We start from the raw sequence: 57671 nt of genomic DNA on the forward strand, positions 1-57671 counted from the left end.
AGGTGGACCCCCGCTGGCTGCTGCTGCTCCCGCCGCCGCTGTGGTTGCTCCAGCAGACCTACCGGCACCGGCTGCGCGCCAACCAGGAGCGACGGGCCTGGCGCGCCCTCGCCGAGGCCACGGCCGCGCTCAACCAGCTCGACGAGCGGGGCGTGGCGACGGCGGCGGTGAGCGGCGCGCTGACGCTGTTCCAGGCCGAACTGGTCGATGTGGACGTGGCGCGCGGGGACGGCCGGTGGCGGCGGTACCGGGGCGACGCGGGCGGTCAGGTGGTCGACCGGGAGGTCGGCTCGCCCGACACCGAGCCGGACGAGCGTGAGCTGGTCCGCCCACTGGCGGTCGGCGCCACGCCGGTCGGCCATCTGCGGGTCCGGTTCCCCCGCTCGGCGCCGCCCAGCGACCGGGAGCGCGACGCGCTCGCCGCGTACGGCGACGCGCTGGCGGCCGCCCTGCACGACGCGGCGACCCATCGCGAGCTGCGGCTGGTCACCGCCCGCTCGTCGTACGAGGCGGTGCACGACGCGCTGACCGGGCTGGTCAACCGGGCGGCCATGCTCAGCAAGGGCGACCAGGCGCTGCGGCAGCTCGCGCACGACCACCCGGTGGCGCTGCTGCTGCTGGACGTCAACCAGTTCAAGGAGGTCAACGACACCCTCGGGCATGCCGCCGGCGACCAACTGCTCCGGCTGACCGCCAACCGGCTGGGTGCGTTGACCCGCAGCGGCGACCTGCTGGGCCGGCTCGGTGGTGACGAGTTCGCCCTGCTGCTGACGTCGGTCCCGGTGATCGGGGATCGCGCCGCCCCGATGGCGTACGCGCTGCGCCAGGCCCGGGAGATCGCCGAGCGGCTCGCCGCGCCGACGGAGGTGGCCGGCGTCCGGATGTCCGTCGAGGTGTCGGTCGGGGTGGTGGTCGCCGACGCCGGCACCGCCGACATGACGGAGCTGCTGCGGCGCGCCGACATCGCGATGTACCAGGCGAAGGAGGGCGGCGGCAGCGTCGCCGCGTACGACTCGACCCGGGACGCGGCCAGCACCGACCAGCTCGCCCTGCTGGCCGAGCTGCGCGAGGCCCTCGCGGCCGACGACCAGCTGGTGCTGGCCCTGCAACCGGCGGTCGACCTGGCCACCGGCGCTCCCACCGGGGTGGAGGCCCTGATCCGGTGGCGGCATCCGCGGCGCGGCTGGCTGAGCCCGCACGACTTCATCCGCCCGGTGGAGAACAGCGAGCAGCTGGGCACCTTCACCCGGTACGTGCTGGACAAGGCGCTCGGCGTGGCGGCGCAGTGGACCCGGGAGGGTCTGGACCTGCCGATCTCGGTGAACCTGTCCGCCCGCAGCCTGCTCGACCCCCGGCTGCCGGCGGAGATCGCGGACGCGCTGCGCCGCCATCAGGTGCCGGCGCACCGCCTGGTCCTGGAGATCACCGAGACCGTGGTGATGAGCGAGCTGGAGGTCATCGACGAGGTGCTCACCACGCTGCGCACGATGGGTGTGCAGTTGGCGGTCGACGACTTCGGCACCGGCTTCTCGTCGCTGACCTTCCTCACCCGGATCGCCGTGGACGAGCTGAAGGTGGACCGCTCCTTCGTGATCCGGATGGCCGACTCGCCGGAGGCGGCGGCGATCGTGCGTACCACCGTGGGGCTCGCCCAGGAGTTGGGGCTGCGGGTAGTCGCCGAGGGCGTGGAGACGGCCGAGCAGCGCAGTGCGCTGGCCGAGCTGGGCTGCACCGCCGCGCAGGGCTACCACTTCTTCAAGCCGATGCCCGCCGACAAGATCAACGCCGTGCTGGGCACCCTGCTGGACGACGCCCGTCCCCGCATCCTCCCCCTCCGCACCGCCGCGGACGACGCCTCCTGACCTCACCCCCCGCCCCCAGGTCTGCCCGGATCAGGAAGTCATTGCCCTCCGGGCCGGCGTGTCGGCGCGACAACTTCATGATCAACTGGGTTGGCCGGCGGGTGGGGGCGGGGGTGGTTAGGGTCGGGGGGTGAACCGTCTCGCCAGCGCCACCAGCCCGTACCTGCTCCAGCACAAGGACAACCCGGTCGACTGGTGGCCGTGGTGCGCGGAGGCGTTCGCCGAGGCGAAACGGCGGGACGTGCCGGTGCTCGTCTCGGTCGGTTACGCGGCCTGCCACTGGTGTCACGTCATGGCGCACGAGTCGTTCGAGGACGAGCAGGTCGGTGCCCTGCTGAACGAGCACTTCGTGGCCGTCAAGGTGGACCGTGAGGAGCGCCCCGACGTCGACGCCGTCTACATGACCGCGACGCAGGCGATGACCGGGCAGGGCGGCTGGCCGATGACGGTCTTCGCCACCCCGGACGGCACCCCGTTCTTCTGCGGCACGTACTTCCCGAAGCCCAACTTCCTTCGCCTGCTCCAGTCGGTCACCACCGCCTGGCGCGACCAGCGCGACGCCGTACTCCGGCAGGGCGCCGCGGTGGTCGAGGCGGTCGGCGGCGCCCAGGCCGTCGGGGGCCCGTCCGCCCCGCTCACCGCCGAGCTGCTCGACGCCGCGGCGGAGCAGCTCGCCAAGGAGTACGACCACACGCACGGTGGCTTCGGTGGCGCGCCGAAGTTCCCGCCGCACATGAACCTGCTCTTCCTGCTGCGGCACCACCAGCGCACCGGCTCGGAGCACAGCCTGGAGATGGTCCGGCACACCTGCGAGGCGATGGCCCGGGGCGGGCTGCACGACCAGCTCGCCGGCGGTTTCGCCCGGTACTCCGTGGACGGCCACTGGACCGTGCCGCACTTCGAGAAGATGCTCTACGACAACGCGTTGCTGCTCCGCGTCTACACGCACCTGTGGCGGCTGACCGGCGACCCCCTGGCCCGGCGGGTCGCCCGCGACACCGCCCGCTTCCTCGCCGACGAGCTGCACCGCCCCGGCGAGGGCTTCGCGTCGGCGCTGGACGCGGACACCGAGGGCGTCGAGGGCCGCACGTACGTCTGGACGCCCGCCCAGCTGGTCGAGGTGCTGGGGGAGGGGGACGGCCGCTGGGCCGCCGACCTGTTCGACGTCACCGAACAGGGCTCCTTCGAGCACGGCACGAGCGTGCTGCGGCTGGCCCGGGACGTCGACGACGCCGCCCCGGAGATCCGAGAGCGCTGGCAGGACGTGGTGAGCCGGCTGCTGGTGGCCCGGGACGCCCGCCCCCAGCCGGCGCGGGACGACAAGGTGGTGGCTGCCTGGAACGGCCTCGCGATCACCGCGATCGCCGAGTTCCAGCAGGTCGCCGCCGGGTACGCGCAGGACGCCCCGGGCCCGGACGCCAACCTGATGGAGGGCGTGACGATCGTCGCCGACGGCGCCATGCGGGACGCGGCCGAGCACCTCGCCCGGGTGCACCTGGTGGACGGGCGGCTGCGGCGGACCTCCCGGGACGGCCGGGTCGGCGACTCGCCGGGCGTCCTGGAGGACTACGGCTGCGTGGCCGAGGCGTTCTGCGCGATGCATCAGCTCACCGGGGAGGCGCGCTGGCTGGCGCTGGCCGGGCAGCTTCTCGACGTGGCGCTGGAACGGTTCGCCGCCCCGGACGGCGGGTTCTACGACACCGCCGACGACGCGGAGCGACTGGTCACCCGGCCGGCCGACCCCACCGACAACGCCACCCCGTCCGGCCGGTCGGCGATCGCTGCCGCGCTGGTCGCGTACACGGCGCTGACCGGGGAGACCCGCTACCGGGAGGCGGCGGAGGCGGCCCTGGCCACCGTGGCGCCGATCGCGGCCCGGCACGCCCGCTTCACCGGGTACGCGGCCACCGTCGGCGAGGCGGTGCTCTCCGGGCCGTACGAGGTGGCCGTGGTCACCGACGACCCGGTCGGGGAGCCCCTGGTCCTGGCGGCGCACCGGCACGCCCCGCCGGGTGCCGTGATCGTGGCCGGACGGCCGGACCAGCCCGGGGCGCCGCTGCTCGCCGACCGGCCGATGGTCGACGGGCGGGCCACCGCGTACGTCTGCCGGGGTTTCGTCTGCGACCGACCCGTCACCGAGGTCGCCGACCTGGTAACCCAACTCACCGGCCGCTAGCCCCAAACAGCGACGGCGGGTGGCTCGTCGGTCGGGCGGCGGTGGGGCGGTGCGGCGGGCCGGATAGGCTGGCGCCGCTATGGACTCCCGTACCGGTCTGCCCGTTGTCGGCATGGTGGGCGGCGGCCAGCTGGCCCGGATGACCCACCAGGCCGCGATCGCCCTCGGCCAGTCGCTCCGCGTGCTCGCGCTCGCCCCCGACGACGGGGCCGCCCTGGTGGCCGCCGAGGTGCAGTACGGCGACCACACCGACCTCGCCGCGCTGCGCACCTTCGCCAAGGGCTGTGACGTGGTCACCTTCGACCACGAGCACGTCCCGACCGAGCACATCGTCGCGTTGGCCGCCGAGGGAGTGAAGCTCTTCCCGCCGGCCGAGGCGCTGCTGCACGCGCAGGACAAGCGGGTCATGCGCGAGCGGCTCGCGACGCTGGGCGCGCCGAATCCCGCCTGGCGACCGGTCACCGCCCCCGCTGACCTGGTGTCGTTCGGGGACGAGGTGGGCTGGCCGGTGATGCTCAAGGCGGCCCGGGGCGGGTACGACGGCCGCGGCGTGTGGCTGGTCGAGGATGCCGGCCAGGCGGCGGAGCTGGCCACCACGCTGCTGGCCGGCGGCACGCGCCTCATCGTCGAGGAACGGGTGGCGCTGCGTCGGGAGCTGGCCGTGCAGGTCGCCCGCTCGCCGTTCGGGCAGGTCGCCGCGTACCCGGTGGTCGAGACCGTGCAGCGCGACGGCATCTGCGTCGAGGTGCTGGCTCCCGCGCCGGGCCTCCCGGCGGAGCTGGCGGTCACCGCGCAGCAGCTCGCCATCGACCTGGCCACCGCCCTCGGCGTGGTCGGCCTGCTGGCGGTCGAGCTGTTCGAGGTCGCCGACCCGACGGCCCCGGCCGGCGGCCGCATCGTGGTGAACGAGCTGGCGATGCGCCCGCACAACTCGGGGCACTGGACGATCGAGGGCGCCCGGACGTCGCAGTTCGAGCAGCACCTGCGGTCGGTGCTCGACTACCCGATGGGGGACACCTCGCTCACCGCCCCCGTCGTGGTGATGGCGAACGTGCTCGGCGGCGAGCCGGGCGGCATGTCCATCGACGAGCGGCTGCACCACCTCTTCGCCGCCGAGCCGGGCGCGAAGGTGCACCTGTACGGCAAGCAGGTGCGGCCGGGCCGCAAGATCGGGCACGTCACCGTGCTCGGCGACGACCTGGACGACGTACGGACCCGGGCCGCGCGGGCGGCGCGGTGGCTTCGGGAGGGGCGCGACTCGTGACCGTTGGCCTGATCATGGGCAGCGACTCGGACTGGCCGACGATGAGGGCCGCCGCCGAGGCGCTGGACGAGTTCGAGGTGCCGTACGAGGTCGGGGTCGTCTCCGCCCACCGGACGCCGGTCAAGATGATCGAGTACGCCCGGACGGCCGCCGAGCGCGGACTGAAGGTGATCATCGCCGGTGCGGGCGGCGCCGCGCATCTGCCGGGCATGGTCGCCTCGGTCACCCCGCTGCCGGTGATCGGTGTCCCGGTGCCGTTGAAGCACCTGGACGGGATGGACTCGCTGCTGTCCATCGTCCAGATGCCCGCCGGGGTGCCGGTGGCGACCGTGTCGATCGGCAACGCCCGCAACGCGGGTCTGCTCGCGGTCCGGATCCTCGGCACCGGCGACCGGGACCTGCTCGACGGGATGTCCGCCTACCAGGCGGAGCTGGAGCGGCTCGTCGCGGAGAAGGACGCCGCTCTGCGCGCCTCCCTCGGCTGAGCCGGACCCGCGGGGCCGCGACGCGACGCCCCGACGCCAGGACGCGACGCTACGCCCCGATGCCAGGCCGCGACGCTAGGCTGCGACGTCGACGTAGACGCGGCCCGGCGTGCCCGGAATCTCGCCGACCCGGAAGCCGACCACGTCATCCAGCCCGAGCGCGACGTTCAAGACCCCCTCGAAGTCACCGGTGATCACGTATCCGCGCAGCATGGGGTGGTCCAGCGTCGCGCGCCGCGGCCGAACCGTGGGCTCCCCGCTGTCGGTGTGGGCCTGCGCGGGCTGGAAGGTGATCAGGAGATAGCGGCGGCCCGGCATGGCGACGGTCTCGCCGGACCCGTCCTGGGTCACCGTGTCGACGTACCGGACCTGGTAGCCGGGCAGGGTCCCGGCGAAGTCGAACGTGATCCGGTCGTAGCCGGGGTGCGCGGCCGACCTGATGCCCTTGAGCGCCGGCAGCGGCGGCGCCAGCACCTGCCGGTCCACGGAGACCGGATTGGTGGTCCAACCCGCCGCCGGATCGCCGCCCGGGGCGGTCGTCGGCGGTGCCGTGGCGGACGGGGTCGCGCCGGCCGGGCCGGTCGGTGAGGCGACGGTCCCGTCCGGCGTCGCCGAGGCGGGCGCGCCGGGACTGCCGGTCGGGGCCGGGCCGGCGTCGTCGTCCCCACCGCCGCATCCGCCGAGCGCGGCCGCGATCGCGAGCAGCGCCACCGTCACCGCCGAAGCCGTCCGTCGCATCGCCGTCGTCTCCCTCCCGGCGCCTCCGCACCCACCCTCCCACCGTCGCTCCCGGCGGTCCACCCAACCAGGGTCGATCGGCGGTCGGCTATGGGTCGGTCGACCCTGTCCGGTCGGGTTGTGGCGAGTTCGGATGGAGGTGACGACGAGACGACAAGGAGGTCGTTATGTCGACGATCACACGCTGGAAGCGTGGTCCGCTGGCCCCGTTCGACTGGGCCGACCTGTCCCTGTTCCCGATGCTCGCGCCCAGCATCCGGATCGAGAACTACCTGGAGGGCGACCAGTACGTCGTCCGCGCCGAGCTGCCCGGCATCGACCCGGCCAAGGACGTCCGGATCACGTACGCCGGTGGCGAGCTGCGGCTGGAGGTGGAGCGCAAGGAGCTGGTCCACCAGGACAAGATCCGCTCCGAGTTCCACTACGGATCCTTCTTCCGCACGATTCCGCTGCCCGCGGGCGCCGTCGAAAAGACCATCGCGGCCCGCTACACCGACGGGATCCTCGAGATCACCGCGAAGGTCGCCGAGCCGACGCCGGTCGCGAAGGAGATCCCGGTGAAGGTCGAGAACGGGAAGAAGAGCTGATTGACCGCCGGGGCCGGCCCCCGGGTCGGTCCCGGCGCACCGCCGGGCCGCGGGCCCGCGACCCGCTGTGGGACCGGACCCGGAAGGGGGATGAGCGCCGTGGCGAGCGTACGCCTCGACAACGTGACCAAGGTGTTCCCGGGCGGGAACCGAGTGCTCGACGGGGTGAGCCTAACCGTGGCGGAGGGTGAATTCCTCGTGCTGGTGGGCCCGTCCGGCTGTGGCAAGTCCACGGTGCTGCGCATCATCGCCGGCCTGGAGGAGGCCACCTCCGGGACGGTCCGGTTCGACGGCGAGGTCGTCAACCACGTGCCGCCGAAGGAGCGCGACGTCGCGATGGTGTTCCAGAACTACGCCCTCTACCCGCACCTGTCGGTGCGGGACAACCTCGCGTTCGGCATGCGCCTCCGCCGCGTCCCCGCCCCGGTCCGGGAGCGGCGGGTCCGCGACGTGGCGCGGCTGCTGGCCATCGACGAACTCCTCGACCGCAAGCCCAAGGCGTTGTCCGGCGGGCAGCGGCAGCGGGTGGCCGCCGGCCGGGCCATCGTCCGGAATCCCCGGGTCCTGCTCATGGACGAGCCGCTGTCCAACCTGGACGCGCAGCTGCGCGTCACGATGCGCGCCGAACTCCGGCGCCTGCACACCGAGCACCGCACGACCACCGTCTACGTCACCCACGACCAGGTCGAGGCGATGACCCTCGGCGACCGCATCGCCGTGCTGGAGGGCGGCCGGGTGCAGCAGGTCGGTACCCCGCACGACCTCTACCGCCACCCGGTCAACGCCTTCGTCGCCGGCTTCATCGGCTCACCGGCCATGAACCTCGCCGTGGTGCCGGTGCGGGCCGGAAACCCGCCGTCCCTGGAGGTGGACGGGCAGCTCTGGCCGATGCCGGCCGCGCGGGCCGGGGTCCTCGCCGCGCTCGACGGCGGACCGGTCCTGCTCGGCCTGCGACCGGACGCGTTCACCTGGCCGGCGCCGGACGGCACGCCGAGGCTGGACGCGACCGTGGCGGCCGTCGAGTTCCTCGGCAGCACCACGCTCGTGTACTTCGCGTCCGTCGGTACCGCCTGGCAGGGGATCGACGACAGTGACCCGACCGCCGGCCTGTGGACCGCGCGGTTGGACGGGCACGTCCCGGTGCGGGTGGGCGAGCGCCTCACCTTCGGGGTCGACGTCGACTCGGTGTACCTGTTCGCGGCGGACAGCGGGCTCGCGCTCGCGGATCAGGAGGCACGAGCCCCCGTGTCGGCCTGACCGCCGACCGGCACCCGCTGCCCGTCCTGCGCGACGGCGGCCCGCCAACCGAGTTCGGTCGTGATGCGGCGGGCGAGCGTGGCGGCGGGTGCCGGCTCGCCGTGTGCCACGTAGCAGGCGCGCGGCGGCACCGGCGCGGTCCGCAGCCAGCGCAGGAGATCGTCGGCGTCGGCGTGGGCGGACAGCTGGTCGACGGTGGCGACCTCCGCCTTCACCGCGATGTACCGGCCGTGCATCTTCAGCGTGGACGCGCCGTCGACCAGCGACCGGCCGCGGGTGCCGGCGGCCTGGTAGCCCGACAGCAGGATCAGGTTGCGCGGCTGCGGGGCCAGGTGCTCCAGGTGGTGCAGGACCCGGCCGCCGGCGGCCATGCCGGACGCCGAGATGATGATGCAGGGCGCCGGGGGGTCGTTGAGCTTCTTGGACTCCTCGACGCTGTGCGCGAGGCGAAGGTCACCGGGGTCGAACGGGTCGGAGGAGATCCGCCGCACCGCGCCGCGGATTTCCGGACCGCCCTCCCGGACGGCCGCCCGGTAGACGTCCAGCGCGGCCAGCGCCATCGGGCTGTCCACGTACACCGGGACGACCGGCAGCGCGCCGGTGCGCATCAGCTCGCGGAGGGCCATGAGCAGCACCGGCGTGCGGTCCACGGCGAACGCCGGGATCAGCACCACCCCGCCCCGGGCGAGCGCCCGCCCGATCGGGTCGGCCAACTGGGCGAGGCGTCGCGGGGGGTGCCTCCGGTCGCCGTACGTCGACTCGACCACCAGCGCGTCCACCGCCGGCGCCGGGTCGGGCGGCGCGAGCAGCGGGTGCGAGTCGCGGCCCAGGTCACCGGAGAAGCCGACCGAGCGGTCGCCGGCGCGTACCTCGACGGTCGACGAGCCGAGGATGTGCCCGGCGCGGTGGAGCCGCACCGTGACGCCGGGCGCGACGGCGCGTACCGCCCCGAAGGGCAGGGGGCGCAGCAACGCGATCGCCTTCTCCGCGTCGGCGCTGTCGAACAGCGGCAGCGGCGGGTCGTGCCGGCTGAAGCCCTTCCGGCGGGCGTACTCGGCGTCCTCCTCCTGCAGGTGCGCGGCGTCGCGCAGCACGATCGGCGCCACCTCGGCGGTCCACGGCGAGCAGTACACCGGTGCGCTGTAGCCCGCGCGGACCAGCCGGGGCAGGAAGCCGCAGTGATCCAGGTGGGCGTGGCTGAGCACGATCGCGTCCAGGTCGCCGGCCGGCACCGGAAAGGGCAGCCAGTTGCGCCGGCGCAGCTCACGCTGGCCCTGGAAGAGGCCGCAGTCGACGAGGAGCCTTCCGCCGGCTGCCGTCACGAGGAACTTGCTGCCGGTGACGGTGCCCGCGCCGCCCAGGAAGCGGATGCTTGTCGAGTCGTGCATGGGCTTCATCGCACCCGCCGCGGCCGTCACCCCGCAAGGTGAGCAGGGCCGCGAAGGTCGGGACCTTCGCCCGTTGCCCGAGGCGTCAGCGCATGCCGCGCAGGGCGGTCTGGAGGCGCTCCTGGGCGCGGCGGCGGCGCTCGTTGCTCGCCCCGAGGATCAGCAGGAGGATCCCGACCGGGATCAGCGCGAGCCACGGACCCAGGCTGAACAGCGCGTGGATCGCGGTGATCGCGGTGACCGTGGCGCCGATGATCACCGGCGCCTGCTGCTGGCTCATCGAGCCGAAGATCAGCACGGCCACCGCCCCGAGCAGCAGCAGCACCTGGCGCAGTGTGCTGGTGTCGGTGGCCAGGACGATCGCCAGCGTCGGGACGAACGCCGCCACCAACGCCGGCCCGTACGCCACCCAGCTGCTGATCTCCGGGTGCTGGCGCAGCTCGAGGACGCCGACGAGCAGGGCCAGCGCCGCGAACGGCAGCGTGTACGCCTCGGGCAGCGCCACGTCGGCCACCCGCATCAGAATCCACCAGGCGGTGATCTCGCAGATCACCACCGCCCAGAACAGGATCCTCCGCTCCACCGGATGGCGGGCGGGCCGGGCCGCCGCCACGCCGAGGACGGCACCCCAGGCGGCGAGCAGCGCGGCGATGTGCCGGGGCGAGTCGTACGCCAGGGCCAGGGCGATCAGTGCGGCCGCGTGCCCGCTCCACTCCACCGTGGCCGCCTCGCGCTGCGCCTCCGGGCGGCGCAGGCGCGGCAGGGTGGCCGCGAACACCTGGAGGGCCGCGCCCACGGCCAGGACGCCGAAGGCGGACCAGACCGCCGCCAGGCCGGCGACCAGGCCGGCGGTGAGGACGAAGAGCTGCGCCATGAGGGAGGCGAACAGCCAGCCGAGGATGCGGGCGCGTTGGGTGGTGCCGAAGAGGGCGGCGATCGTGCCGACGCCCACCGCTCCGCCCAGCGTGAACAGGGTCAGCTCGCGGGTGGCGAGGCTGCCGGCCAGACCCGCGCCGCCCGCGGCGAGGCCGATGACGAAGACGAGGACCCGGGCCAGGCGGACCGAGCGGGCCCGCTCCACCAGGGCCGGCGGGGGCGTGAGCGCGAGCCCCAGCATGGCGATGGTGAACACGGCCAGAGCGGCGAGCGTGTTCGCCCGCCAGCCGAGGTTCAGCGCCACGGGAGTGATCAGCAGGGTCACCGCCGTGCCGGGCAGCACCACCGGCACCGCCCGGCTGCGGCGGCCCCCGCTGAAGCCGACGGCGGCCAGCGCCGCGGTGATGGTCAGCAGCAGCGCGGTGAGCACGTGGGTCGGGTCCGCCGCCTCGTGTGGCGGCGCGAGAAGCTCCGGGGGCGGCCCCTGCCAGATGCGGCCGAGGGTGCGCTGCGGCTCGACCAGCGCCACGTAGAGGGCGGGCGCGAGCGAGACGAGCGCCAGCACGGTCGGCAGGGCGGCCGCGGCGAGCGCTCCCGCGGCCGGGCTGACCCGCCAGCGGCGGGTGCCCGGCTCGGGGAACCGCCGCAGGGCGCCGTCGAGGAGCACCGTCCACCGCCGTGCCGGGGCCGCCGCGCGCGCCGGCGGCTCGGTCGCGCCGCGGACCAGTTCGGCGAGGACACCGAGCAGAGCGGCCGCGGCGGCGTACACACCGACCGGCAGGCCGGCGGGTACGGCGGCGAGCGCGCTCACCGAGGCACCGCCGACCACCGCCGCGCTGGCCCAGGGCAGGTACTGCGGGACCCGGCGGCGGGCGGCGGCCACGGCGGCCAGGCCGAGACTGGACGCGGCCAGGGCGGCGGTCAGCACCACCTGCGGCGAGTGGCCGAACTCGGCGGCCAGGGCGGCCACCGCGCCGGGCAGGGCGAGCAGCGCGGCCCCCGTCGCGGCCCCGCCGATCTGGGCCAGGTGCGACGGCATCCCCTCGACCTCGATGTCGTCCACCAGCGGGGTGGCCAGCGTGCGGGCCAGCGCCGCCACCACCATCCCGATCAGCGCGATGCTGCCGAGGGCCAGCGCGGTCGTCCACGGCCGCACGAGGCCGGCACCGGCGGCGTGCAGCGCCACCACGCCGGCCACGACCGCCCGGGAGAGCGCGGCGCGCGGGTCGACGGAGGCCACCGACGCCATGCCGTACGCGGTGGCCACGGCCGCGCCCACCAGCACCGGCGACCACCACGGCAGCGCGAACGCGGCCGGGGCGCCGATGGCGGCCAGGACCACGGCCGCACCCGACACGTCGTACCGCCAGGGTGGCGGGAGAAGCAGGGCGGCGGCGACGGCGAGCAGCGCCAGCGCCACCGGCGCCTGCCAGGTCGAGCCGCCCGTCGGTGCGGCCGGCCAACCGCTCAGGTCGCCGGCCCAGATCGGGCCGGGGGTGGCGAGGACGCCGAGGCCACCCCGCAGCGCCGACCAGCCGGCCAGCAGCCCGATCAGCACACCGCCGAGGGTGAGACCGAGGATCGGGCCGCGCCGCCAGTCCGCGGGCAGGGCGCGGGCGGCCACGGCGACGACCAGCACCAGCCCGGCCGCCACGGCCAGCTGTCCGCCCGGGGCGATGACGGCGGCCACCCGGGCCAGGGTGGCGATCAGCGCGGCGGTCACCGCGGCGGCGGCCAGGTCGGACCCGTCGAGGGTGAGGTCGGAGCGCCGGCCGGCGTCGATGGACGGGGCGAGGAACAGAAGGACCGCGGCGACCAGCAGCAGTGCGCCGACCCAGGCGTCCGCGGCGGTGGCGCCGGGCGCTCCGAACGAGGCCGCGGCGACGGCCAGGGCGCCGAGGCCCGCGCCCCCGGCCAGGGGGAGGGGGAGATGCCGCTGGGAGACCTGCACGATCGCCGCGTACCCGAGGGTGACGCAGACCGCGAGGAAGCTCGCGGCCAGCACCGGGACGGTCACGTCGCGGAGGTCGGCCGGCGTCGTGGCGGTCCCGGCCGGCACGGTCGCCGTCACGAACGCCGCCACCGCGCCCGGTAGGGCGAACGCCGCGCCCCCGGCGGCCCAGGCGGACACGGTGTCGGCCGGTGCGGGGGCGACCCGGACCCGGGGTGCCGCGGCCACCAGCGCCCCCGCGGCGAAGAGCGTGAGCAGGACGGCGGCGGTCAGCGAGGGCCGGGCCAGGGCGGCTCCCGTGCCGAGCAGCCCCACGCCGGCGGCGGTCGCGGCGTGCGCCACCGCCGCCCGTTCGGTCCGCGCCGACAGGCCGGCCACCCCGATGCCGATCGCCGCGGCCACCAACGGCCAGGGCGCCGCCGCCCACCCGAGCCCGAACGACGCGGGGACGGCGAGCGCCGTCAGCGCCGCGCCCACCACCGCGAACTCCCGGCGGATCTCCGGTGGCAGGGCCACCACGGCGGCCACGGTCAGCAGCAGGGCGCTCGCGGCGAGCTGCCCGGTGGCCGGGCCGGCCGCCGCGGCCAGTTCGGCCGGATACCGGTCGAGGTCGGCGGCCCAGGCCGGCAGGGCGGCCCGCACCGCGGCCACCCCGGCGCGCAGCGCACCGCCGGCCACCACGACGCCGCTCACGGTCAGCGCGATGGCCGAGGCGAACTGCGGACCACGCCGGGCGGTCTCCGGGAGCGCGCGTACGGCCAGCCCGGTGACCGCGATGACCGCGGCGATCAACAGCAGTGACCGGCCGGGCAGCGCGACCGAGACGATCCGGCTGAGCGCGCCGATGACGGCCAGGGTGAGGATGCCGGCGCCGACCTCGGGCAGCGGGGGCCTGCGCAGCGCCATGGTTCCGACGTAGGTGACCGCCGCGGCGAGCAGCAGCGCCGCGCCCGCGCCGACCGCGGCCGGCACGGTCGTGGCCTGCACCAGCGCGGTGACGGCGTACGCGAGGGCGACCACGGCCGCGGCGGCGTGCAGCCCGAAGGTCAGCTCGCGTAGCCACGGCACCGGACGGGTGTCCGGGGCGGCGGCGTCCGGTACGCCACCGAGCACCTCGCCGGCTTCCTCCGGGGCGGTCTCGGGCCGGGTCTCCCCCCGGCGTTGGCGGGGCGCCACGGGGGTGTCGTCCGGCCGGTCCGGCCCCTCGTCGGCGACGGTCGGCGGTGCGGGAGGCGGCTCGGGCAGGTCCCGGCGGACCGGTCGCTCCACGGTGACCGCCGTGCCGGCCAGCCAGAGGTCGAGGACGGCCACGAGGGTCAGCACGGCGGCCCAGCCCGTCGGGCCGCTGATCCGGTCGTACGCGAACAGCGGCAGGACGGGCTGGGCGGCCAGCACGGTGGCGAACCGTGGAGCGCGCAGCCCGGTCCAGCCGGCGTACGCGAACGCCACCCCGGCGGTCACCGCGAAGATGGTTCCGGCGAACACGGCGCCGGACGCGCCCCCGTTGCCGATGCGGTCGACGGCCCACAGCGCGTAGCCGGCCAGCGGCACCAGGAGCAAACCGACGGCGGAGACCGTCTCGGCGGTGGAGGTGAGGCCCCGCCGGGCCAGGATCGGCGGGGCGAGCAGCATCAGCACGGTGGCGAGGACCAGCACGCCGAGCCGGGCGAGCGCGTCCATGGAGCTGGTGGCGACCGCGGCGAAGACCACCGCGGCGACGCCGAGCAGCAGCGCGCCGAGCCCGAGGGGGATGTTCTGCACCTCGCGGCTGGAGGCCTCCGGCGGGTGCTCCGGGTCGTCGGCGTCGAGCCAGGTGGCGGTCGTGGGCGGGGGTGGCGGGGTGTCCGATCCCGGCGGGCTGCCCTGCCGGGGCACCCGGGGCGGCGCGCCGGTGTCGGCGGTCGGCGGTCGGCGGCCCGGGCGGCGGCGCAGCACCCGGCGTGGGCGGGTCGCCTGCTTGAGGCGCTCCTCGCCGGCGTGGGCGAGGATGTCCCGCTGGAACAGGGCGGCCTGCATCTTGGCGGCGATCTGCCGCTGCTCGCGCGCGATTTCGGCGTCGCGCGCCTTCATCTCCGCGATGGACCGCTCGATCTCCGCCAGATGTTCGAGCCACTGTGGCTGTTCCGCCCCGCAGTGCGGGCAGCGGACGGCCGGTTTGATCTCCCGGCCGCACGAGGAGCACTGAAAGCTCGCCACGACACCCCTCCACCCGCACTGTGGACTCCCACTGTCGCAGCATGCCCAATGCCGGCGTGGATTTCGACAGTTGTCGGCGGGTCCGGAGGTGGTGTCCGCCCCGTACGCGGGGACGGCCGGCCGCGGAGCGCCCGCGACCGGCCGTCGGCGGCCTGCTCCCGGCTAGGGCCGGCCCATGCCCCGGTACGCCCAGCCGGCCTGCGTCCACAGTGCCGGGTCGAGGCAGTTGCGGCCGTCGACCACCTTGCGGCCGGCGACCAGCTCACCGAGGGCGACCGGGTCGGCGTTGCGGAAGTCGGCCCACTCGGTCAGGACGCAGACCAGGTCCGCGCCGGTGACCGCCTCGTTGATGCCGGGCTCGTAGGTCAGCTCGGGGGCCACCGCGCGGGCCCGCTCCATGCCCTGCGGGTCGTACATGTGCACGTCCGCCCCGGCCTTGCGGAGCAGCGACGCGACCGCGAGGGCCGGGGCGTCGCGGACGTCGTCGGTGTTCGGCTTGAAGGTCGCGCCCAGCACGGCGATCCTCGTGCCGGACAGGTCCGGGCCGGCGGGGCCGAAGCGGCGGCCGAGCAGTTCGGCGGCGAGCTGGACCACCCGGGTCCGGCGGCGCAGGTTGATCAGGTCGACCTCGTGCAGGAAGCGGAGCGCCTCGCCGGCGCCGAGCTCCTGGGCGCGGGCCTGGAAGGCCCGGATGTCCTTGGGCAGGCAGGCGCCGCCGAAGCCGAGCCCCGCCTGGAGGAACCGGTTGCCGATGCGCGGGTCGAAGCCGATCGCCCGGGCGAGGTGGGTCACGTCGCCGCCGGCGGCCTCACAGACCTCCGCCATCGCGTTGATGAACGAGATCTTGGTGGCGAGGAAGGCGTTCGCGGCGACCTTGACCAGCTCCGCGGTGGCGAAGTCGGTGACCACCAGGGGCACCTCGCGGTCCTCGGTGGCGGCCAGGTCGAAGACGCCCTTGTGGGCGGCGTAGAGCATGCCGTTGGCCCATTCGCTCTTGACGCCGACCACGATCCGGTTGGGGCGCAGCACGTCGTCGACGGCGAAGCCCTCCTGGAGGAACTCGGGGCTCCACGCGACCTCGACGCCCAGGTCGACCGGTGTGTGCTTGCTCACCAGTTGCTCGACCCACTCGGCGGTGCCGACCGGGACGGTGGACTTGCCGACGATCAGGGCCTTGCGGGTGAGGTGCTGGGCCAGGCTGGTGACGGCCGCCTCGACGTACGACAGGTCGGCGCCCATGCCGTCGGCGCGCTGGGGGGTGCCGACGCAGATGAAGTGGACGTCACCGAAGTCGGCCACCTCGGCGATGTCGGTGCTGAACCGCAGCCGCCCGGCGGTGAGGTTGCGCTTGAGCAGCTCGTCGAGGCCCGGCTCGTGGATCGGCACCTGGCCCGCGTTGAGCGTGGCGATCTTGTCGGCGTCCACGTCGAAGCCGAGCACCTCGTACCCCAGCTCCGCGTAGCAGATGGCGTACGTCGCGCCGAGGTAGCCGGTGCCGAGGAAGGTGACCCGGGGGCGGGAGGCGCCGGACGGGGGGGTCACCGCACCGATCGGCGGGATCGGCTGGGTGTTCGGGTACGGGATCGTCACGCCTGTTCTCCGCTCGCACTGGCGCCGCGTACGCGTCGCATCCTGCTGCTGCGGCGCCTGCCCGGGGCACCGGAGGGGTTGTTTCGTACTGTCTTGTCGTGTCGTCGCCAGGCTGGGCGTGCGGGACGTCCCATAACCTACGCGGCGGTAACATCGCCTTAACCGTGGTGGCTATCCTCTAGTCTGCGCGGTCTCCGGCCAGGGTGACGTTACAGACTGCGCATGATAGCGGTGAAGGAGAGGGGCCGACATGGCCGCAGAGCAATCGTTCGACGTCTACCGGCTGACCGATGAGCAGCAGGCGGTCCGGGAGGCGGTCCGTGAGGTTTGTGCGGCCAAGGTGGCGCCGAACGCCGCCGAGGCCGACGAGACCGGCGAGTTCCCGAAGGCGTCCTACGACGCGCTGCGGGCCGCCGACTTCCACGCGCCGCACATCCCGGTCGAGTACGGCGGTGCCGGCGCGGACGCCCTGGCCACCGCCATCGTGATCGAGGAGGTGGCGCGGGCCTGCGCGTCGTCCTCGCTGATCCCGGCGGTCAACAAGCTCGGCACGATGCCGTTGCTCCTGGCCGGGTCGGAGGAGCTCAAGCGGAAGTACCTGACGCCCGTCGCGGCCGGCGACGCCATGTTCTCGTACTGCCTGTCGGAGCCGGAGGCGGGCAGCGACGCCGCCTCGATGACCACCCGCGCGGTCCGCGACGGCGACCACTGGGTCCTCAACGGCGTGAAGCGGTGGATCACCAACGCCGGGGTCTCCGAGTTCTACACGGTCTTCGCCGTGACCGACCCGTCCACCCGGTCCCGGGGCATCTCGGCGTTCGTGGTCGAGAAGTCCGATCCCGGGGTCAGCTTCGGCGCCCCCGAGAAGAAGCTCGGCATCAAGGGTTCGCCGACCCGCGAGGTCTACCTGGACAACGTCCGCATCCCGGCCGACCGCATGATCGGCGCCGAGGGCACCGGCTTCGCCACCGCCATGCGGACCCTCGACCACACCCGCGTGACGATCGCCGCCCAGGCCGTCGGGATCGCGCAGGGTGCGCTCGACTACGCCACGGGGTACGTGCAGGAGCGCAAGCAGTTCGGCAAGGCGGTCGCCGAGTTCCAGGGCATCCAGTTCATGCTCGCCGACATGGGCATGAAGCTGGAGGCGGCGCGGCAGCTGACGTACGCCGCGGCGGCCCGCTCGGAGCGCGGCGACGCGGACCTGACGTACTTCGGGGCGGCGGCCAAGTGCTTCGCCTCCGACGCCGCCATGCAGATCACCACCGACGCAGTGCAGCTGCTCGGCGGCTACGGCTACACCCGCGACTACCCGGTCGAGCGGATGATGCGGGACGCCAAGATCACCCAGATCTACGAGGGCACCAACCAGGTGCAGCGCATCGTGATGGCCCGCCAGTTGCTCAAGGGCTGACGGCCGGCCGGCGCGGCCCGTCCGTCGGCCGGCGTGGTCGCCGTGCCGGACAGTCAGCGGCGCCCCCGGTCCGCCCGCGAGGGGTGGGCGGGGGCGCCGGTACGGACATCGGGCCGGTCAGCGCAGTTCCGTGGTGTCCTCCGAGCGGCTGGCGCCGCGGGGCGGCGCGGACCAGGGCGACTCGCCGCCCGTCCGCCGTGGCAGCGGATCGGTGGGGGTGGGGTCCGGGTATCCGAGGGTCATCGGTGCGGTGTCCCGGTCCGACGCGGGCGACCAGTCGGTGAGCGGGAGGTCCTTGCGCTCCGCCGGCTCCACCGGGGGCGGTTCCGCTCCGGCCGGCCGTGGCCAGGGCCGCCAGCGCTGGCGGCTGAACGTGGCCATCAGCAGCAGCAGGCCGATCAGGAACAGCGTCCCGTTCTCCACCGGCAGGCGCAGCGGAAGCGGGTCGCCGAGGAACCCCCACCCTTCCGGGATCCGGTCGCGCACCGAGAACGGCGAGACGAACAGCCCCACGTACGGGGTGACGAGCAGCAGCCCGGCCACGATCGGGCCGAGCGGTGAGACGCGCAGCGTGCCGAGCAGGCCGAGCACGACGCCACCCACGATGAGCCAGACGGCCGGCTCGATCAGGTTGGCCGAGTTGAACCTACCGACCTCCACCCAGCGGTCGACGGTGCGCGCCGACCCGTCCTGACCGAGAGTGACCAGAACCCACGTGACGGGTGCCACCACCAGACCGGCGAGGAAGCTCCACAGATGTCGCATCCGCGCACCGTACCGTCTCCGACATGACCGAGCATCCCTCCACCACTCCGCCGGGACGGCCGACCTCGTACTCCCGGGTCACGTTGAGCCGCATCATGACCGCGGTCGACGTCAACCTCTACGGCACGGTGCACGGCGGGGTGCTGATGAAGTTCGTGGACGACGTGGCGGGGGCCGCCGCGGCGCGGCACAGCGGTGGGACGGCGGTGACCGCGGCGATCGACGAGATCGTCTTCTCCGAGCCCGTCCGGGTGGGCGATCTGGTTCACGCGTACGCCCAGGTCAACTGGACCGGGCAGACGTCGATGGAGATCGGGGTCCGGGTGACGGCGGAACGGTGGGACTCGGCCGAGGACGTACCGGTGCGGGTGGCCACCGCGTACCTCGTCTTCGTCGGTGTCGACGTCGGTGGCGGCCCCCGCGCCGTTCCCCCGGTGCTGCCGGAGACGGTCGAGGACGAGCGGCGCTACCGGGAGGCGGAGATCCGCCGCGCCCACCGGCTGGCCCGCCGCCGGGCGATCCAGGCCCACCGCGGCGGCTGAGCGGTGCGGACGGGCGTCTTCCGGACGCCGGTGGGCCCGACGCCCGGCGGGGGCCGGGGTCGGACCACACAGGGTGCGGGCCGGGCATGTGGCCCCCGCCCGTGCGCCGGCGGCGGACGGGTGCGGAGAATGGCGCTCGAGGTAGGGCAAGATGGCGCCACGGCCCAGGCACGGTGTCGCGCGCCGGGCCGCGAGGGAGGGTGGAGCGATGGGTGACGTGCTGTGGACGCCGCCGGCGGACGTCCGTGAGCGGTCCCGGGTCGGGACCTACCTGCGCTGGCTGCGCGAGCACCGGGGGCTCGACTTCGCCGACTACGACGAGCTGTGGCGGTGGTCGGTCACCGACCTGGACGCCTTCTGGCGGTCGATCTGGGACCACTTCGAGGTCGTGGCGCACACCCCGCCGGCGGCCACGCTCGGGGAACGGGTCATGCCGGGCGCCCGCTGGTTCCCCGGCGCCACCCTCAACTACGCCGAGAACGTGCTGCGCATGCCCGGCAAGGCCGACGACGACCCGGTGGTGATCGCCCACGGGCAGACCCGTCCGCCGGTCACCCTCACCGCCGCCGAGCTGCGCGAGCAGGTCCGCCGGGTCGCCGCCGGGCTGCGCCGGCTGGGCGTCACCGCCGGCGACCGGGTGGCCGCGTACGCGCCGAACATCCCGGAGACGTACGTGCTGCTGCTGGCCACCGCCAGCCTCGGCGCGATCTTCTCCTCGTGCGCGCCCGAGTTCGGCACCCGCAGTGTCACCGACCGGTGGCAGCAGATCGCGCCGAAGGTCCTGGTCGCCGTCGACGGTTACCGGTACGGCGACAAGCCGGTCGACCGGCGCGCCGAGGTGGCCGCCATCCGGGCCGCGCTGCCGTCTCTCGAGCACACCGTGGGCATCGCGTACCTCGACCCGGCCGGCGCCGACGGCCAGGGTTCCGCCGCTCCGGACGGCGCGATCGCCTGGGCCGACCTCGCCGCGCCGACCGACGAGCCGCTGACCTTCACCCCGGTGCCGTTCGACCACCCGCTCTACGTGCTCTACTCCTCCGGCACGACCGGCCTGCCGAAGCCGATCGTGCACGGCCACGGCGGCATCCTGCTGGAGCACCTGAAGATGCTGGCCCTGCACCACGACCTGGGCCCGGCGGACCGGTTCTTCTGGTTCACCACGACCGGCTGGATGATGTGGAACTTCCTGGTCTCCGGGCCGGCGGTGGGCGCGGCGATCGTGCTGTTCGACGGGAACCCGGGCCACCCCGACCTCGGTGCGCTGTGGCGCCTGGCGGAGGAGACCGGGACGACGTACTTCGGCACCTCCGCGCCGTTCCTGCTGGCCTGCCGCAAGGCCGGTCTGGTACCGCGGCAGATCGCCGACCTGTCCGCGCTGCGCGGGGTCGGCTCCACCGGCGCGCCGCTGCCGGCCGAGGGCTTCACCTGGGTGTACGACGCGGTCGGTGACCACCTCCAGCTCCAGTCGCTCTCCGGCGGCACCGACGTCTGCACCGGCTTCGTCGGCGGGTCGCCGCTGCTCGCGGTCTACGCGGGCGAGATCGCCTGCCGGGCGCTCGGGGCGAAGGTGGAGGCGCGGTCGGCCGACGGCACCCCGGTCATCGGCGAGCTGGGCGAGCTGGTCATCACGGAGCCGATGCCGAGCATGCCGGTGGGCTTCTGGAACGACGCCGACGGCAGCCGGTACCGGGACGCCTACTTCGACGTCTACCCCGGTGTGTGGCGGCACGGCGACTGGATCACGATCAACTCGCGCGGCGGCTGCGTCATCACCGGCCGCTCCGACGCCACCCTGAACCGGGGCGGCGTCCGCCTCGGCACCGCCGAGTTCTACTCGGTGGTCGAAGGGCTGGACGAGGTCGTCGACTCGGTGGTCGTCCACCTGGAGGACGACGAGGGCGGTGCCGGCGAGCTGCTGCTCTTCGTGGTGCTCGCGGAGGGCCTCGAACTGGACGACGCGCTGCGCGCGAAGATCTGCCGCGAGCTGCGCACGTCGCTGTCACCGAGGCACGTGCCGGACGAGATCCACCAGGTCCGTGCCGTCCCGCGTACCCTCTCGGCGAAGAAGCTCGAGGTCCCGGTCAAGAAGATCCTGACCGGCACCCCGGTCGACCGGGCCGCCGCGAAGGGCGCCCTGGCCAACCCGGAGTCCCTGACCGCCTTCGCCACCCTGGCCACCCAACGCCGCGCCCCCAACAACCACCCCACCCCCGCCTAACCCACCCCGCCCCCCACCCGCGCCCCCCGCACCCCGGGTCGATCATGGAGTCGTGGTGCCCCACAAAGGGGGCGAACTCCACCTGATCGCCCACCACAACGCCATGATCGCCGCGGAGCGGGCGGGGTCAGGGCAGGGTCAGGGTGGTGCGTTCGGTGGCGGCTCGGGAGGGCTGGCGGGCCGGGTCGGCGTTGGCGACCAGGACCGTCGACGCGCGGGCGGTCAGCGGGGCCAGGAGCCAGTCGACCGGGTCGGGGTACCGGTCGACGTCGACCAGCACCCGTGCGCCGGGGGTGAGACCCAGCTCCGCCGCGCGGGCGGCCGCGCGGGCGAGCAGCTCCGCGTCCTCCGGCCCCGGTCCGCCGTACGGGGTGAAGTGGTCGCCGTGCGTTCGGACCTCCGACCCGAAGTCGGCGAACCCCGCCGGGACCTGCCGCATCGGCAGGGCGAACGGGTCCAGCGCGAGGACGTACCGGTCCCCGGCCGACCAGCCGTCCGCCTCGGTCACGCGTCCGATCGCGACGAAGAGGACGTCCACATCGCCCGGCGTGTCGACCGCCGTGAGACCCGCCGACCAGCACCCCAGCAGTACGGCGGCGGTCTGCCAGTGCGGCGGGAGCAGCACCCCGGCCGTGTCGCCCGGACCGAGGCCGAGCCCGTCGACGAGCAGGTTGGCCGTCTTGGCCACCCAGTTCGCGCAGGTTGCGCCGGAGAGCTCGGTGCGTTCGCCGGTGGCGTCGTCGTACCAGGTCAGCAGCGGTCGGGTCGGGTCGGGCGCGATCGTGTCGGCGAGGACCCGGGCAATGTTGTCGGCCATCGGCGCGAACGATACGCGCACGCCGCTCGTAGAAGAGGGCGATGACAAGTCGGCGTACCGTCGGGTCGCAGTCACCGTCTCCCCCCGGGCCCGGCGTAGGCTTGCCCCCGGAGTGTTGTTCCCCACAGATCCGCCAGTTCAAGGAGTCGCCCCGTGACCGCCGGTCGCCCGCCCCGCGTGCTCATCGACGCCACGAGTGTCCCCGCCGATCGCGGCGGCGTCGGTAGATACGTCGACGGCCTGCTCGGTGCGCTCGGAAAGGTGTGTGGGTCGGGCGTGGAGCTGGCCGTGGTCAGCCTCCGCACCGATCTCGAGCGCTACTCGCGCATGCTGCCCGGCGCGGAGATCGTCCCCGCGCCGGCCGCCGTCGCGCACCGTCCCGCCCGGCTCGCCTGGGAGCAGACCGGCCTGCCGCTGCTGGCCCAGCAGGTCGGCGCGCAGGTGCTGCACTCGCCCTTCTACACGTGTCCGCTGCGTGCGGGATGTCCGGTCACGGTGACCGTGCACGACGCGACCTTCTTCACCGAGCCGGAGCACTACGACAAGTCCCGCCGCACGTTCTTCCGCAGCGCCATCAAGACCTCGCTGCGCCGCGCCGACCGGGTGATCGTGCCCAGCAAGGCCACCCGGGACGAGTTGATCCGGCTGCTGGACGCCGACCCGACCCGCATCGACGTCGCGTACCACGGTGTGGACCACGCGGCGTTCCATGCGCCGAGCGAGGAGGAGAAGGCCCGGGTCCGGGCCCGGCTGGGCCTCGGCGACCAGAGCTACGTCGCCTTCCTCGGCGCGAAGGAGCCGCGCAAGAACGTCCCCAACCTGATCCGGGGCTGGGCCCGGGCGGTGGCGGAGCGGCCCGATCCGCCGGCCCTGGTGGTCGCCGGTGGCCAGGGCCACGACGACGAGATCGACCACGCGGTGGCCGAGGTCCCGTCGCACCTGCGGCTGCTGCGCCCCGGCTACCTGCGGTACGCCGACCTGCCGGGCTTCCTCGGCGGGGCGCTCGTCGCCGCCTACCCGTCGTACGGTGAGGGCTTCGGCCTGCCGATCCTGGAGGCGATGGCGTGCGCCGCGCCGGTGCTGACCACGCCCCGGCTCTCGCTGCCGGAGGTGGGCGGCGACGCGGTCGCGTACACCAGTGAGGCGGCCGACCAGATCGCGACCGACCTGGCCGCGCTGCTCGACGACGAGCAGCGCCGGCTGACGCTCGCCAAGGCCGGTTTCGACCGGGCCAAGGAGTTCACCTGGGAGTCCAGCGCCGAGGTGCACATCGCCGCGTGGGCCCGGGCCCGGTCGTGACGAGGACGTACGTCCCGGTGACCGCCCGGCCCCGCCCCCCGGGGTCGGGCATGATGTCCGGGTGATTTACGCCGTCATCCCGGCGGGTGGCAGCGGCACGAGGTTGTGGCCGCTGTCCCGCGCCGGGCACCCGAAGTTCCTCCATCCCCTCACCGGGTCCGCCGCGTCGCTGCTCCAGGCGACCGTGGACCGGCTCGGTCCGCTGACGACGCCGGAGCACACCTTCGTGGTCACCGGCACGGCGCACGTCACCGCGGTGGCGCGCCAGCTGGCCGGGTTGCCGGAGGAGAACATCCTGGTCGAGCCGTCGCCGCGGGATTCCTGCGCGGCGATCGCCTTGGCCGCCGCGGTGATCGCCCGCCGCGAGCCGACGGCGGTGATGGGCTCGTTCGCGGCCGACCACCTGATCGGCGACGCGGAGCGGTGGCGGGAGACCGTCCACCAGGCCGCCCGCGGCGCCGAGCAGGGCCTGCTGATGACGGTGGGGATCACCCCGACCCGGGCCGAGACGGGTTACGGCTACCTGGCGACCGGCGAGCCGGTCGGGGACGGGCCGCTGCGGCCGGTGGCCGAGTTCAAGGAGAAGCCGAGCGCCGACGTGGCCGAGGCATACCTGCGGTCCGGGCGGCATCTGTGGAACGCCAGCATGTTCGTCTGGCGGGTGGACATCTTCCTCGCCGAGCTGGCCCGGCAGCAGCCGGCGCTGCACGCGGGCATCGCCGCCATCGCCGCGGCCTGGGGCACCGGGGAGCAGGACGAGGTGCTCGGCACGGTGTGGCCGACGCTGCCGAAGATCTCGGTGGACTACGCGGTGATGGAGGGCGCGGCCACCGCGGGGAAGGTGGCGACCGTCCCCGGTGACTTCGGCTGGAACGACGTCGGCGACTTCCACACCCTCGGTGAGGTGCTGCCGGCGGACGCGGACGGCAACGTGGTGCTGGGCGGGGACGCGAAGCCCGGCGTGATCCTGCGGGACAGCGCGAACCTGGTGGTCGTCCCGCACTCGGGCCGGCTCGTCGCCACCGTCGGGGTGCGGGATCTGATCGTGGTCGACACCCCGGACGCGCTCCTGGTGTGCCCGCGGGAACGCGCGCAGGACGTCAAGAAGATCGTGGACGAGCTCAAGGAGCGGGGCGAAGAGGGGCTCGTCTGAGTGCGGCCAGCGCCGGCCGGATGAGCTGGGCCGTCCCGCCGGCCAGCGGCTCCGGCAGCTGGTCCGGCGGGAACCAGCCCAGCTCCTCGGACTCCGCGCTGACGCGGGCCTTCGCGTGCGGTGGCGCGAGGACGGCGAAGCGTACGTCGTAGTGGAACGAACCGCCCTGGCAGCCGACCGGGTGGATGTCCACGTCGATCGGCACCGGGTCGATCCGCAGCCCGGTCACGCCGGACTCCTCGGTCGCCTCGCGCAGCGCCGCCTCGGCCAGCGCCCGGTCGCCGGCCTCACAGTGCCCGCCGAGCTGCACCCAGCGGTGGAACTTGCCGTGCAGGCAGAGCAGGACCCGGGAGCCGGTGGCGTCGAGCACCAGCGCGCTCGCGGTGACGTGGCCGGCCCGGTGCGCCCGGGTCATCGCCACCGGCCCGGCGGCGAGCAGGTCGAGCGTGCGGTCCCGGGCCTCGGCGGCGGGGGTCGAGGTCGGGATCCAGGCGCGCAGCACGGCCACGGCGTCGGCGTGCAGCTCGTTGTCGAGAAGGGGGGCTTCTGCGACGTCAGGCGTTGACAACGGGCCCTTCCTTCCATCCGTGCGCGCCTGACGGTAACGCACGGCGGCGACCGGGCGGCACCTCCGCGGACGCGTAGCCCGCAGACCCTCGTGGTGTCGCTCCGGTCGTCAACCGGCCCCCCTTGCCCCCGACGCGGCACCGCTGTGCTCGTCCCAGGCAGTTGGAAGCATGCCGAACCCGTCGGGGAGGCGTCGAGGATTTTCAGCTCAGGCTTAAAGGTGGTGATAACTGCCGCCCAGGTAGAGTGCGAAACGCCACCGGCGTCCCCTCCGCCGGCGGCACAGGAGCGCCCCGATGTTGAGGATCCACTTCACCGGCGAGGACATCCTCCGGACCCGCGTCGCACCGGCCCCGGACCCGCTCTGGGAGCTGGTCCTCAGCCTGCACCTGCTCCAGGGGCGCAGCCGCGACCCGCTGATGTCCACCTGGCGGCGGAGTGTGGCTCAACGGCTCAGTCACGACACGTCCGACCAGGTGCGACTCCTCTTCGCCCTCAACCCGCCGCGCGGCTATTTCCCCGACTTCCTCACCCCGTACGCCAGCGTGTTGGGCTTCGAGGCGGGGCTCGACGCCGTACGCAGCACACCCGTGTCGATGCTGCGCCGCGACCTGGCCGTGCTCGCCGCCGCCAACCCCCTGCCCGCCACGGCGTCGGCGCTGGCCCGGGGCGAGCCGGAGGCGCTGGGCCACCTGACCCGGTCGATGGCGCACTACCGTGAGCTGGCGATCAACCCGTACTGGCCGCGGATCCAGGCAGCGGTCGAGGCGGACCGGAGCCGCCGGGCCCGCGCCCTGCTCGACGGCGGGGTCGAGGGCCTGCTGAGCAGTCTGCGCCCCGCGATGCGGTGGGACTCGGGGACGCTGGAGGTCCTCGACTATCCGGACAGCCGGGAGCTGCACCTGGACGGTCGTGGGCTGCTGCTGGTGCCGTCGTTCTTCTGCGCGCGTACCCCGGTGGCGCTGCTCGACCCGGCGCTCCCGCCGGTGCTGGTGTACCCGGTGGACCGGCTGGGCGGGTTGGTGCCGGCCGGCGGCGGGGACGGCCGCCCGTCCGCCGGGCGGGAGGCGCTCTCGGCGCTGCTCGGGCGCACCCGGGCCGCCGTGCTCGAGGCGAGCGCCGACGGCTGCACCACCGGTGAGGTGGCCCGCCGCCTGGACATCTCGGCGGCGGCGGCGAGCCAGCACACGAGCGTGCTGCGCAACGCCGGCCTGCTGGTCAGCCAGCGCGACCGCAACACCGTCCTGCACACGATCACCCCGCTGGGCCGCGCCGTCCTGGACGCGTGACCCCGCGCCCCGCTCCTGCGGTTCCGGCCCCTCGACATGTGCCTTGGCGACCGTCGTGCCGAGCCGGCGCGCCGGCCCTGGCCGGGGCACGAAGTGCAGGATCGCGGTGGCGGGAGGGGGTGCGGTCAGAGGGCGAGGGCGGCCTCGTGGGGGGTGTCGGGTGGGGGCGGGAGGAGGGTGGACGGGACACGCTCGGCGGCCAGGGCGGTACGCAGGCGGTGCAGGTCCGCGCCGAACCGGACCAGGCCGAACGGGTCGGCCGGGGTCGGCGGGGCAGCGAGCACCACGGCGGTGGCGCCGTCCGGCCACCCGGGTACCGCGGCGATCAGCCGATCGCGTACCGCCGGATCGGTGACGTGGGTGAAGACCGTGCCGGGCTGGACCGTGTCCGCCACGGCGGCGATCGCCCGGTCGACGGCCGCCGGGTCGGGCGGCGTACGGCCGGTGCCCTCCGGCAGGGCGGCGGCCTCGGCCAGGCCGGCGGCCCGCGCCTCGGCGGTGCCGAGCGAGAAGAGATCCAGTGCCGACTCCCGCACCAGGGCCGTCGCCCCGGCGCCGTCGTCCGCCCCGGTTGCGGTGAGGTAGCCGCGTACCACCGCGACGGGCACCTGGTCGCACTTGCCCTTGACCAGTTCGCCGGCGCCGGCCAGTTCGTCGACCACCGCCATCTGGGTGAGCTCGAGCTCGTTGCCGTACGGGTCGACCTCGCCGCGATGGTCCCGGATGGCGGCCATCCCGGCGACGCCGAGCGCGACGTCGGTGAGCCCGTTGCGCCACGGCCGGCCCATGGTGTCGGTGATGATCACCGCCACGTCGAGGCCGTGCCGCTCGCGCAGGGCGGCACGCAGGGCCCGGGCGGAGGCATCCGGGTCGACCGGGAGCAGCACCAGCCGGGTCTTGTCCACGTTGGACGCGTCGATCCCGGCCGAGGCCATCACGAAGCCGTGGTGGGTCTGCACGATCCGGGTCGCACCCCGGGTGGCGACGACCCGGGCGGTCTCCGCCGCCAGCACCTCCTCGCGAGCCGCGAGCCGCTCCGGCCCGTCCGCCGGGACGTCCACGAGGCGGCCCTCCGCCTTGGAGACGATCTTGCTGGTCACCACCAGCACGTCGCCGTCCCGCAGCCACGGCGCCGCCGAGGCGATCATCGCGGCCAGGTCGTCGCCCTCCGACACGTGGCCGATGCCGTGCACCGGCAGAATCTCCAGACTCACGTCAACTCCACCGCGGCGCGGACCATCGCCGCCGTCGCCGCCTCGTCGGTCATCCGCAGCGGCACCGCGCGGACGGTCACCCCGGGCACCACCGTCTCCGCGTCCTCCTCGGCGACCAGCCAGCCGTCGAGGAGACCACCCGCCGAGCGTCCGCCGTAGAGGCCACCCACCCCGGCCGCGCTGCACTCGACTCCGACGACGGCCAGGCACCGGTCGGCCATCCCGCGGACCGGTGCGGCACCGATGATCGGCGACACGCCGACGACCGGCGCCGGGCCGTCGGTGACCGCCTCCCGCAGCCCGGGCACGGCCAGGATCGGGGCGATGCTCACCACCGGGTTGCTGGGCGCGACCAGCACCACGTCGGCCCCCGCGATCGCCTCGGTCACGCCGGGCGCCGGCTTGGCGGTCTCCGCGCCGACGAACACGAACCGGTGCGTCGGCACCTCGGCCCGGTACCGCACCCACCACTCCTGGAAGTGGATCGCCCGCTGGCCGCCGTCGAGGTCGACGACCGCGTGGGTCTCCAGGCGGTCGTCGGTCGCCGGCAGCAGGCGTACGCCGGGCTGCCAGCGGGTGGCGAGCGCCTCGGTCACCTGGTGCAGCGGATACCCGGCGCCGACCATGGTCGTGCGGACCAGATGGGTGGCGAGGTCGCGGTCGCCGAGGCCGAACCACGTCGGCTCCGCCCCGTACGCGGCCAGTTCCTCCTTCACCGTCCAGCTCTCGCCGGCGCGGCCCCAACCGCGCTCCGGGTCGGCGCCGCCGCCGAGCGCGTACATGACGCTGTCGAGGTCGGGGCAGACCTTCAGCCCGTGCAGGTAGAGGTCGTCGCCCACGTTGACCACGGCGGTCACCTCGGCGCCGACCTCCCGGGCGTACGCGCGGACGCCGAGCAGGAACCGGGCGCCGCCGATGCCCCCGGTCAGAACCACGATGCGCATGCCGTCCATCCTCGCCTACGCACCGCCTCCGGTCCGCTGCCCACCCGGGAGACTAGGCTCACGTCGGCATCTGTCCGCTTCCGCCCGAAGGGGGATACCGTGACCAGCCCCGCCGAGCCAGCGTCCACCGAACCGACGCCGGCCAGCCAGCTGACCCGGCCGCTGCGCGAGCCGGCCGCGTTCGTGCTTCTCGGCGCGAACGCCGTCTTCCTCTTCGTCGGCCTGCTCCGGCTGCTGATCCCCACCGGGTACGGCACCTTCACCGGACGTGCGGGCAGCTCCTTCTTCGCGTTCGTCGGCATCGAGGCGGTGGTCCTGCCGCTGCTGGCGGTGCTGCTGGCCACGCACCTCCGGCCGGTGGTGCCCCGGGCGAAACTGATCACCCAGGTGGCGGTCGGCGAGTACGCGGCCAGCGCCGTCCTCGGCGGGCTGACCTTCCTGATCTGGTCGTTCGGCCGGCTCGCCGAGGGCGAGGTGCTGGACGCCTTCCTCGGTCTGCTCACCCGTCTCGCCGGGCTGGCGCTCCTGCTGGCGGCCGGTTTCGCGGTGTACCGGGTCTGGCGCACGCTCTACTACGTGCCGAAGCCCAAGCCGCAGCCCGGCGTGTACGGCACGCCCCAACCGGGCTGGCCGGGCCAGCCCGGTGGTCACCCGGGCCAGCCCGGTGGTCACCCGGGCCAGCCCGGTGGTCACCCGGGCCAGCCCGGTGGTCAGTACCCGGGCCAGCCCGGCTGGCCGGGCACCGGCCAGTCCGCCGGCTGGACCGCCCCGACGCAGTACGGCGCCCCGTACGGCCAGCCGGCCGGGCAGTTCCCCGGCACGCCGGGCCCGACGCCGCCGGTCAACCCGGCCCCGCACTCGCCGCCGCCGTTCGGACAGCCGCCCTCGGCCGACCCCACCCAGGCGATTCCGCGCCAGCCGGCCGAGACCCAGGCGCTGCCCGACGACGACCCGAACCGCACCCGGCGCATCGACCCCTCCAACGGCTGAGGAGCCGGTCCCGCACTCGAGCGGTGATCAAGAGGGAGTCGTGCTCTCCGGGCCACAACCTCGTGCGCACCGACGGCCGGCCGGCGTGGGATGTCCCACCCTCGGGATCGGCTCGAGCGGGGCTCGGTGCGGAGCGCCTACGCTGAGCGGATGGTTGATCGCACCGACCTGGGCCCGACCGAGGCGAGCGTACGGCGGGCGCTGCGCCGGGCCGCGTCCGGCCGGGCACTGGACGCCGACGAGGCGACCGCCCTGCTCGCCGCCCGGGGCGAGGCGCTGGACGAGCTGTTGCGGGTCGCCGGGGCGATCCGGGACGCCGGGCTGCGCGACGCCGGGCGGCCGGGCGTCGTCACGTACTCGAAGAAGGTCTTCATCCCGCTGACCCGGCTGTGCCGGGACCGGTGCCACTACTGCACCTTCGCCACCGTGCCGCACCGCCTGCCGGCGGCGTTCCTCGACCGCGACGAGATCCTCGCGATCGCCCGGCAGGGCGCGGAGCAGGGCTGCAAGGAGGCGCTGTTCACCCTCGGCGACCGTCCGGAGGAGCGCTGGCCGGCGGCCCGCCGGTGGCTGGACGAGCGGGGGTACGACTCCACCCTCGACTACCTGCGCTCCTGTGCGGTGGCGGTGCTGGAGGAGACTGGCCTGCTGCCGCACCTGAACCCGGGGGTGCTCTCCTGGTCGGAGCTGCACCGGCTCAAGCCGGTGGCGCCGAGCATGGGCATGATGCTGGAGACCACCGCGACGCGGCTGTGGTCCGAGCCGGGCGGCCCGCACTACGGCTCGCCGGACAAGGAGCCGGCGGTCCGGCTGCGGGTGCTCGACGACGCGGGCCGGGTGAACGTGCCGTTCACCACCGGCATCCTGATCGGCATCGGCGAGACGCCGGCCGAGCGGGTCGACGCGATCTTCGCGATGCGCCGCGCACACCGCGAGTACGGCCACCTCCAGGAGGTGATCGTGCAGAACTTCCGCGCCAAGCCGGACACGGCGATGCGCGGGATGCCCGACGCCGAGCTGCACGACCTGGCCGCCACCGTCGCGGTGGCCCGGGTGCTGCTCGGCCCGAAGGCCCGCATCCAGGCCCCGCCGAACCTGATCGCCGGCGAGTACGACCTGCTGCTGCGCGCCGGCATCGACGACTGGGGCGGCGTCTCCCCGCTGACGCCGGACCACGTGAACCCGGAGCGCCCCTGGCCGCAGATCGAGGAGCTGGCGCGGCACACCGAGAAGGCCGGGTTCACGCTGCGCGAGCGGCTGACGATCTACCCGGAGTACGTTCGCGCCGGCGACCCGTGGCTCGATCCGCGGCTGCTGCCGCACGTCAGCGCCCTGGCGGACCCGGCGACCGGCCTGGCGATCGAGGAGGCCCGCCCGGTGGGCCGCCCGTGGCAGGAGCCGGACGAGACGTACGGCGGGCGCACCGACCTGCACGTCACCATCGACACCACCGGCCGGACGGCGGACCGGCGGGGCGACTTCGACCACGTCTACGGCGACTGGTCGGCGGTGGCCGGCAAGGTCGGCGGCGGGGCGCCCCCGGGAGCCGGTGACGACGACCTGCGGGCCGGCCTGCGGCTCGCCGCCGACGACCCGGCGGCCCTGCTGGAGCCGCGGCACGCCGACGCGGCGCTGGCGCTGTTCGCCGCCGACGGCCCGGCGCTGGACGAGCTGTGCCGGCTCGCCGACGACGTCCGCCGCGACACCGTGGGCGACGACGTCACGTACGTGGTCAACCGCAACATCAACTTCAGCAACGTCTGCTACGTGGGCTGCCGGTTCTGCGCCTTCGCGCAGCGCGAGCGGGACGCCGACGCGTACCGGCTCTCGGTCGACCAGGTGGCCGACCGGGCCGAGGAGGCGTGGGCGGCGGGCGCCAGCGAGGTCTGCCTCCAGGGCGGTATCGACCCGAAGCTGCCGGTGACCGTGTACGCCGACCTGGTGCGCGCGATCAAGGCGCGGGTGCCGGGGATGCACGTGCACGCGTTCTCCCCGATGGAGGTGGTCACGGCGGCCGCCAAGGCGGGCGTGTCCGTCCGGGAGTGGCTGACCGGCCTGCGCGAGGCCGGGCTGGACACCATCCCCGGCACCGCCGCGGAGATCCTCGACGACGAGGTGCGCTGGGTCCTGACGAAGGGCAAGCTGCCGACCGCCGCCTGGGTCGAGGTGGTGACGACGGCCCACGAGCTGGGCATCCGGTCCAGCTCCACGATGATGTACGGGCACGTCGACCATCCCGCGCAGTGGCTCGCGCACTTCCGTGTCCTGGCCGGCGTGCAGGACCGCACCGGCGGCTTCACCGAGTTCGTCGCCCTGCCGTTCGTGCACACCAACGCCCCGATCTACCTGGCCGGGATCGCCCGCCCGGGCCCGACCTGGCGGGAGAACCGGGTGGTGCACGCGATGTCCCGGCTGCTGCTGCACGGCCGCGTCGACAACATCCAGTGCTCCTGGGTGAAGCTCGGCGACGAGGGCGCGGCCGAGCTGCTGCGCAGCGGCTGCAACGACCTGGGCGGCACGTTGATGGAGGAGACGATCTCACGCATGGCCGGGTCGGGCAACGGCTCGGCCCGTACCGAGGAGCAGCTGGTCGCGATCGCGGCGGCGGCCGGACGACCGGCACGCAAACGGACGACCGCGTACGGTCACCTCTCCGCGTAGCGTCGAACCTTTCCCCGCCGCCGGCCGTATCCCAGCGTGCCGGCGGCGGTTACGGCGAGGACCGCCGCCGGCGACCACCCGCGGGGCCGGCGCTCGCCGGCCCGGGCCCCGCCCGTCACCGCGCGGGCGGTCGCGCCCGCCGCCGGAAAGGTTGCCCATGACCAGTGATCAGCCCAACAGCCCGTCGGGACGGCCCGGGGCGGATGAGGCGGAGGCCGGTCCGGAGATCGTCGTGTCCGGGATCCCCGCCGAGTCCACCGGTTCCCGGCCGGACCAGCCGTGGCGGCGCGGTCCACTGTCGTCCGCGCAGCTCCGCTGGCCGCGGCTGACCCGCCGGCAGACGCTGACCGCGGCCGCGAGCGCGACCCTCGGCGCCGCCGCGCTCACCGTGCCGGGCCTGTCCTCCGCGCAGAACGCGCCCGGCGCGGCCGGGAACGCCGACGACCCGATCGTCGTGCACCTGCGCGACGCCGACACCGGCAGGCTGGACGTCTTCGTCGGCACGTCCCGCATCGAGGTACGCGACCGCGGCCTGGCGGACCGGCTGCGGCGCGCCGCGCGGCGCTGATCCCGCGCCGTACGCCTTCCGCGTCACCCGGCCGGCGCCCGGCCGGCCGCTTCCGCAGCTCCTTCCCCGCGCAGCTCCTTCCCCCGCACAGTGAGGTTGGTCCGCCATGTCTTCGCACCGCGAGGCACCGGAGATCGCCAAGGATCCGGTCGCCGACTCGTCCGACCTGTACGCCTTCGTCAGCCCGGACCGTCCGGACTCGGTGACGGTGATCGCCAACTACGTACCGCTGCAGCTGCCCTCCGGCGGCCCGAACTTCTTCGAGTTCGGCGACGACGTGCGGTACGAGATCCACATCGACAACGACGGTGACGGGGAGGCCGACGTCACCTACCGGTTCGAGTTCAGCACCGAGATCACGAACCCGAACAGCTTCCTCTACAACACCGGGCCGATCGACTCGCTGGACAGCCCGAACTGGAACCGGCGGCAGTTCTACAGCCTGACCCGGATCGCCGACGGCCGGGCGCACCAGCTCGCGCACCGGCTGCCCTGCCCGCCGTGCAACGTCGGCCCGCTCTCCACCCCGAAGTACGCCGACCTCGCGCGCCAGGCCACGTTCGCGCTCTCCACCGGGGAGCGGGTGTTCGCCGGGCAGCGGGCCGACGGGTTCTTCGTCGACCTCGGCGCCGTCTTCGACCTGGGCACGCTGCGGCCGTTCCAGCAGCTCCACGTCGCCGGGAAGAAGCTGTTCAAGGCCGAGGGGGAGCCGGTCAACGCCACCGACCGGATGAACGTGCACAGCATCGCCGTGCAGATCCCGCTCGCCAAGGTGCGGCGGCGGGCCAACCGGTACGGCGTGACCGATCGCGCCTCGGTGATCGGCGTCTGGACGACCGCGTCCCGGCGGCAGGTGCGGGTACTCGGCGACCGGGGCGCCGCGGACACTCCGGCCGGCCCGTTCACCCAGGTCTCCCGGCTCGGCAATCCGCTGTTCAACGAGGTCGTGGTGCCGATGGCGCAGAAGGACCGGTGGAACTCGCTGCCGCCCACGGAGGACAAGCGCTTCGCGAGGTTCGTCGAGCGGCCGGAGCTCGCGGCCCTGCTGCCGGCGCTCTACCCGGGCGTCTTCCCCAACCTCGACAAGCTCAACAAGGCGAAGAAGCCCCGCGCCGACCTGGTGGCGATCCTGCTGACCGGCATTCCGGAGGGGCTGATCGACGGGTTCACCAACAACACCGGCGAGATCCAGGCCGACCTGCTGCGGTTGAACACGGCGATCCCGCCGAGCGAGCGACCGGACCGGTTCGGTGTGCTGGGCGGGGACCTGGCGGGTTTTCCGAACGGTCGCCGGGTCACCGACGATGTGGTCACCATCGCGTTGCGCGCGATCGCCGGACTGACGGTGCCGCTGGTCGACCGGGAGTTCCAGCCGGACGCCGCGGCCGCGATGGTCACGCCCGGGCTCGACGCCACCGACGTGACCGCGCCGTTCCTGGCGAACTTCCCCTACCTGGGTACGCCGTACGACGGTTTCAACAACCCGGCCGCCTGAACTCGAAGCGATCCTCGGGAGCGACGATGCACGAGCACTCGTACGGCCCCTCGGAACGGGGGAGTGTCGTCCTCGATCTGGGCGGCGACACCGGAGCGTTGATCATCTACACCGGGCAGGCCCTGCGGGGCCGGGAGATCGAGGTCAGTCGGGAGGGCGCGCCGCGGACCCACTCGGCGGTCCGGGAGCGCCGGGTGCAGGACGGCACCTTCCACAGTGCGGTCTACCCGGACCTGCCGGCCGGCCGCTATACCGTCTGGTGGGACGACGGTACGCCGGCCGGTTCGGTCGACGTCCTCGGTGGAGCGATCGCGGAGTTCGTCTGGCCGACCAGCCCTTCGTCGCAGCCGGGCTGAGGTTTCGCCCGCTCCCCGACAGCGCGCCCTGTCCACAGTGTGGACAGGGCGCGCTCGGCGTTCGGCGGCTCGACGGGCGAGCCGGGCGCGGCCACGTTAACCTGTGGTTCACCAAGATCAACGATCCTGGTCGGCCTACCGCCCGCCACCCGGTGCCGCGACGCCACGGGAGAAAACTCCGGCAACTCGCCGGAACGGGCGTTACTCGGCCGGGGTCTGAATCGATAGGGCAGGTTGCGAGGCCGGGCGGTCGGATGATCGTCCGGATGGTGTCGGGAGGGCGACTCCATTATCAAGTTTGGCTTGACGGCGCACGCATTACACGCGTGTAATTTGAATGGGGTTGTTCGCACGGAACGCTACAAATCGGTACCGGACGGACAAGCACGCCTTTCGCGTGGGGGGTTGCAGCGGCGATAACGCCGGTGCGCGACAAGGAGGCAATTGATGGACGGCCAGCTTGAGGCGGCCGACCTGCTCGGAAACGCGCCGGAGTGGCAGGAGCGGGCGTTGTGCTCGCAGACCGACCCGGAGGCGTTCTTTCCCGAGAAGGGCGGCTCGACCCGCGAGGCGAAGCGCATCTGCTCGCGCTGCGAGGTCAAGACCGAGTGCCTCGAATACGCTCTCGGCCACGACGAGCGGTTCGGCATCTGGGGTGGCCTCTCCGAGCGCGAGCGCCGCAAGCTCAAGCGGCGCGCCGCCTGACGTCGCGTCGGATCCGGGGTGGTGGGGGCCGCCCCGGATCCGTTTCGCGTCGCCGGTGGCCGTTCCGCGTCGCCGGTGGCCTCAGGCGAGCTCGTCCGGGTCGACGCCGAGCAGGTTCGCCACCTGCTCGATGATGACGTCGTGGACGAGATCCGCCAGGTCCTCCCGGTCCATGGCGCGGAACTCCAGCGGCCGGCGGTAGAGCACGATCCGCGGCGGCACCTCCTGGCGGCCCGGCCGGCCGGGCAGCAGGCGGGCGAGCGGCACCTCGCCGTCCTCGAGGACGTCGGAGTCGTAGACGTTCAGCTCCGGCGGCACGTCCTCCACGGCGAACTCGACGCCCGCCAGCTCCTTGGCGAACCGCCGCTCCAGCGTCTCCACGGTGTCGAGCACGAGGTCGTCGAAGACCTCGGCCTTGGTCCGCGCCAGGGGCACCGTCGCCGGCACGAGCCGGCCGCGCAGGCCGCGTCCGTGCCGGTCGCGGCGGGTGCGCCGGCCTGGGCCGGGGCGGCGGTGTTCCGGGCTTCCCATGACGCACAGGGTAGCCCTCGACCTGCGCCGGCCTGCGGCAGCGCCGTCCGGTTGGCGCGGCGGCACCGGGCCGGCTGAATTGTGATCACCAAGACGGGCGTGTCGCAACGCGAACCGGTGCACCGGAGCCGGTAATGGAGATACCCTGCCGCCGTGAGGTCACCACGGCGCTGCTCCCGAAACGGCTGCCCCCGGCAAGCGGTCGCCACATTGACCTATGTCTACAACGAGTCGACCGCCGTGGTGGGCCCGCTGGCCGCCTTCGCCGAGCCGCACACGTACGACCTCTGTGAGCCGCACGCCCGGAGCCTGACCGCGCCGCGGGGCTGGGACGTGGTCCGCCACGAGGGCGAGTTCGAGCCGCCCCCGCCCACGACGGACGACCTCGTCGCCCTCGCCGAAGCCGTCCGCGAAGCCGCCCGCCCGGCCCCACCCCGCCCCCCGGACGACCCGAACGAAGCGGCGGTGCCCACACCCCAGACCGGCCGCCGCGGCCACCTGAGAGTCATCCCCCCCACCCACTGACCCCCTGACCGCTACCCCCTCCACACCGGGCACCCCCCCGCGCACCCCCCGGCGTCACCCCCAGTTGATCAAGAAGTTTGGTCCTCCGCGCGCCAGAATCCGGACGCAAACTTCTTGATCAACGGGGTGGGGGTCGGGCGCGGGTGGGGGTCGGGCGCGGGTGGGGTCGGTGGGGGGTCAGTGGCCCAGGAGGCGGTTGAACGCGGCGGCGCGGCGGGAGGGGCGGGCGGTGCGCCGTTCGGCGCGGTCCGCGCTCTGCATGATCCTGAGGCCGGCGTTCACCGCCAGCCAGCGCAGGGGCTCGGGTTCCCACTTCGGGGAGCGGTGGTTGACCCAGGGGAGCGCCGTCAGGTCGCTCTCCTCGCCGCGGATCAGGTCGGCCAACGTGCGGCCGGCGAGGTTGCTCGTGCCGACACCGTCGCCGACGTAGCCGCCGGCCCAGGCCAGGCCGGTCGCCCGGTCCAGGCCGACCGACGCGGCCCAGTCCCGGGCCACCCCGAGCGGGCCGCCCCACGTGTGGGTCACCGACACGTCCGGGCCGAGCACCGGGAACAGCTCGGCGAGGGTACGCCGCAGCGCGCCGAACACCCTCGGCTCCCGGTCGTACGCGGGGCGGACCCGGGAGCCGAAGTGGTACGGGGCACCCCGACCGCCGAACGCCAGCCGGCCGTCGCCGGTGCGCTGGCCATAAATGGTCATGTGCCGGTGGTCGGCGAAGGTCTCCCGCCCGGCGAGACCGATCGCGGCCCACGTCGAGGCGGGCAGCGGCTCGGTGGCGATCATCAGCGAGTACACTGGCGCCACCGCGCGGCGCTGACCCGGCAGCCCGGGGGTGTAGCCCTCGGTCGCCCGGACCACCACCGGCGCCCGTACCGTGCCGACCGGGGTCACCGCCGCGCCGGAGCGGATCTCGGTCACCGGCGTGCGCTCGTGGATGGTCACCCCGCGCCGCTCCACCGCGCGGGCGAGCCCGCGGACCAGCCGCGCCGGGTGCACCGCCGCGCAGTGCGGCGTGTACGTGCCGCCGCGTACCCCCTCGGCGGCGCAGCGGGCGGACGCCTCGGCCGCGTCGAGCAGCACCAGGTCACCGTCGTCGAGGCCGTACGCCCGGGCCTCGGCCACGTCCGCGCGGGCCCGGTCGAGTTGCGCGGCGGTGCGGGCGAGCACGACGGTCCCGCCGTACGCCCAGTCGCAGTCGATGCCCTCGGCCGCGACGACCCGGCCGACCTCGCGCACCGTGGCGTGCATGGCGCGTTGCATGGCGAGCGCGGCGCCCCGGCCGTGCCGGCGGGCGAGCGCGGGCAGCGACGTGGGGAACAGCGCGGAGCACCAGCCGCCGTTGCGCCCGGCCGCGCCGTACCCGGCGATCTCGGCCTCCAGCACGACGATCCGCAGCGTCGGGTCGGCGGCCGCCAGGTAGTACGCGGTCCACAGCCCGGTGTAGCCGGCGCCCACGATGACCACGTCGGCGAGCGCGTCGCCGGGCAACGACGGGCGCGGTGTCAGCGGCTCCTCGACGGTGGACATCCAGTACGACAGCTCCGGGTGGCGCACGGCTCTCTCCCGACGACGACGGCGGCGGCCGGGCCGACCACGGGTCGACCCGGCCGGAGTGGGTGCGGGGCTACAGCCGGGACCAGGCCTCGGTGAGGACGGCCCGGAGGATCTGCTCCATCTCGTCGAACTGCTGCTGTTCGGCGATCAGCGGCGGGGCGAGCTGCACGACCGGGTCGCCCCGGTCGTCGGCGCGGCAGTAGAGGCCGGCAGAGAAGAGCGCGGTGGAGAGGAACCCGCGCAGCAGCCGCTCGGACTCGGCCTCGTCGAACGTCTCCTTCGTCGCCTTGTCCTTCACCAGCTCGATGCCGTAGAAGTATCCGTCACCGCGCACGTCGCCGACGATCGGCAGGTCGTGCAGCTTCTCCAGGGTGGCGCGGAACGCGGCCTCGTTGGCCCGCACGCGGCCGATCAGGTCCTCGCGGGCGAAGACCTCCAGGTTGGCCAGGGCCACTGCGCAGGAGACCGGGTGCCCGCCGAAGGTCACGCCGTGGGCGAACATGCCGGTCTCGGTGAGGAACGGCTCCATCAGCCGGTCGCTGGCGATCATCGCGCCGAGCGGGGCGTACCCGGAGGTGATGCCCTTGGCGGTGGTGATGATGTCCGGCTGGTAGTCGTACCGAGCCGCGCCGAAGTACTCGCCGAGCCGGCCCCACGAGCAGATCACCTCGTCGGAGACGAGCAGCACGTCGTACCCGTCGCAGATCTCCCGGACCCGCTCGAAGTATCCGGGCGGCGGCGGGAAGCACCCGCCGGAGTTCTGCACCGGCTCCAGGAACACCGCGGCGACGGTGTCCGGCCCCTCCCGCTCGATGGCCCGGCCGATCTCCTCGGCGGCCCAGCGGCCGAACGCCTCGGCGTCGTCGCCGTGCTCCGGGGCCCGGTAGAAGTTGGTGTTCGGCACCTTGATCCCGCCGGGCACCAGCGGCTCGAAGTCGGTCTTGATGCCGGGCAGGCCGGTGATCGACAGCGCACCCATCGAGGTGCCGTGGTACGCGATGTACCGGCTGACCACCTTGTGCTTGGTCGGCTTGCCGGTGCGCTTGAAGTAGGCCCGGGCGAGCTTCCACGCCGCCTCGACGGCCTCGGAGCCGCCGGTGGTGAAGAAGACCCGATTGAGGTCGCCCGGGGTCAACGCGGCGATCCTCTCGGCCAGCTCGACGGCCTTCGGGTGCGCGTACGACCACAGCGGGAAGTACGCCAGCTCGCTCGCCTGCTTGGCGGCGGCCTCGGCCAGCTCGGTCCGGCCGTGGCCGGCGTTGACGACGAAGAGGCCCGCGAGCCCGTCCAGGTAGCGCCGGCCCTGGGAGTCCCAGACGTACGCGCCCTCGCCGCGCACGATGGTCGGTACCTCGCCGGCGGAGTAGCTCGCCATCCGGGTGAAGTGCATCCAGAGGTGGTCGGTGGCGTTGGCCATGTCAGCCCCATCGGGTCTCGGGCCGGTCAGGGGTGACACCGGCCGCTCGTGACCACGGTTATCCCACAGCCCGAGGCATCCTGGCAAGTGGGATCGGTTGCCGATGTGCTTGGGCGCAACGGATTCAGCGGAACGCTAGCGTTGATGGCGACGGAATCCGCAGCCTAATGGCCGGGGTTCTCGGTGGAGCGAGTCGTGGTGGAGCTCGCTGTGGAGCTGCCCCGTCTGTGCGTCCGCGCGTCGCTCGGCACCGGCGTCCGGCGCGCTCGCCGGACGTGTCCAGGGCCTTGTCGGGGCACCCGGCGGACACCTCGGCTGCGCGAAACAGTCCTCACCGCAACACGCCGGTACAGCGGCGACACCACCACGCACAGTGGCTAACCTGCGCCCCAACGTGACCATGAACGGGAGGGCCGATGGGCAACGAGGTGCTACGGGTGGCGATGGCGGACAAGGGCGAGACGGCCGAGTCGTTGGCGGCGAAGGTGGGCGTCGACCCGAAGACGGCCGGCCGCTGGCTCGCCGACGGCCGGATCCCGCATCCACGCACCCGGATCGCGGTCGCCGGGATCCTCGGGCGGGAGGCCGCAGAACTCTGGCCGGAGGCGTTCCGTCGCCGCGACCTGCCGTGGTTCCGGCCGTGGGCGGAGCTGGAGCAGGACGCCGCGTCGATCCGGTCGTATCAACCCCTGCTGGTGCCGGGCCTGCTGCAGACCGAGGCGTACGCCCGGGCGGTGCTGTCGACCGGCGGCCTGCTGCCGCCCGCCGAGGTCGAGGAGATCGTGGCGTCGCGGCTCGATCGGCAGCGCGCGCTCGCCCGGGAGTTTCCGTTGCAGCTCGTCGTGGTGATCGACGAGGTGGTCCTGCGCCGCCGGGTCGGGGACCGGTCGGTGATGGCCGGGCAGTTGGCGCACCTGGCCGCGACGGGCGAGCGGGAGCACGTGCAGGTGCGGGTGATCCCGGCGGAAAACCCGTGGCACACCGGCCTGGCCGGGCCGTTCGTGCTGGCCCGGATGCCGGACGGGGAGGAGGTGGCCTATCTGGACAATCAGCTCCGCGGTCAGATGGTGACCGAGCGTGCCGACATTGCTAACCTGGGCGCGAGATGGGAGAGCGTCACCGGTGAGGCGCTGCCCCGTCGCCGGTCCATCGAGCTGATCAGGGAAGTGGCGACGACATGGACATGACCGGCGCCCGCTGGCGCACCGCGACCCGCAGCAGCAACAACGGCGGCGACTGCGTCGAGGTCGCCGACAACCTGCCCGGCCGGGTCCTGGTCCGGGACAGCAAGGACCGCGACGGCGGCATCCTGACCTTCAGCCCCGACGCGTGGCGCGCGTTCGTCGCCGCCACCGCGCAACCCGCCCGCTGACCCCGACAGACCGGCCCGCCCTGACGCCGGCCCTGGCTCAGGCGGTGCCCCAGGTGTACGTCTGCTTGCGCAGCTTGAGGTAGACGAACGCCTCGGTCGACAGCACGCCCTCGACCGCGCGCAGCCGTTGCAGGATCTCCAGCAGGTGGTCGTCGTTGCGGCACACCACCTCGGTGAGCAGGTCGAACGAGCCGGCGGTGATGACCACGTAGTCGACCTCGTCCAGCTCGGCGAGCCGGTCGGCGACCGCCTCCAGGTCCCCGTTCGTCCGCAGCCCGATCATGGCCTGGCGCGGGAAGCCCAGCTGGAGCGGGTCGGTGACCGCCACGATCTGCATCACCCCGGCGTCGAGCAGGCGCTGGACCCGCTGGCGCACGGCCGCCTCGGAGAGCCCGACCGCCTTGCCGATCGTCGCGTACGGGCGGCGGCCGTCCTCCTGGAGCTGCTCGATGATCTGTTTCGCCACGTCGTCGAGCAGAGCGTGGCTGGCGCCTTCACGGACGGTGACCCGCCGCCCGCCGTTGCCGTTGTCGTGGTTCCGGTTCGTCATCGACCGCTCCCCATGTCCGTTCCCGGGATGAGCCTAGTGCCACCGCGCAGTCTGGCGTATTTCGTTGTCGGAGGCTAATCCTGCAACGGAATCCCTTGTAAGCAAGGTCACCTCATGTCAGGATCAGTCGTCCACCGCACTGACCCTCCCGCCGGCGCGCCACGCCCGTCCAGCCGCCGACGATGACCCTTTAGGAGTCGTCACATGCGTACTCCCCTTCGGCCCCTCACCCGGCGTGGACTGCTGACCGGCACCCTCGGCTCGGCGGCGCTGCTCGCCGCGGGCGGCTCGCTCGCCGGCTGCGGCACGAAGGCCGCGACGCAGACCGAGGCCGGCTGCGTCAGCGAGGACCTCTCCGCGAACGAGAAGACGCTGGCCTTCTCGAACTGGCCGCAGTACATCGACGTCGACGAGAACGACGAGTCGAAGCGGCCCAGCCTCGACGAATTCGTGACGAAGACCGGCATCAAGGTCACGTACACCGAGGACGTCAATGACAACAACGAGTTCTTCGGCAAGATCCAGAGCCAGCTCGCCGCCTGCCAGGGCACCGGGCGGGACCTCTTCGTCGTCACCGACTGGCTGGCGACCCGGATGATCCGGCTCGGCTGGATCCAGAAGCTCGACAAGTCGAAGCTGCCCAACGTCGAGGCGAACCTCCTTCCCTCGTTGCGCAACGTCTCCTTCGACCCTGAGCGTCAGCTCGCCGTCCCGTGGCAGTCCGGCCTGGCCGGCGTCGCCTACAACGGCAACGTCACCAAGGAGATCCGCACCGTCGACGAGTTGCTCACCCGCCCCGACCTCAAGGGCAAGGTGACGGCCCTGTCCGAGATGCGCGACACGATGGGCCTGCTGCTCCAGTCGAACGGCCACGACCCGGCGAACTTCACCGCCGCCCAGTTCGACGACGCCCTCAACAAGCTGAAGAAGGCGGTCGACTCCGGCCAGATCCGCAAGTTCACCGGCAACGACTACGCGCCCGACCTGGCCAAGGGTGACATCGCCGCCTGCATCGCCTGGTCCGGCGACGTGATCCAGCTCGGTTTCGACGACGAGGAAATCAAGTTCGTGGTGCCCGAGTCCGGCGTGATGCTCTGGTCGGACAACATGATGGTGCCGAACAAGGCCACCCACAAGGGGAACGCCGAGCAGCTCATCAACTACTACTACGACCCGGCCGTCGCCGCGAAGGTCGCCGCCTACGTCAACTACATCTGCCCGGTCCAGGGCGCCCAGGCCGAGATGGAGAAGATCGACCCGGAGCTGGCGGCCAACCCGCTGATCTTCCCGGACGACGCCATGCTCTCCAAGTCGAAGGTCTTCATGGCCCTGGACGAGAAGCAGGAGAGCGAGTACGAGCGCAAGTTCCAGCAGGTCATCGGAGCGTGACGACGATGGGGCACGACGTGGCACCGGCCGGTGACCTCCGGCTCGCCAACCTCACCAAGCGGTTCGGCGTCTTCACCGCGGTGGACGACCTCAGCCTGACCATCCCGCAGGGCTCGTTCTTCGCCCTGCTCGGCGCCTCCGGCTGCGGCAAGACCACCACCCTGCGGATGATCGCCGGGCTGGAGGAGCCGACCAGCGGGCAGGTCCTGCTCGGCGACCGGGACATCGCCCGGCTGCGCCCGTACAAGCGGCCGGTGAACACCGTGTTCCAGTCGTACGCGCTCTTCCCGCACCTCGACATCGCCGAGAACGTCGCCTTCGGGCTGCGCCGCCGCGGCATCCGCAAGGTGGCCGACGAGGTCCAGCGGATGCTGTCGCTGGTGCAGCTCGACGGCTTCGGCAAGCGCCGCCCGGCCCAGCTCTCCGGCGGGCAGCAGCAGCGGGTCGCGCTGGCCCGTGCCCTCATCAACCGTCCGCAGGTGCTGCTGCTCGACGAGCCGCTCGGCGCGCTCGACCTGAAGCTGCGCCGGCAGATGCAGATCGAGCTGAAGCGGATCCAGACCGAGGTCGGCATCACGTTCGTGCACGTCACCCACGACCAGGAGGAGGCCATGACGATGGCCGACACGGTCGCGGTGATGAACGCCGGGCGGATCGAGCAGCTCGGTGCTCCGGCCGACATCTACGAGTTCCCGGCGAGCGCCTTCGTCGCGAACTTCCTCGGCCAGTCCAACCTCCTCGCCGCCGAGGCCGCCGGGCCCGCCGGCGACGAGGTGCCGGTCACGGCGCACGGGAGTCGGTTCTCGGTGCCCGCCGCCCGCGCCCGCGCCGACCGGGGTCCGGTCTACCTGGGGGTACGCCCGGAGAAGCTGCACCTGGCCGGCTCCGCCGACCAGGTTCCCAGCGGCCGCCAGCACGTCGACGGAGTGGTCAGCGACGCCTCCTACGTCGGGGTGAGCACCCAGTACCTGCTGCGGACGAGCTGGGGGAGCGAGCTGTCGGTGTTCGTGGCGAACAGCGGCACCCACGAGCAGCTGCCGGTCGGCAGCCGGGCGGTGGCGTACTGGGACCCGCGGCACGCGTTCCTGCTGCCCCGCGAGGCGGGTGAGGACGACCGCACCACCCCGGTGCTCGACGAGCCGGTCGGTGCCTCGTCATGAGCGCCCTCGCGCACGTGTCGACCGGGCAGTCGGCGTCCTCTCCGCCGCCGGCCGCCCGGCGCGGGCGGTACCGGCTCCTGCCGTACCTCCTGCTGCTGCCGGCCGCGGCCTGGCTGTTCCTGTTCTTCGCGCTGCCGCTGGTCCAGCTCGCCGCCGCCAGCCTCTACGACCCGAGCGGCTCGCTCGCCACCGGTTACGCGATGACCTGGGCGTTCGGCAACTACCCGGAGGCGCTTCAGGCGTACTGGCCGCAGTTCAGCCGGTCGTTCCGCTACGCCGGCATCGCCCTGGTGCTGGCGCTGCTGATGGGCTACCCGTTGGCGTACGCGATCGCGCAGAAGGCCGGCCGGTGGAAGAACCTGCTGCTGGTCTGCGTCGTGGCCCCGATGTTCACCAGCTTCCTGGTGCGCACCCTGGCCTGGAAGACCATCCTGTCCGACAACGGTTGGGTGGTCGGGCTGCTGCGCGACATCCACCTGCTGGGCCCCGACGGCCGGCTGCTGGCCACCCCGGTCGCGGTGGTGCTCGGCCTGACGTACAACTTCCTGCCGTTCCTGGTGCTGCCGCTGTACGCGAACCTGGAGCGGCTCGACTGCCGGCTGCTGGAGGCGGCGAGCGACCTGTACGCGAGCCCGGTGCAGGCGTTCCGCCGGGTCACCCTGCCGCTGTCGATGCCCGGCCTGATCGCCGGCACGCTGCTGTTCTTCATCCCGGCGACCGGCGACTACATCAACGCGGAACTGCTGGGGACGCCCAACGAGTACATGATCGGCAACGTCATCGACTCGGCGTTCCTGGTCCGGCTGGACTATCCGCAGGGCGCGGCCCTGTCGTTCCTGCTGATGGCGGCGATCCTCGCGGTGGTGTTCGTCTACCTGCGCCGGGCCGGCACGGAGGAGGTCCTGTGAGGTTCTCCCGCTGGCTGGCCGACCGCTGGGTGATGGGCGTGGCGCTGCTGGTGCTCGGCTACCTGTTCCTGCCGATCGCCGTGGTCGCCGCCCTGTCCTTCAACCGGCCGTCGAGCCGCCTGTCGTACGACTTCAACGAGTTCACCCTCGACAACTGGCGCAACCCGTGCGCCACCTCCGACATGTGCGACGCGGTGGTGCGCAGCGTGCAGATCGGGTTCATCTCGACGGTGGTGGCCACCGTGCTCGGCACGCTGATGGCGTTCGCGCTGGCCCGGCACTCCTTCCGGGGACGGTCCGGGATCAACGTGCTGATCTTCCTGCCGATGGCGACGCCGGAGCTGGTGATGGGCACGTCGCTGCTCGCCCTCTTCGTCGCCGGCGGGGTGCCGCTCGGCTTCTGGACCGTCGTCATCGCGCACGTCATGTTCTGCGTGTCGTTCGTGGTGGTCACGGTGAAGGCCCGGCTGTCCGGCATGGACCGGCGACTGGAGGAGGCCGCCATGGACCTCTACGCCAGCGAGTGGCAGACGTTCCGCCGGATCACCCTGCCGCTGGTGCTGCCCGGCATCGTGGCCGCCGCGCTGCTCGCCTTCTCCCTGTCGTTCGACGACTTCATCATCACGAACTTCAACTCCGGCACCACCGTCACGTTCCCGATGTACGTCTGGGGTGCCGCCCAGCGGGGCATCCCGCCGCAGGTCAACGTCATCGGCACCGCGATGTTCGCGATCGCGCTGCTGCTGGTGCTGGCCACCACGCTGCGCGGGCGGCGGGCCCGGCGGGCCGCGGTGGCCGCACCCGTCGCCGTCGGGCAGGCGGGCGGCCGGTCATGACCGGCTCCCATCCCGGCCGGGGGCGGGCCTCCCGCAGCATGACGGGAGCCGGGAGGCCCGCCCTCGCCGACGCGGCGCCCGTGCCGTACTGGCTCGACCGGCCCGAGCGCCCCGACCCGCTGCCGCCGCTGCCCGGCGCCACCGACACCGACCTGCTCGTCGTCGGCGGCGGTTACTCCGGGCTGTGGACGGCGCTGCTCGCCAAGCAGGACGACCCCGACCGGGACGTGCTGCTGGTCGAGGCGGGCACCTGCGGCTGGGCGGCGTCCGGGCGTAACGGCGGCTTCTGCGCCGCGTCGCTGACCCACGGCCTGGCCAACGGCGTCGAACGGTTCCCGCGGGAGATCGCCGAGTTGGAGCGGCTCGGCCGGGAGAACCTGGCCGCCATCGGGGCCACCGTCGACGCGTACGGCATCGACTGCGACTTCGAGCGCACCGGCGAGCTGTCGGTGGCGGTCGAGCCGTACCAGCTCGCCGGGCTCGCCGAGGACGCCGAGCTGGCCCGCCGGTACGGCCATGACGTACGCCTGCTCGACGCCGACGAGGTGCGGGCCGAGGTGGACTCGCCGACGTACCTCGGTGGGCTCTGGGACCGGGACCGGGTGGCGATGGTCGACCCGGCGAAGCTGGCCTGGGGCCTGCGCCGGGCCGCCCGCGACCTGGGCGTACGCATCCACGAGCACACCCGGGTCACCGGCCTGACCCGCGACGGCGCGGCGCTGCGCGCGACCACCGCGGGGGGTGTGGCGGCCGCGCCCGGGCGGGTCCGCGCCCGGCAGGTGGTGCTGGCGACGAACGCGTTCCCGCCGCTGCTGCGCCGGCTGCGCGCGTGGATCGTGCCGGTGTACGACTACGCGCTGATGACCGAGCCGCTCAGCGACGCCCAGCGGAAAGCCATCGGCTGGGCGAACCGGCAGGGGCTCGCGGACACCGGCAACCAGTTCCACTACTACCGGATCACCCGGGACGGGCGGATCCTCTTCGGCGGGTACGACGCGGTCTACCACTACGGCAACCGGGTCGCGCCGGCGCTGGAGCAGCGGGCCGCCACCTTCGGCGCGCTCGCCGACCACTTCTTCACCACGTTCCCGCAGCTCGACGGGGTGCGGTTCAGTCACCGCTGGGGCGGGGTCATCGACACCTGCACCCGGTTCTGCCCGTTCTTCGGCACCGCCTACGAGGGGCGGCTGGCGTACGCGGCCGGCTACACCGGCCTCGGCGTCGGCGCGACCCGCTTCGGCGCCCGCGTGCTGCTCGACCTGCTCGGCGGCGGGGACACCCCGTTGACCCGGCTCGACCTGGTGCGCGACAAGCCGCTGCCGTTCCCGCCGGAGCCCGTCCGGGCCGCCGGCATCCACCTCACCCGCTGGTCCCTCGCCCGCGCCGACGAGCGGCAGGGCCGGCGCAACCTCTGGCTCCGTACTCTCGACCGCCTTGGACTGGGGTTCGATTCCTGATGCGCATCCTCCTCGTCGGCGCCGGTGGCGTCGGCTCCGCCGCCGTATCCATCGCCGCCCGCCGTGCCTTCTTCGACACCATGGTCGTGGCCGACTACGACCTGGGCCGCGCCACGCGAGCGGTGGCCGGCCGGGACGGGCGCTTCGTCGCCGCGGCGGTCGACGCCTCCTCGGCCGACGCGGTGGCCGCGCTCTGCCGGGAGCACCGGATCACGCACGTGCTCAACGCCGTCGACCCGCGCTTCGTCATGCCGATCTTCGACGGCGCCTTCGCCGCCGGGGCCGACTACCTGGACATGGCGATGTCGCTGTCCCACCCGCACCCGTCCCGGCCGTATCTCGAAACCGGCGTCAAGCTGGGCGACGAGCAGTTCGCGGCCTCCTCGCTCCGAGCCGACGCCAGCCGGCTGGCGCTCTGCGGCATCGGCGTCGAACCGGGCCTGTCCGACGTGTTCGCCCGGTACGCCGCCGACGAGCTGTTCGGCGAGATCGACGAGATCGGCGTGCGCGACGGGGCGAACCTCACCGTCGACGGGTACGACTTCGCGCCCTCCTTCTCGATCTGGACGACGATCGAGGAGTGCCTCAACCCGCCGGTGATCTGGGAGGCCGGCCGGGGCTGGTACACGACGCCGCCGTTCTCCGAGCCCGAAGTCTTCCACTTCCCGGCGGGGATCGGCCCGGTGGAGTGCGTCAACGTCGAGCACGAGGAGGTGCTGCTGATCCCGCGCTGGGTGAAGGCGAAGCGGGTCACCTTCAAGTACGGCCTCGGCAACGAGTTCATCGAGGTGCTGAAGACGCTGCACAAGCTCGGCCTGGACGCGACGTCGCCGGTGCGGGTGGGCGGCGTGGCGGTCTCGCCCCGCGACGTGGTCGCCGCCTGCCTGCCCGACCCGGCGACGCTCGGCGACCGGATGCGCGGCAAGACCTGCGCCGGCACCTGGGTGCGGGGGACCGGTCGTGACGGCCGCCCCCGCGAGGTCTACCTGTACCACGTCGTCGACAACGAGTGGTCGATGGCGGAGTACGGCCACCAGGCCGTCGTCTGGCAGACCGCGGTGAACCCGGTCGTCGCCCTGGAACTGCTGGCCGGCGGAGTCTGGTCCGGCACCGGCGTGCTGGGCCCGGAGGCGTTCCCGCCGGTACCCTTCCTCGACCTGCTGACCGCCTACGGCTCGCCGTGGGGGATGGAGGAGCGGTGACCCGCTACGGACCCATGTTCGGCCCCGACATCACGTTCCTCGGGGTGCCGCCGTGCACGCTGGGTGAGCCCGTCACGTACGCGGACGCCGACGTGGTGATCATCGGTGCGCCGTTCGACGGCGGCACCTCGCACCGGCCGGGCACCCGGTTCGGCCCGTCGGCCATCCGCCAGGCCTGCTACCTGCCGCACGACGGCTCCCGCCCCTCGCTCGCGTTCCGCGTCGACGCGCTGCGGGACCTGCGCGTCTACGACGCCGGTGACGTCGAGATGTTCTCCGGCGACATCGAGCGGTCGCTGTCCGCCCTGGAGGAGGCGGTCTTCGCGGTCGCGGCGGCCGGGGCGATCCCGGTCGTCCTCGGCGGCGACCACTCCATCGCGCTGCCGGACGCCACCGGCGTGGCCCGACACCACGGGCTGGGGCGGGTGTCGCTGGTGCACTTCGACGCGCACGCCGACACCGGGGACATCGAGTTCGGCTCCCTGCACGGGCACGGCCAGCCGATGCGGCGGCTCATCGAGTCCGGAGCGGTACGCGGCGACCGCTTCCTCCAGATCGGCCTGCGCGGCTACTGGCCCGGACCCTCGGTGCTGTCCTGGATGGCCGAGCAGCGGATGCGGTCATACGAGATGACCGAGCTGGTCGCGCGCGGCCTGGACACGTGCCTGTCGGAGGCGTTCGAGATCGCGGTGGACGAGTGCGAGGGGGTGTTCCTCTCCGTCGACGTGGACGTGGTCGACCCCGGCATGGCGCCCGGCACCGGCACTCCCGAACCGGGCGGGCTGACCTCGCGGCAGCTCCTCGACGCGGTCCGCCGGGTCTGCTACGAACTCCCCGTCGTCGGCGTCGACGTGGTCGAGGTGGCCCCGCCGTACGACCACGCCGACATCACCGCCTACCTGGGCAACCGGGTAGTCCTGGAGGCCCTGTCCGCAATAGCCCGCCGCCGTCGAGACGCGAACGGCAACCCACCCTGGACCCCCACCCAACCCCTCCTAGACGCCCGCTAACCCCGCGCGCTTACCCGCGCGATCTTGCACTTTTTGCCCTGGCATTCGGGGCTTATGCCGCGTATCGAGGGCCGGAACTGCAAGATCGCGAGATCGGGGGGCGGGGGATGGGGTGGGGAAGGGGGATTGGGGCCATAGCAGATCGGTGGGGTGGTTGGGGGTTTTCCACAGCAGGGTGGTTGTCCACAGGGGCGGGGTTCAGGGGTCGCCGGCCCGGAGCCGATTTCGGGATCCTGCCCGCATGCCTACTCAGTTGTGGCGGGTCGATTCCCTGCTGCGGACGCTGACCGTGAAGCGACTTCGCACGCGCGTGAGCAGAGATGAGCTGCGGCGGGTCCGCCGCGGCGTGTACGCCGACCAGCCCTGCGACGACGAGGACGAGCTGCGGGCGCTCATGCTGTGCCTGCCCCGGGAGGCGTTGCTCACCCGGCAGAGCGCGGCAAGACGGTACGGCTTTGGCGTGTTGCGGGAGAACGTCGTACACGTCCAGTTGCCGGCCACAATGCCGAAGCCCCGGCTACCCGGGCTGGTCGTGTACCACTCCGTTCTCCCGGTGGAGCCCGTGCTGGTGCGAGGACTGCCCTGCGTGCCGGCTGCGCGCTGCGCGGTGGACCTGGCGCGTACCACCCGTCGGCTGGACGCCCTGCCCGTGCTCGACGCGGCGATCCGCTGCGGCGCGGTCACCATGGCGGACCTGATGACCGAGGTGGAGGTGCATCGGGCGCTGCGGGGAGTCCGGCAGGCCCGGGAACTGGTGCCGATGGCCGATGGCCGGGCGGAGTGCCGGCAGGAGAGCCAGTTGCGCCTGATCCTGGTCGACGGGCGCCTACCGACGCCGGAGCCGCAGTTGTGGGTGTTCGATGACGGTGGCTTCCGCCGGTACCGCCTCGACCTGGGCTATCGAGAGCACCGGATCGGCATCGAGTACGACGGTGCGTCGCATCTCGACCGGGACCGGCTCCGGTACGACCGGAACCGCGTGAACTGGCTCGACGCGAGCGGCTGGCGGATGCGGTACTTCACCGACCGGGACCTCTACCATCGTCGGCCCTACATCGTCGCCACCGTCAGGGCCGCCCTTCCAGTGAACCGCTCCTCGCACTTTTCGCTGTAGCCACTCGCACGACCTGCTGCTGCGGCGGGCACGGAGTGCGATGAAGGTTCGACGACCGGCCGCAACGGATACCGCATCGGTCACCGGACGTGCACGATCGGTTCCATCGAAGGACATGCCAGGGGATATCGCAACGAGTCCTGCTGACGAGACTCGTGAGGGTGACTCAACCACTCTCGAATGTGCCCTCCCCCAACTGGTTCCGCCGGCTCAGCCCGGGCCGCCGCGCAGCGGTGATCCTCGGCGGCGGGCTAATGACGTTCGTACTCTTCTGCTGCGCCGGCACGGCGGTCCTGAGCGCCGTGGCCGGTGAACCGGCGCCGGAGCGCACCGGCACGTCCGCCGACGCGGCGCCGGAGCCGGTCGTCGCCGCTCCCGGAGACAGTGCGCCGAGCGAGAGCGCGCCGAGCGAGGAATCGTCCGAAGCGGTCGCCCCGGCGGCGACGTCGGCCAGCCCGACGCCGTCCCCGGTGGTGGAGGTGCGGACCGTGACCGAGCCGCAGCGCATCCGGCACGCCACCCGCACCGTCAAGGACTCGTCACTCGCCAAGGGGAAGCGGGTCGTGCGGACCCGGGGCGTCGACGGCGTACGCACGCTGACCTACGAGGTCACCGTCACCGACGGGGTGCAGACCGGCCGGAAGCTGGTCGGCTCGGAGGTGACGAGGAAGCCGGTCACCGAGGTCATCGCCGTCGGCACGAAGTCCACGTCCCGCTGCGACCCGAACTACAGCCCGTGCGTCCCGATCGCCAGCGACGTGGACTGTGCCGGCGGCGGCGGCAACGGCCCGGCATACGTGACCGGCCCCGTCAAGGTCATCGGCACGGACATCTACGACCTGGACCGCGACAACGACGGCTGGGGCTGCGACTAACTCGGCCCATCCCTTCCCCGCGATCTTGCACTTTCTGCCCCGACGAATGGTGCACACGCCGCATTTCAAGGGCCAATAGTGCAAGATCGCGAGGGAGAGGGAGAGGAGGGAGAGGGAGAGGAGGGAGAGGGAGAGGGAGAGGGGGTGGGGGCTAGGCCAGGGTGGAGCGGATCAGGAAGCGGACGCCGTCGGGGGCTTCCAGGCTGAAGCCGCTGCCCCGGCCGGGGACCACGTCGACCGTGAGCCTGGTGTGCTTCCACAAGTCCCACTGCGCACCCGACATCCAGAAGTCGACCGGCTCGGGCACGCCCTCGACCGCCAGCGAGGCGAGCAGCACGTCCGATCCGCCGGTGCGGAACTCGCCGGCCGGGTAGCACATCGGGGCGCTGCCGTCGCAGCAGCCGCCGGACTGGTGGAACATCAGCGGCCCGTGCCGCTCCCGCAGCGACCGGATCAACTCGGCCGCCGCGGGGGTCAGCGAGACGATCGGCGGGGCGGCCGGTTCGAGCGTGACCGGCGACGGGACCGCGCGGGACGGGGAGACCGCCGGGGTTCCCGGTGAACCGGGCACCCCGCCCTCGGGACGAGCAGCCATCAGAAGAAGCCCAGCTTCTTCGGGGAGTAGCTGACCAGCAGGTTCTTGGTCTGCTGGTAGTGCTCCAGCATCATCTTGTGGTTCTCCCGGCCGATGCCGGACTGCTTGTACCCGCCGAACGCGGCGTGCGCCGGGTACGCGTGGTAGCAGTTCGTCCAGACCCGTCCGGCCTGGATGGCCCGCCCGGCCCGGTACGCCTGGTTCATGTCCCGGGTCCAGACGCCGGCACCGAGCCCGTACAGGGTGTCGTTGGCGATCTTCACGGCGTCGTCGAGGTCGGCGAAGGAGGTCACCGACACGACCGGACCGAAGATCTCCTCCTGGAAGATCCGCATCGAGTTGTCGCCCTCGAAGACGGTCGGCTCGACGTAGTACCCGCCGGACAGCTCGCCGCCCAGGTCCGCCCGCCCGCCGCCGGTCAGCACGCGGGCCCCCTCCTGCCGGCCGATGTCCAGGTAGGAGAGGATCTTCTCGAGCTGGTCGTTGGACGCCTGCGCCCCGATCATCGTTTCGGTGTCGAGCGGGTGGCCCTGCCGGATGTCCCGGGTGCGGGCGACCGCCGCGGCCAGGAAGTCGCTGTAGTGCCCCTGCTGGATCAGCGCCCGCGACGGGCACGTGCACACCTCGCCCTGGTTGAGGGCGAACATGGTGAAGCCTTCGAGGGCCTTGTCGAGGAAGTCGTCGGAGGCGGCGCTCACGTCGTCGAAGAAGAGGTTGGGGCTCTTGCCGCCCAGCTCCAGCGTGACCGGTTTGATGTTCTCGCTGGCGTACTGCATGATCAGCCGCCCGGTGGTGGTCTCCCCGGTGAACGCGACCTTCGCCACCCGCGGCGAGGACGCGAGCGGCTTGCCGGCCTCGACGCCGAAGCCGTTGACGACGTTGACCACGCCCGGCGGCAGCAGGTCGGCCACGAGGGACAGCCAGTAGTGGATCGACGCGGGCGTCTGCTCGGCCGGCTTGAGCACCACCGCGTTGCCGGCGGCGAGCGCCGGGGCGAGCTTCCAGGTGGCCATGAGCAGCGGGAAGTTCCACGGGATGATCTGTCCGACGACACCGAGCGGCTCGTGGAAGTGGTAGGCGACGGTGTCGTCGTCGAGTTCGCCGAGCGAGCCCTCCTGGGCCCGGATCGCGCCGGCGAAGTACCGGAAGTGGTCGATCGCGAGGGGGATGTCGGCGGCGAGGCTCTCCCGGACCGGCTTGCCGTTCTCCCAGGTCTCGGCGATCGCCAGGGACTCCAGGTTCTCCTCCATCCGGTCGGCGATCCGGTTGAGGACCAGCGCCCGCTCGGCGACCGGCGTGCGGCCCCAGGCGTCGGCGGCGCCGTGCGCGGCGTCGAGGGCCTTCTCGACGTCCTCGGCGGTGCCCCGGGCCACCTCGCAGAAGGTCTGGCCGGTCACCGGGGTCGGGTTCTCGAAGTACTGCCCGCCCTGCGGCTTCACGTACTCCCCGCCGATGAAGTGGTCGTAGCGGGACTGCCAATGGGTGGGCGCGTCGTAGCGCGTCATGGGTACCTCCGCCGATCCGTTGGGGTGGATGGCGGCGACGCTAGTGCCGGGTACGTTGCAGTGACGTTGCGCCGCCCACGTCGTACTCCTGGACGAGCTGGCGGGCGCGCGCGACCGCGAGGGGCCGGCGGGGCGCGCCCGGCGGCAGGGCCCGCGCCAGGGCCTCCCAGGCGGTGAGGTCGTCGGCGCCGGCTGGCGTCGCGGTCCAGGCCGCGAGCAGCGCCGGGTCCGCGGTGGCCAGCACCGCCGCGCGCAGCTGCCCGTCGACCAGCCGGCGCAGTCGCGCGACTCCCGGCGCGTCGGAGGCGGGCAGCAGACTTCCCGGGTACGCCTCGAGCGCGCCCGCCGGGTCACCGCGCTCCAGCAGGTCGGTGACGGTACGGAAGTCGGCGCGCACCCGGCCGCGCAGCCGGTACGGGCGGGAGTCGAGCAGCTCCGGGCCGAGCACCCGACGCAGCCGGGACAGCTCGGCGCGCAGGGTGACCGGGTGCAGCCGGTCGTCGCCGTAGAGGTCGAGGCCGAGCTGCTCGCCGGTGCGTCCCTCCGGATGGTCGACGAGCAGCGCCAGCAGTTCGCTGTGTCGGCGACCGAGCCGGATCCGGCGCCCGCCGACCCGCAGCTCCGCCTCGTCGCGGCCGAGCGCGGCCACGTGCACCACGTCCGGCTCGACGGGTGCCGCACCGGCGAGGAGCGCCTCGGCGGCCCGGGCGGTGGCCCGGACCAGCGCCAGGCTCTGCGGATTCGCGAGGTGGTCGCCGCCGGTGATGTCGACGGCGCCGAGCAGCCGGCCGGTGGCCGGGTCGTGGATCGGCGCGGCGGCGCAGGTCCACCGCTGGACGCGGCGGCTGAAGTGCTCGGTCGCGAAGATCTGCACGCTGTGGTCGACGGCGAGGGCGGTGCCGGGGGCGTTGGTGCCGGCGTGCGCCTCGTCCCAGCGGGCGCCGGGGACGAAGTTCATCCGTTCGGCGCGGCGCAGCACCCCGGGGTGCCCCTCGACCCACAGCAGCCGCCCGTACGCGTCGCAGACCGCCATCAGGTGCGCGCCGTCCTGCGCGATGCCGCCGAGCAGGTCCCGGAAGAGCGGCAGCACCCGGGCGAGCGGGTGCCCGGCGCGGTAGCTCGCCAGCGTGTCGTCGGTCAGGTCGACCGGCGGGGTGCTCTCGGGGTCGAGCAGCGCCGACCGCTCCCAGGAGCGGCGGACCACCTCGCGTACCCGCTGCGGCACGGCCCCGGTGAGGAACGCCTCGTGGGCGGCACCCACCTGCGCGATCCGCTCCGCCGGATCGACGCCGATTTCCAGGGCGAGCCACGGGTCGGCCACAGGCGACCTCCTCGCGCCCCATCGTGACGCAGCTCACCGCTGATCGCCAACCCGCGGGCGCGAGGAGGACGAACGGGCCAGGACGGCGCAGCGCGGCTGATCCGGCTTAACCGCATTTGTCTGGCGGGCCGGACGTGGAGGATGGCTCCGGCGGATCCTTACGGAACCCTTATCTCCTGCTTGAGACCGTATGCCGGACAACGAGGAACCACGGGGAGCGGAAGCGTGCGGGTGCTGGTGGCGGACGACGAGCGGTTGCTGGCGGACACGGTCGCCGAGGGGCTGCGTCGCCTCTCGATGGCGGTCGACGTCTGCTACGACGGCGACGCCGCGCTGGAGCGGGTCGGGGTGAACCGCTACGACGTGGCGGTGCTGGACCGGGACATGCCGGGACGCACCGGCGACGAGGTGTGCCGGAGCCTCGCCGGCACCGACGCCGGTACGCGCGTGCTGCTGTTGACCGCGGCCGCCGGCATCCGGGACCGGGTGGAGGGCCTGGGGCTGGGCGCCGACGACTACCTGACCAAGCCGTTCGCGTTCGCCGAGCTGGTCGCCCGGGTGCAGGCCCTCGGCCGGCGGTCCGCGCCGGCGCTGCCGCCGGTGCTCGAACAGCATGGCGTGGTGCTCGACGTGGCCCGGCACACCGTCACCCGCGACGGCCGGCCGCTCAGCCTGAGCCCGAAGGAGTTCGCCGTGCTGCACGTGCTGATGCGCGCGGGCGGTCGGGTGGTCAGCGCGGAGGACCTGCTGGAGCAGGCGTGGGACGAGTTCGCCGACCCGTTCACGAACGTGGTGCGGGTGACCGTGATGACCCTGCGCAAGAAGCTCGGCCAGCCGTCGGTCGTCCACACCGTGCCGAAGGCCGGCTACCGGATCGGCGGCCCGGAGTGAGCCCGCGTCGCCGGGTCCTGCTGGTCGGGGTGCTCGCCCTGTTCGTCGGATACTCCCTGCCCGGCCTGGTCAAGTGGCTGCTCAAGGCCGTGTGGTGGCGTGCCCAGCAGGTGTGCGAGCTGCCCGTGCCGGGGCTGGGAACGGTGTGCCAGGCGGCCGGCCAGTCCACCGTTCTGCTGCCGCAGCTGGTCGTTCTCGGCCTGGTCGTGGCGGCGGTGGCCGCGCTCTGGGGCGCCGCCCGGTGGTGCCTGCGCCCGGTCCGCGACCTCACCGAGCCGGTCGCGCACGTCGGGCCGCAGAACCTCGGTTACCGGATCCGGCCGCGGGGTCGCGACGAGCTGGCCCGGCTGGCCCGGGCGATCGACGAGATGATGGAACGCATCACCGCCGGGTACGAGGGGCAGCGGCGGTTCGCCGCGAACGCCTCGCACGAGCTGCGTACGCCGCTCGCGGTCCAGCGGACCCTGATCGAGGTCGGCATGGCCCGGACGCTGACCGGCGAGCAGCTCGAGCTGCTGACCGCCCAGCTCCTGCAGACCAACGAGCGCAACGAGCGGCTCATCGAGGGGTTGCTCGCGCTCAGCGAGAGCGACCAGGGGCTGCGCTCGTCCACGCCGCAGCGCCTCGACGAGATCGCCGGCGGTGTGCTGGCCGCGTACGCCGACCGGGCGACGGAGGCCGGGGTGACCGTGGAGAGCCGGCTCGCGCCCCGGGTGGTGCTGGGCGAGCGGGTGCTGCTGGAGCGCCTGGTGACCAACCTGGTGGAGAACGGGATCAAGTACAACCGGCCGGGCGGCCGGCTCACCGTCACGGTCGGCGGGACCCCGGCGCTGACCGTGGTCAACACCGGCCAGGCCGTCCCGGCCGAGGCGGTCGCCGGACTCTTCGAGCCCTTCCGGCGCCTGGCGCGGGACCGGACGAACTCCAGCGGCGGCGCCGGTCTCGGCCTGGCCATCGCCCGCTCGATCACCCAGGCCCACGACGGCGTCATCGCCGCCCGGCCCGGCGAGGACGGCGGCCTGCGGGTCGACGTCCAGCTGCCCGGGCCGCACTGACCCGGCCGCCCGGCCGGACCACACATCGAACCCACAGCACGGGAGCCGCCCGGGGCGGCCTCCCCGGCTGCGGCCTGCCCGGAAACCGCTTGGTCCCGTCGACGGGACCCGGCGCTCCGGCCCGGAGGTCGGAGAGGAGGACGACGTGACCAGAACTGACCCGACAACGCCCGACGCGGGCGGCCCGGCGGCGGCCGGCCGCGAGACGTGGGCCGACGTGGCCAAGGGCGCCTGCATCGTCCTCGTGCTGCTCTGGCACGTGATCGTCAAGCACTACCTGCAGATCGACTGGCGGGTGGCCGTACCGGTGCCGGGGGCGTGGGGGCTGCTCGGCGAGCAGCTGCTGCCGCTGCGGATGCCGCTGTTCTTCACCATCTCCGGGATCTTCGCGGCGGGCGCCGTCAACCGGACGTGGCGAGCCGCGGGCCGTACCCGGATCGCCCGGAACCTCCACCTGTACGCGACGTGGCTGCTGATCCACACCGCCGTGCTGGCCGCCGTCCCGGGCTTCCCGACCGACCGGGCCACCAGCCCGGGCGGCCTGCTGGCCCAGCTCACCGTCACGCCGTCCAACCTCTGGTACCTGTACGCGCTGGCGCTCTACTTCGTGGTGGCCCGGGCACTGCGCCGGGTCCACCCGGCCGTGCTGCTCACCCTCGCCGGCGCGCTGTCGGCCGGCACCGCGGCGGGCCTGCTCGCCACGCCGGGCAACCGGGGCGGTGTCTACCAGAACCTGGTGTTCTTCCTCGCCGGCGTGCACCTGCACCCGTACCTGCGGCGCTTCGCGGTCACCGCGACGAACCGCCGGCTGGCGGCGGTCGCCGCCGGCTACGCGGCGGCGCTGGCCGCGATGGCGCTGGCCGGCGCCGAGCGCTGGCCCGGCGTGTGGCTGGTGGTGTCCGGTGTCGCGGTGGCGTTCGGCCTCGCCGCGGCGGCCGTCGTCGCCCGGTGGCGAACCGTCGGCCGGCCACTCGCCGCGCTCGGGCGGCGGACACTGCCGATCTACGTGATCCACATGCCGGTGCTCGCGTTGCTGC

General features: G+C 73.5%; 49 protein-coding genes (2 of these 49 running past the window's edge). 33 read left to right on the top strand and 16 right to left on the bottom strand.

Annotated elements, in window-relative coordinates:
- The 4 genes from EV376_RS09335 to purE all read left to right on the top strand — a co-directional run.
- Positions 1-1862, top strand: partial view of a bifunctional diguanylate cyclase/phosphodiesterase gene (locus EV376_RS09335; protein ID WP_130321758.1) — the 3' portion only. The gene continues 667 nt to the left of window position 1, outside the view; 1862 of the gene's 2529 nt are visible here — the last part of the coding sequence; the start codon falls outside the window, past its left edge; the stop codon is at positions 1860-1862.
- Positions 1863-1992: 130 nt separating this feature from the next.
- Positions 1993-4038 carry a thioredoxin domain-containing protein gene (locus EV376_RS09340; RefSeq protein WP_130321760.1) on the top strand — a complete coding sequence of 682 codons (2046 nt, stop codon included), beginning with the start codon at positions 1993-1995 and terminating at the stop codon, positions 4036-4038.
- Between the two features lie 79 nt (positions 4039-4117).
- Positions 4118-5302, top strand: a complete 1185-nt coding sequence (locus tag EV376_RS09345) for a 5-(carboxyamino)imidazole ribonucleotide synthase (RefSeq protein WP_130321762.1) — start codon at positions 4118-4120, stop codon at positions 5300-5302.
- Between the two features lie 14 nt (positions 5303-5316).
- Complete coding sequence (gene purE / locus EV376_RS09350; RefSeq protein WP_130328582.1) at positions 5317-5787, top strand: 5-(carboxyamino)imidazole ribonucleotide mutase; 471 nt, start codon at positions 5317-5319, stop codon at positions 5785-5787.
- A gap of 75 nt (positions 5788-5862) precedes the next feature.
- Here the strand turns inward: purE and EV376_RS09355 are convergent, their stop codons facing one another.
- Complete coding sequence (locus tag EV376_RS09355) at positions 5863-6525, bottom strand: AMIN-like domain-containing (lipo)protein (RefSeq protein WP_130321764.1); 663 nt, start codon at positions 6523-6525, stop codon at positions 5863-5865.
- Positions 6526-6692: 167 nt separating this feature from the next.
- On the opposite strand from EV376_RS09355, the gene EV376_RS09360 reads away from it, so the two are divergent.
- Both EV376_RS09360 and EV376_RS09365 read left to right on the top strand, forming a co-directional pair.
- Complete coding sequence (locus EV376_RS09360; RefSeq protein ID WP_207228087.1) at positions 6693-7112, top strand: Hsp20/alpha crystallin family protein; 420 nt, start codon at positions 6693-6695, stop codon at positions 7110-7112.
- Positions 7113-7211: 99 nt separating this feature from the next.
- The gene (locus EV376_RS09365) at positions 7212-8369 is read left to right on the top strand and encodes a sn-glycerol-3-phosphate ABC transporter ATP-binding protein UgpC (RefSeq protein WP_130328584.1); all 1158 of its coding nucleotides are present in this window, start codon (positions 7212-7214) and stop codon (positions 8367-8369) included.
- Here the strand turns inward: EV376_RS09365 and EV376_RS09370 are convergent.
- The 3 genes from EV376_RS09370 to EV376_RS09380 form a co-directional block, all read right to left on the bottom strand.
- Positions 8339-9757, bottom strand: coding sequence for an MBL fold metallo-hydrolase (locus tag EV376_RS09370; protein ID WP_130321767.1), 1419 nt, complete (start codon positions 9755-9757; stop codon positions 8339-8341). The two genes, EV376_RS09365 and EV376_RS09370, sit on opposite strands and share 31 nt — an antisense overlap.
- An 85-nt stretch (positions 9758-9842) precedes the next feature.
- Positions 9843-14780 carry an SCO7613 C-terminal domain-containing membrane protein gene (locus EV376_RS09375; RefSeq protein WP_130321769.1) on the bottom strand — a complete coding sequence of 1646 codons (4938 nt, stop codon included), beginning with the start codon at positions 14778-14780 and terminating at the stop codon, positions 9843-9845.
- A 162-nt stretch (positions 14781-14942) separates the two neighbouring features.
- On the bottom strand, positions 14943-16370 hold the full coding sequence (locus tag EV376_RS09380; protein ID WP_130321771.1) for a UDP-glucose dehydrogenase family protein: 1428 nt from the start codon (positions 16368-16370) through the stop codon (positions 14943-14945).
- 250 nt (positions 16371-16620) lie between these two features.
- Here EV376_RS09380 and EV376_RS09385 point away from each other — a divergent pair, with 250 nt between their 5' ends.
- Positions 16621-17784, top strand: coding sequence for an acyl-CoA dehydrogenase family protein (locus tag EV376_RS09385; RefSeq protein WP_130321773.1), 1164 nt, complete (start codon positions 16621-16623; stop codon positions 17782-17784).
- Positions 17785-17901: 117 nt separating this feature from the next.
- Here the strand turns inward: EV376_RS09385 and EV376_RS09390 are convergent, their stop codons facing one another.
- Positions 17902-18549: a hypothetical protein gene (locus EV376_RS09390; RefSeq protein ID WP_130321775.1), complete on the bottom strand. Its 648-nt coding sequence runs from the start codon at positions 18547-18549 to the stop codon at positions 17902-17904.
- A gap of 23 nt (positions 18550-18572) precedes the next feature.
- On the opposite strand from EV376_RS09390, the gene EV376_RS09395 reads away from it, so the two are divergent.
- Positions 18573-19091 (top strand): hotdog domain-containing protein, encoded by a 519-nt coding sequence (locus EV376_RS09395; protein WP_130321777.1) that lies wholly within the window; start codon positions 18573-18575, stop codon positions 19089-19091.
- A gap of 208 nt (positions 19092-19299) precedes the next feature.
- A complete protein-coding gene (locus EV376_RS09400) occupies positions 19300-21309 on the top strand; it encodes an acetoacetate--CoA ligase (protein ID WP_130321779.1) in 2010 nt (669 codons plus the stop codon).
- A 127-nt stretch (positions 21310-21436) separates the two neighbouring features.
- On the opposite strand, the gene EV376_RS09405 is transcribed toward EV376_RS09400, so the two are convergent.
- Positions 21437-22126, bottom strand: a complete 690-nt coding sequence (locus EV376_RS09405) for a TIGR03089 family protein (RefSeq protein WP_130321781.1) — start codon at positions 22124-22126, stop codon at positions 21437-21439.
- A 153-nt stretch (positions 22127-22279) separates the two neighbouring features.
- Between EV376_RS09405 and EV376_RS09410 the strand changes: the two genes are divergently transcribed.
- Both EV376_RS09410 and EV376_RS09415 read left to right on the top strand, forming a co-directional pair.
- Positions 22280-23425 carry a glycosyltransferase family 4 protein gene (locus EV376_RS09410; RefSeq protein ID WP_130321783.1) on the top strand — a complete coding sequence of 382 codons (1146 nt, stop codon included), beginning with the start codon at positions 22280-22282 and terminating at the stop codon, positions 23423-23425.
- 61 nt (positions 23426-23486) lie between these two features.
- Complete coding sequence (locus tag EV376_RS09415; RefSeq protein WP_130321785.1) at positions 23487-24578, top strand: sugar phosphate nucleotidyltransferase; 1092 nt, start codon at positions 23487-23489, stop codon at positions 24576-24578.
- Here the strand turns inward: EV376_RS09415 and EV376_RS09420 are convergent.
- Complete coding sequence (locus tag EV376_RS09420; RefSeq protein ID WP_130321787.1) at positions 24547-25146, bottom strand: NUDIX domain-containing protein; 600 nt, start codon at positions 25144-25146, stop codon at positions 24547-24549. The two genes, EV376_RS09415 and EV376_RS09420, sit on opposite strands and share 32 nt — an antisense overlap.
- A gap of 295 nt (positions 25147-25441) precedes the next feature.
- Here EV376_RS09420 and EV376_RS09425 point away from each other — a divergent pair, with 295 nt between their 5' ends.
- Complete coding sequence (locus EV376_RS09425) at positions 25442-26434, top strand: winged helix-turn-helix domain-containing protein (protein WP_130321789.1); 993 nt, start codon at positions 25442-25444, stop codon at positions 26432-26434.
- A 125-nt stretch (positions 26435-26559) separates the two neighbouring features.
- Here EV376_RS09425 and EV376_RS09430 read toward each other — a convergent pair whose 3' ends face one another.
- Positions 26560-27648 (bottom strand): coenzyme F420-0:L-glutamate ligase, encoded by a 1089-nt coding sequence (locus EV376_RS09430; RefSeq protein ID WP_130321791.1) that lies wholly within the window; start codon positions 27646-27648, stop codon positions 26560-26562.
- Positions 27645-28592 carry a 2-phospho-L-lactate transferase gene (gene cofD / locus EV376_RS09435; protein WP_130321793.1) on the bottom strand — a complete coding sequence of 316 codons (948 nt, stop codon included), beginning with the start codon at positions 28590-28592 and terminating at the stop codon, positions 27645-27647. Before cofD ends, EV376_RS09430 begins: the two co-directional genes overlap by 4 nt.
- Before the next feature lie 99 nt (positions 28593-28691).
- Here cofD and EV376_RS09440 point away from each other — a divergent pair, with 99 nt between their 5' ends.
- The 6 genes from EV376_RS09440 to EV376_RS09465 all read left to right on the top strand — a co-directional run bounded on the left by EV376_RS09440 (position 28692) and on the right by EV376_RS09465 (position 35367).
- Complete coding sequence (locus EV376_RS09440; RefSeq protein ID WP_130321795.1) at positions 28692-29582, top strand: hypothetical protein; 891 nt, start codon at positions 28692-28694, stop codon at positions 29580-29582.
- A 150-nt stretch (positions 29583-29732) separates the two neighbouring features.
- The gene (locus EV376_RS09445) at positions 29733-32243 is read left to right on the top strand and encodes a bifunctional FO biosynthesis protein CofGH (RefSeq protein ID WP_130321797.1); all 2511 of its coding nucleotides are present in this window, start codon (positions 29733-29735) and stop codon (positions 32241-32243) included.
- A 157-nt stretch (positions 32244-32400) separates the two neighbouring features.
- Positions 32401-32811, top strand: coding sequence for a hypothetical protein (locus tag EV376_RS09450; protein ID WP_486482566.1), 411 nt, complete (start codon positions 32401-32403; stop codon positions 32809-32811).
- 106 nt (positions 32812-32917) lie between these two features.
- Positions 32918-34306 (top strand): DUF4331 domain-containing protein, encoded by a 1389-nt coding sequence (locus EV376_RS09455; RefSeq protein WP_130321799.1) that lies wholly within the window; start codon positions 32918-32920, stop codon positions 34304-34306.
- A gap of 26 nt (positions 34307-34332) precedes the next feature.
- Positions 34333-34662: a phospholipase gene (locus EV376_RS09460; protein ID WP_130321801.1), complete on the top strand. Its 330-nt coding sequence runs from the start codon at positions 34333-34335 to the stop codon at positions 34660-34662.
- 447 nt (positions 34663-35109) lie between these two features.
- Positions 35110-35367 (top strand): WhiB family transcriptional regulator, encoded by a 258-nt coding sequence (locus EV376_RS09465; protein WP_013731688.1) that lies wholly within the window; start codon positions 35110-35112, stop codon positions 35365-35367.
- Positions 35368-35448: 81 nt separating this feature from the next.
- On the opposite strand, the gene EV376_RS09470 is transcribed toward EV376_RS09465, so the two are convergent.
- Positions 35449-35898, bottom strand: a complete 450-nt coding sequence (locus tag EV376_RS09470; RefSeq protein ID WP_130321803.1) for a metallopeptidase family protein — start codon at positions 35896-35898, stop codon at positions 35449-35451.
- A 153-nt stretch (positions 35899-36051) separates the two neighbouring features.
- Here EV376_RS09470 and EV376_RS09475 point away from each other — a divergent pair, with 153 nt between their 5' ends.
- Positions 36052-36423 (top strand): DUF3499 domain-containing protein, encoded by a 372-nt coding sequence (locus EV376_RS09475; protein ID WP_130321805.1) that lies wholly within the window; start codon positions 36052-36054, stop codon positions 36421-36423.
- Between the two features lie 177 nt (positions 36424-36600).
- On the opposite strand, the gene EV376_RS09480 is transcribed toward EV376_RS09475, so the two are convergent.
- Both EV376_RS09480 and EV376_RS09485 read right to left on the bottom strand, forming a co-directional pair.
- A complete protein-coding gene (locus tag EV376_RS09480) occupies positions 36601-37950 on the bottom strand; it encodes an NAD(P)/FAD-dependent oxidoreductase (RefSeq protein ID WP_130328586.1) in 1350 nt (449 codons plus the stop codon).
- Between the two features lie 97 nt (positions 37951-38047).
- Complete coding sequence (locus EV376_RS09485) at positions 38048-39394, bottom strand: aspartate aminotransferase family protein (protein WP_130321807.1); 1347 nt, start codon at positions 39392-39394, stop codon at positions 38048-38050.
- Positions 39395-39810: 416 nt separating this feature from the next.
- Between EV376_RS09485 and EV376_RS09490 the strand changes: the two genes are divergently transcribed.
- Together EV376_RS09490 and EV376_RS09495 are read left to right on the top strand one after the other, a co-directional pair.
- Positions 39811-40581, top strand: a complete 771-nt coding sequence (locus EV376_RS09490; protein WP_130321809.1) for a Scr1 family TA system antitoxin-like transcriptional regulator — start codon at positions 39811-39813, stop codon at positions 40579-40581.
- Positions 40572-40766 carry a DUF397 domain-containing protein gene (locus EV376_RS09495; protein WP_130321811.1) on the top strand — a complete coding sequence of 65 codons (195 nt, stop codon included), beginning with the start codon at positions 40572-40574 and terminating at the stop codon, positions 40764-40766. Before EV376_RS09490 ends, EV376_RS09495 begins: the two co-directional genes overlap by 10 nt.
- 37 nt (positions 40767-40803) lie before the next feature.
- Here EV376_RS09495 and EV376_RS09500 read toward each other — a convergent pair whose 3' ends face one another.
- Entirely contained in the window at positions 40804-41316 is a 513-nt protein-coding gene (locus tag EV376_RS09500; protein WP_130321813.1) for an Lrp/AsnC family transcriptional regulator, read from the bottom strand.
- Between the two features lie 204 nt (positions 41317-41520).
- Here EV376_RS09500 and EV376_RS09505 point away from each other — a divergent pair, with 204 nt between their 5' ends.
- From EV376_RS09505 to EV376_RS09545, 9 genes are all read left to right on the top strand, one after another.
- Positions 41521-42705 (top strand): polyamine ABC transporter substrate-binding protein, encoded by a 1185-nt coding sequence (locus EV376_RS09505; protein WP_130321815.1) that lies wholly within the window; start codon positions 41521-41523, stop codon positions 42703-42705.
- A gap of 5 nt (positions 42706-42710) precedes the next feature.
- Complete coding sequence (locus EV376_RS09510) at positions 42711-43865, top strand: ABC transporter ATP-binding protein (RefSeq protein WP_130321817.1); 1155 nt, start codon at positions 42711-42713, stop codon at positions 43863-43865.
- Positions 43862-44773, top strand: a complete 912-nt coding sequence (locus tag EV376_RS09515) for an ABC transporter permease (protein ID WP_130321819.1) — start codon at positions 43862-43864, stop codon at positions 44771-44773. The genes EV376_RS09510 and EV376_RS09515 overlap by 4 nt, the downstream gene beginning before the upstream one ends.
- Positions 44770-45609, top strand: a complete 840-nt coding sequence (locus EV376_RS09520) for an ABC transporter permease (protein ID WP_486482567.1) — start codon at positions 44770-44772, stop codon at positions 45607-45609. The genes EV376_RS09515 and EV376_RS09520 overlap by 4 nt, the downstream gene beginning before the upstream one ends.
- Positions 45610-45647: 38 nt before the next feature.
- Positions 45648-47066, top strand: coding sequence for an FAD-dependent oxidoreductase (locus EV376_RS09525; RefSeq protein WP_130321821.1), 1419 nt, complete (start codon positions 45648-45650; stop codon positions 47064-47066).
- A complete protein-coding gene (locus EV376_RS09530) occupies positions 47066-48268 on the top strand; it encodes a saccharopine dehydrogenase C-terminal domain-containing protein (RefSeq protein ID WP_130321823.1) in 1203 nt (400 codons plus the stop codon). The genes EV376_RS09525 and EV376_RS09530 overlap by 1 nt, the downstream gene beginning before the upstream one ends.
- Complete coding sequence (gene speB, locus EV376_RS09535; RefSeq protein ID WP_130321825.1) at positions 48265-49278, top strand: agmatinase; 1014 nt, start codon at positions 48265-48267, stop codon at positions 49276-49278. Before EV376_RS09530 ends, speB begins: the two co-directional genes overlap by 4 nt.
- 241 nt (positions 49279-49519) lie before the next feature.
- The gene (locus tag EV376_RS09540) at positions 49520-50392 is read left to right on the top strand and encodes a DUF559 domain-containing protein (protein ID WP_130321827.1); all 873 of its coding nucleotides are present in this window, start codon (positions 49520-49522) and stop codon (positions 50390-50392) included.
- Positions 50393-50553: 161 nt separating this feature from the next.
- A complete protein-coding gene (locus EV376_RS09545) occupies positions 50554-51267 on the top strand; it encodes a G5 domain-containing protein (RefSeq protein WP_486482568.1) in 714 nt (237 codons plus the stop codon).
- 151 nt (positions 51268-51418) lie between these two features.
- On the opposite strand, the gene EV376_RS09550 is transcribed toward EV376_RS09545, so the two are convergent.
- From EV376_RS09550 to EV376_RS09560, 3 genes are all read right to left on the bottom strand, one after another.
- The gene (locus EV376_RS09550) at positions 51419-51754 is read right to left on the bottom strand and encodes a DUF779 domain-containing protein (RefSeq protein WP_130328589.1); all 336 of its coding nucleotides are present in this window, start codon (positions 51752-51754) and stop codon (positions 51419-51421) included.
- Positions 51755-51861: 107 nt separating this feature from the next.
- Positions 51862-53367, bottom strand: coding sequence for an aldehyde dehydrogenase (adh, locus tag EV376_RS09555; RefSeq protein WP_130321829.1), 1506 nt, complete (start codon positions 53365-53367; stop codon positions 51862-51864).
- A gap of 40 nt (positions 53368-53407) precedes the next feature.
- The gene (locus EV376_RS09560) at positions 53408-54688 is read right to left on the bottom strand and encodes a GAF domain-containing protein (RefSeq protein WP_130321831.1); all 1281 of its coding nucleotides are present in this window, start codon (positions 54686-54688) and stop codon (positions 53408-53410) included.
- A gap of 225 nt (positions 54689-54913) precedes the next feature.
- Between EV376_RS09560 and EV376_RS09565 the strand changes: the two genes are divergently transcribed.
- The 3 genes from EV376_RS09565 to EV376_RS09575 all read left to right on the top strand — a co-directional run.
- A complete protein-coding gene (locus tag EV376_RS09565) occupies positions 54914-55579 on the top strand; it encodes a response regulator transcription factor (protein WP_130321833.1) in 666 nt (221 codons plus the stop codon).
- Positions 55576-56634: a sensor histidine kinase gene (locus tag EV376_RS09570; protein ID WP_130321835.1), complete on the top strand. Its 1059-nt coding sequence runs from the start codon at positions 55576-55578 to the stop codon at positions 56632-56634. The genes EV376_RS09565 and EV376_RS09570 overlap by 4 nt, the downstream gene beginning before the upstream one ends.
- 145 nt (positions 56635-56779) lie before the next feature.
- On the top strand, positions 56780-57671 hold the start of the coding sequence (locus EV376_RS09575; protein ID WP_130321837.1) for a pyridoxal-phosphate dependent enzyme. 1373 nt of this gene lie beyond the right edge of the window; the window shows 892 of its 2265 coding nt (coding positions 1-892); the start codon lies at positions 56780-56782; its stop codon lies off the right edge, out of view.

The sequence above is a fragment of the Micromonospora sp. CNZ295 genome (genome assembly GCF_004217535.1).

What these genes read in the sequence shown, in the direction of transcription:
- EV376_RS09345 (WP_130321762.1), top strand. Translation starts at nt 4,118, where the DNA reads ATGGACTCCCGTACCGGTCTGCCCGTTGTCGGCATGGTGGGCGGCGGC.
- purE (WP_130328582.1), top strand. Translation starts at nt 5,317, where the DNA reads ATGGGCAGCGACTCGGACTGGCCGACGATGAGGGCCGCCGCCGAGGCG.
- EV376_RS09355 (WP_130321764.1), bottom strand. Translation starts at nt 6,525, where the DNA reads ATGCGACGGACGGCTTCGGCGGTGACGGTGGCGCTGCTCGCGATCGCG.
- EV376_RS09360 (WP_207228087.1), top strand. Translation starts at nt 6,693, where the DNA reads ATGTCGACGATCACACGCTGGAAGCGTGGTCCGCTGGCCCCGTTCGAC.
- EV376_RS09370 (WP_130321767.1), bottom strand. Translation starts at nt 9,757, where the DNA reads ATGCACGACTCGACAAGCATCCGCTTCCTGGGCGGCGCGGGCACCGTC.
- EV376_RS09385 (WP_130321773.1), top strand. Translation starts at nt 16,621, where the DNA reads ATGGCCGCAGAGCAATCGTTCGACGTCTACCGGCTGACCGATGAGCAG.
- EV376_RS09390 (WP_130321775.1), bottom strand. Translation starts at nt 18,549, where the DNA reads ATGCGACATCTGTGGAGCTTCCTCGCCGGTCTGGTGGTGGCACCCGTC.
- EV376_RS09395 (WP_130321777.1), top strand. Translation starts at nt 18,573, where the DNA reads ATGACCGAGCATCCCTCCACCACTCCGCCGGGACGGCCGACCTCGTAC.
- EV376_RS09400 (WP_130321779.1), top strand. Translation starts at nt 19,300, where the DNA reads ATGGGTGACGTGCTGTGGACGCCGCCGGCGGACGTCCGTGAGCGGTCC.
- EV376_RS09405 (WP_130321781.1), bottom strand. Translation starts at nt 22,126, where the DNA reads ATGGCCGACAACATTGCCCGGGTCCTCGCCGACACGATCGCGCCCGAC.
- EV376_RS09425 (WP_130321789.1), top strand. Translation starts at nt 25,442, where the DNA reads ATGTTGAGGATCCACTTCACCGGCGAGGACATCCTCCGGACCCGCGTC.
- cofD (WP_130321793.1), bottom strand. Translation starts at nt 28,592, where the DNA reads ATGCGCATCGTGGTTCTGACCGGGGGCATCGGCGGCGCCCGGTTCCTG.
- EV376_RS09445 (WP_130321797.1), top strand. Translation starts at nt 29,733, where the DNA reads ATGGTTGATCGCACCGACCTGGGCCCGACCGAGGCGAGCGTACGGCGG.
- EV376_RS09450 (WP_486482566.1), top strand. Translation starts at nt 32,401, where the DNA reads ATGACCAGTGATCAGCCCAACAGCCCGTCGGGACGGCCCGGGGCGGAT.
- EV376_RS09455 (WP_130321799.1), top strand. Translation starts at nt 32,918, where the DNA reads ATGTCTTCGCACCGCGAGGCACCGGAGATCGCCAAGGATCCGGTCGCC.
- EV376_RS09460 (WP_130321801.1), top strand. Translation starts at nt 34,333, where the DNA reads ATGCACGAGCACTCGTACGGCCCCTCGGAACGGGGGAGTGTCGTCCTC.
- EV376_RS09465 (WP_013731688.1), top strand. Translation starts at nt 35,110, where the DNA reads ATGGACGGCCAGCTTGAGGCGGCCGACCTGCTCGGAAACGCGCCGGAG.
- EV376_RS09470 (WP_130321803.1), bottom strand. Translation starts at nt 35,898, where the DNA reads ATGGGAAGCCCGGAACACCGCCGCCCCGGCCCAGGCCGGCGCACCCGC.
- EV376_RS09480 (WP_130328586.1), bottom strand. Translation starts at nt 37,950, where the DNA reads ATGTCCACCGTCGAGGAGCCGCTGACACCGCGCCCGTCGTTGCCCGGC.
- EV376_RS09485 (WP_130321807.1), bottom strand. Translation starts at nt 39,394, where the DNA reads ATGGCCAACGCCACCGACCACCTCTGGATGCACTTCACCCGGATGGCG.
- EV376_RS09490 (WP_130321809.1), top strand. Translation starts at nt 39,811, where the DNA reads ATGGGCAACGAGGTGCTACGGGTGGCGATGGCGGACAAGGGCGAGACG.
- EV376_RS09495 (WP_130321811.1), top strand. Translation starts at nt 40,572, where the DNA reads ATGGACATGACCGGCGCCCGCTGGCGCACCGCGACCCGCAGCAGCAAC.
- EV376_RS09500 (WP_130321813.1), bottom strand. Translation starts at nt 41,316, where the DNA reads ATGACGAACCGGAACCACGACAACGGCAACGGCGGGCGGCGGGTCACC.
- EV376_RS09505 (WP_130321815.1), top strand. Translation starts at nt 41,521, where the DNA reads ATGCGTACTCCCCTTCGGCCCCTCACCCGGCGTGGACTGCTGACCGGC.
- EV376_RS09510 (WP_130321817.1), top strand. Translation starts at nt 42,711, where the DNA reads ATGGGGCACGACGTGGCACCGGCCGGTGACCTCCGGCTCGCCAACCTC.
- EV376_RS09515 (WP_130321819.1), top strand. Translation starts at nt 43,862, where the DNA reads ATGAGCGCCCTCGCGCACGTGTCGACCGGGCAGTCGGCGTCCTCTCCG.
- EV376_RS09525 (WP_130321821.1), top strand. Translation starts at nt 45,648, where the DNA reads ATGACGGGAGCCGGGAGGCCCGCCCTCGCCGACGCGGCGCCCGTGCCG.
- EV376_RS09530 (WP_130321823.1), top strand. Translation starts at nt 47,066, where the DNA reads ATGCGCATCCTCCTCGTCGGCGCCGGTGGCGTCGGCTCCGCCGCCGTA.
- EV376_RS09540 (WP_130321827.1), top strand. Translation starts at nt 49,520, where the DNA reads ATGCCTACTCAGTTGTGGCGGGTCGATTCCCTGCTGCGGACGCTGACC.
- adh (WP_130321829.1), bottom strand. Translation starts at nt 53,367, where the DNA reads ATGACGCGCTACGACGCGCCCACCCATTGGCAGTCCCGCTACGACCAC.